Below are 56,466 nucleotides of genomic sequence, written 5' to 3'. Positions count from 1 at the left end.
GGCTATGACCGGTCTCAGCAAGGCGTCATCAACTCTGTTCCAACGATCAAGGCAACCGTGGATGCTGCTGGCGCAGATTCGGTGTTTCTGACGGCAACGACGGCAGGTGCACTGCCGCTGTATTCGCAGCTGTTGCCAGAAGCTGGTGTGTCGTCGGCCACCACCCAGTTCGTTGGCCTGACACGCTGGGACATCCCGTCTCAGACGCTGGATCTGCCTGGTGTTCAAGGGGGCTGGTTCGCCCTGCCCGACCCGGCAAAGGCGCAGGCTTACCGCCAGCGGTATAACAGCACCTATGGCGAGGCTCCGCACCCGATCAGCGGTCTGGCCTATGACGGCATTGCAGCAATTGCGGCTTTGGTCAGCCAAGGCAAATCCGACGCGTTGACCACATCAGCCCTGACCCAGAACGCCGGATTCCAGGGCGTTGGCGGCATCTTCCGCCTACGGTCCGACGGTACGAACGAACGCGGTCTGGCCGTTGCCACGATCCAGAACAAACAGGTAGTAGTGATTGACTCCGCCCCTCAAAGCTTCTCTGGCGCCGGTTTCTGATCAGCCGGTGCTGACACTCACCCCCAAGGGTGAGCTGATCTGCGCGGCTGATGAAATTTTCGACAGTACCGCCATCCTGGCGCAATTGTCGGAAGCCTTTGAAAATATTCAGGACAATGCCGCGCGGCGGAATGAAACCGTGCGCATCCTGCGCGATGCCCAAAAGGCTGGGCGCAAGACCATTGCCGATGCCTTCGCTAAACGCCCCTTTGACGCCAGACCTTTGACCCGGTCCTACACCTATCTGACCGACGGGTTGGTCTGCACAGCGATGCAGGTGGCCGGCACCTATCTACATCCGCTGGCAACGCCGACGCAGGGCGAAAAGATTGCGGTTCTTGCTGTTGGTGGATATGGCCGCGGCGAAATGGCGCCGGCCTCGGACGTCGACCTGCTTTTTCTGACGCCCTACAAGATCACCGCCTGGGCCGAAAGCGTCATCGAATCCATGCTTTACATGCTTTGGGATCTGCGCCTGAAGGTTGGCCATTCATCCCGAACGATCAAGGATTGTCTGCGACTGGGCACCGAGGATTTCACCATCCGTACCGCGATGCTGGAACAGCGCTATCTGGCCGGGGACGCAGCCCTTGCCAAAGAACTTGATAGCCGCCTGAAAACCGAGCTGTTCAAGGGCAGCGAACGTCAGTTCATCGAGGCCAAGTTGCAGGAACGTGACGAGCGCCACCACAAACAGGGTGAACGCTATATGGTCGAGCCCAACGTAAAAGAGGGCAAAGGTGGGCTGCGCGATCTTCAATCGCTCTACTGGATTGCAAAATATATCTATGGCGTTCAGGACGTGGCCGAGCTGGTTCCTCTGGGCCTGTTTGAACCCGAGGAATTCAGCACTTTTGTAGAGGCCGAAGAGTTTCTGTGGGCAGTACGCTCTCATCTGCATCTGCTGACCGGTCGTGCGACGGAACAACTGACCTTCGACCTGCAGGTCGAGGTTGCCGACCGTATGGGTTATGAAGACAGGGCTGGGCGACGGGCTGTTGAAGTGTTCATGCAACGCTATTTCCGCGAGGCAACGCGCGTCGGAGAACTGACCCGGATCTTCCTGACCAAACTCGAAGCGTCACACGTGAAAGGCGCCGCCCTACTGGAACGCATCTTTAGGCGTCGACCGCGTGTCAAAGCAGGGTACAAGGTCGTTCACGGTCGCTTGGATGTAGCGGACGCCAAGAAGTTTCTTTCCGACAAGCTGAACCTTCTGCGTCTGTTCGAGGAAGGTCTTCGCACTGGCATGCTGATCCACCCGGATGCGATGCGGCTGGTGACAGCCAACCTAAACCTCATCGACGACGACATGCGCCAAAACAAAGAGGCGCAGCGCATTTTTCTGGACCTGATGCTGAAACACGGCAACCCGGAACGCGCCCTGCGCCGCATGAACGAATTGGGAGTATTGTCGGCGTTTTTGCCAGAGTTCGAACACATCGTGGCGATGATGCAGTTCAACATGTATCACAGTTATACAGTGGACGAGCACACGATCCAGACCATCGTCAACCTGGCCCAGATTGAACGCGGTGAACTGGTTGAATCGCTGCCGCTGGCCTCATCGATCCTGAAACGCGGGGTTAACCGCAAGGTTCTCTATGTGGCCTTGCTGCTGCACGATATCGCCAAGGGGCGACCCGAAGACCATTCCATTCTGGGTGCTCAGATCGCACGCAAGGTTGCTCCACGCTTGGGTCTGAACAAATCGGACTCGGAAACCGTGGAATGGCTGGTGCGATATCACCTGTTGATGTCGGACATGGCGCAGAAACGCGACATCTCGGACCCGCGCACCGTGCGCGATTTTGCCAAGGCGGTGAAGACGGTCAAACGGTTGGATCTGCTCACGGTTCTGACCGTGTGTGACATTCGCGGCGTTGGCCCCAACACCTGGAACAACTGGAAGGCCACCCTGCTGCGCGCCTTGCACGCTGAAACCAAGCGGGCGCTGGAAACCGGTATGGAAGACCTGAACCGGGCCAACCGTGGCGCAGAAGCCAAAAAGGCACTGCGATCGGCGCTTGGCGATTGGTCGAAGGCTGACCTGAAGGCCGAAACCGGGCGGCACTATGCGCCCTATTGGCAGGGCCTGAACCTGTCTACACATATCGAGTTCGCAAAAATGCTACGCGCGCTGGAACACAGCGGCGACCCTGGCGCGATGGAAATTCACCTGCACCCGGATGACGATCGCGACGCCACTCGCGCGTGTTTTGCCATGGCAGACCATCCGGGGATTTTCGCCCGCATCGCCGGGGCGCTTGCGCTGGTTGGGGCTAACGTGGTCGACGCCCGTAGCTATACCACCAAGGACGGGTACGTCACCGATGCGTTCTGGATTCAGGACGCCGAGGGCCACCCTTTTGAGGCCAGCCGTTTGCCGCGGCTGGCACAGATGATCCAAAAGACGCTCAAAGGCGAAGTCGTGGCGCGTGACGCCTTGAAATCGCGCGACAAGATCAAGAAACGCGAACGCGCCTTCAATGTGCCGACGCATATTATCTTCGATAATGACGGGTCCGAGATCTACACCATCATCGAAGTTGATACCCGCGACCGTCCGGGCCTGCTGTATGACCTGACAAGAACGCTGGCTGCGGCCAATGTCTATATCGCCAATGCCGTGATCGCGACCTATGGCGAACAGGTTGTCGATACTTTCTACGTCAAGGACATGTTCGGCCTGAAATACCATTCCGAAAGCAAGCAACGTGGTCTTGAGACCAAGCTGCGCAAAGCCATCACCGAAGGTGCGGAGCGCGCAATCTCATGAAACAGATCCGGTTGTTTTCAGGCCTGTTCACGGTCGGATTCTGGACGCTGGCCAGTCGGATTCTGGGATTTCTGCGAGAGATTTTGTTGACCGCCTATATCGGACCCGGTCCGGTGATGGACGCCTTTGTCGCCGCTTTCCGCCTGCCCAACATGTTTCGCCGTTTCTTTGCCGAAGGTGCCTTCAACGCCGCCTTTGTACCAATGTTCTCGAAACGGTTGGAGAGCGAAGAAGACGCCGAAGGGTTTGCTCAGGATGCCTTCAACCTGCTGGCAGCGGCTGTTTTGGCACTGGTTGGATTGGCGATGGTTTTCATGCCTGGACTTGTCTGGCTGACCGCCGAAGGGTTCTATGGCGATGAACGCTTCGACATGGCCGTTGACTACGGGTACGTCGTTTTTCCCTATATCCTGTTCATGTCGCTGGCCGCGCTGTTTTCCGGTGTTCTGAACGCGACAGGCCGGTTCGCCGCTGCCGCTGCCGCGCCTGTCTTACTCAATATCTTTGCCTGTACTGCTTTGATCGCAGGCGCGCTGTCTGGCGGCGACGTAATCTGGTGGCTGATAACGATCATTCCGCTGGCAGGGGTCGCGCAACTGGCGCTGGTTTGGGTGGCGACAGAACGTGCAGGTATTCGCATCCGCCCCGGCGTGCCCAAACTCAACCCGGAAATGCGACGCATGGTTCGCATTGCAGTGCCCGCCGCTTTGGCGATGGGCGTCACGCAGGTCAATCTGGTGGTTGGCCAGCTGGTCGCGTCCAAAACCGAAAAGGCGGTCAGTTGGCTGTTCGCAGCGGACCGGTTGTATCAATTGCCATTGGGCGTGGTCGGTATTGCGGTGGGGATCGTCCTGCTGCCTGATCTGTCCCGCCGCTTACGGGCCGGGGACAAGGACGGGGCGCGCAATGCCTATTCCCGCGCCGGAGAGTTCACGCTGCTGTTGACCCTGCCGTCCACCGTTGCCTTTTTGATCATTCCAATACCGCTGGTGTCGGTTCTGTTCGAACGTGGCCAATTCAGCCCCGAGGACACAGCAGCCACGGCCTTGGCCGTAGCTATCTATGGCGTCGGCCTGCCCGCTTTCATGCTGCAAAAGCTCCTGCAGCCCTTGTTCTTCGCGCGCGAAGACACCCGCTCTCCGTTTCGCTATGCCGTAGTTGCGATGGTGATCAATGCCGGGCTGGCCTTTGGTCTTTACCCGTTGGTGGGTTGGATCGCACCGGCGATTGCGGCTTCGGCTGCCGGTTGGGCGATGGTTGCCTTGTTGGCGATTGGAGCGCGCCGTTTCGGCGATGAAGCACGGTTTGACGGCCGGTTCAAACGACGTGCCTGGCGCGTCGTCGCGGCATCGCTGGGTATGGGCGTTGTGCTGTTCGCCGCCCTTCATATTTTTGGCTGGACCTTCCAGGTACCCGGATGGCGTTATCTGGCGCTGCTTGTCCTAATCATAGTTGCAGCTGCCGCCTATTTCTTACTCGGTCACCTTTTCAAAGCGTTCGAGCTGTCCGAATTCAGAAAAGCGCTGCGTCGGTCCTGATCAGTCGCGGCGAATACGTCCCACGATCCGCGCCCATCCGCCCGGTGCCAGGAAAAACGACAGGCCAAAACCGGTGGCAAACCCGCCCAGATCGGCAACCCAATCGGACGTGCCGCCAAACAAAAGTCCGAACACCAGCTGGATGCCCATCAAAACCGCGATCAGGCTGAAGGCCCGAGACTGGTTTTCGCCGACCAATGACAACTTGCGCCACAGCAGCCATGTGAACGCGCCGATCAGACCGTAAACCGGCGGGAACCCTCCGACCAGCGGATAGGCGGGATTCAGCAACAGCCCATAGGCCAACGCGCCACCGATACCGGACAAAACGAAAATGATCAGCATCTGAAAACCGCCGAAAACTTCGGCCACCATTTTTCCCATGGCCAGAACGAAGACGCTGACAAAAACCGCCTGGGTAAAACTGCCCGACACGAACGGATAGGTCACGAAACGGATCACATGTTCAAACGGCCAACGGCCATTCTCGATCATCCAGTGAAAGATATCCGGGGAAAAGGTGTAATTCTGCAGTGCATCCAACCGCCAACCTACCGCTGATGGCCCACCCACAAGACCACGTGCACCCAGCGTAAACGCCAATTCGATCCCCATGATGAACAGGACCAACGCCACCACAACGGGCGGCAGAGGGTTCACGGCGGGTGTATAATGCTCACTGCTCATTGGGCTGGCCTTTCGCGGCTGTTGACGTCCCTTGACCTCATGGGTAAGCGACGGGGGCTGATTTTTCCAGACGGGAGTTCCCTTCGATGACCGAAACCAAGTTCACGCCGCGCGTGTTTTCCGGCATCCAGCCTTCGGGAAACCTGCACCTTGGCAACTACCTGGGTGCACTCAAGCGTTTTGTGGATATGCAGGGCGAAGATTTCGAGACCATCTACTGCATGGTCGACCTGCACGCGATCACCGTCTGGCAAGACCCGGCCCGTCTGCGCGAAAAGACCCGCGAGGTTTGCGCCGGTTTCATTGCCGCCGGTCTGGACCCCGAAAAGTCCATCCTGTTCAACCAAAGCCAGGTGGCCGAGCACACGCAGCTGGCGTGGATCTTCAACTGCATCGCCCGGATGGGCTGGATGCAGCGGATGACGCAGTTCAAGGACAAGGCGGGCAAGAACGCACAGAATGCCTCGCTGGGTTTGTTTGCCTATCCGGCGCTAATGGCGGCAGACATCCTGACCTACCACGCGACACATGTGCCTGTTGGTGAGGACCAGAAACAGCATCTGGAGCTGACTCGCGACATCGCGATCAAGTTCAACCATGACTATGGCGTGGACTTCTTCCCGGTGACCGAGCCGGTGATCGGTGGCCCCGCGCCGCGCGTGATGAACCTGCGGGACGGCTCGCGGAAGATGTCGTCTTCGGACCCGTCCGACATGACCCGGATCAACATGACGGACGATGCCGACGAGATCGCCAAAAAGATCCGCAAGGCCAAGACCGACCCGGATGCCCTGCCTTCAGAAACCGATGGTCTGTCCGAACGCCCCGAAGCCCGCAATCTGGTCAACATCTACGCCGCGCTCAGCGATCAAACGGCGGAACAGGTTCTGGCCGAAGTCGGCGGTAAGCAATTCGGTGAGTTCAAACCGATGCTCGCCGAGCTGGCGGTCGCCAAACTGGCTCCGATCTCGACCGAAATGGCGCGTCTGATGGGTGAAGAGGCCGAGATTGACCGGATTCTCGCACGCGGCGCGGAAAAGGCACGGGCGATAGCGGCCCCGATCCTGCAACAGACCTACGACATCGTGGGTATGGTTGGCGCAAAACAAGGCTGATTGCGCTGGACCTTCCCGTGACGCCTTCCTAGGTTGCCCCAAGGGCAAAGGAGGGCGTCATGGCAGTCGGCAAAAACATCCGCACCTATTTTGATGGTCAGTGGCACAACGGGGACGCCCCGATCATGCGGGCGGCAGACCATGGCGCTTGGCTGGGGTCTTCGGTCTTTGACGGCGCGCGATTCTTCGACGGGCTGACCCCGGATCTGGTGGCCCATTGCGAACGGGTCAACCGCTCGGCCGAGGCGCTCTTGCTGACACCGACCGTGACGACCGAACAGATGGTCGAAATCGTCCGTGAAGGGCTGGATGGCTATGCCAAAGGTTCCGCCGTCTATATTCGGCCGATGTATTGGGGCATCGACGGTGACGCCACTGCCATCGTTCCGCAGCAGGACTGCACCGGATTTGCCATCTGTCTGGAAGAAATACCAATGGCACCGGAAACAGCTTCGGTCACGCTGACCACCACGCGGTTTCGCCGACCGGTTCTGGAATCAGCCGTTGTGAATGCCAAAGCCGGATGCCTGTATCCAAACAACGCCCGAATGCTGAAAGAGGCCAAGTCCAAGGGGTTCTCGAACGCACTGGTGGCGGACGCCTTGGGTCATGTGGCGGAAACCGCCACCGCAAACGTCTTCATGGTCCGGGACGGCGAGGTATTCACCCCTACGCCCAATGGAACTTTTCTGGCCGGAATCACCCGAGCGCGGCATATCAAAAACCTGCGCGCTGACGGCGTGACGGTCCACGAATCCGTCCTCAGCTTTGAAGATTTTCACAAGGCGGACGAGGTGTTTATGACCGGTAACATGAACAAGATAACGCCGGTCACCGCATTGGAAGACACCCAATATCAGGTCGGACCGATTGCACGCCGCGCGCGCGCGCTTTATTGGGACTGGGCGGCAAGCGCTCGGTAGTCACACGCCGTGTTGCCAGCCCGCATTTGGTCGGGCATGATCCCCCTAAATACACGAGGATACCCATGCGTAAGTTTCTAGTCATTCTGGATGACAGCCGCGAATGCCTTAACGCGATGCGTTTCGCTGCAATGCGTGCAGCCCATACCGGTGGAGGGGTAACGATCCTGTCCGTCATCCCACCTGATGAGTTCAATCACTGGATCGGTGTCGCCGAAACCATGCGCGAAGAGGCACGCGAACGCATTCACGCGCATTACGAAGTTTTCGCCAAATGGATGCGCGACAAACAAGGGATCGACCCCGAGCTGTCCATTCGCGAAGGCGAACCCGTCCCTCAGATCATCGAACATGTCCAGTCAGACCCAGACATCGGCGTTCTCGTTCTGGGTGCTGGTATCGAAAAGAAAGGGCCTGGCCCCCTGGTGACGCAGCTGACCAAAAACTCGGGCAGCTTGCCGATTCCGATCACAATTGTGCCCGGCGATCTTAGCAAGGAAAAGCTGGAAGCCATCACCTGAGGCCACCCAATGCAAAGCCGCATCCAGTTCTGGTTCGAATTCGCATCGACCTATTCCTACCTCAGCGCCATGCGAATCGAACAGGCTGCGGCACAGCATGACGTCGTCGTAGAATGGCGTCCCTTTCTTCTGGGACCCATTTTTGCGGCGCAGGGCTGGGACAATTCCCCGTTTAACATCTACCCGGCCAAGGGACGCTATATGTGGCGCGATATGGAGCGTCTGACAGCGCAGCGCGGCCTGCACTTCCAGCAGCCGGACCCGTTTCCGCAAAACGGCTTGAAGGCTGCGCGTCTCACGCTGGCTATTGAAGATCAGACCCACAGGGCCCGTTTTGTTCGGGCGGTCTATACAGCCGAATTCGCACAAAGTCAGAACGTGTCGGACGATGCGGTTCTGATTGATTGCCTGAAATCCGCTGGTCTGCCGGAAGAACTTTTAGACAGAACCCAAGACCCCCAAATCAAGTCTGCTTTGATCGAGCAGACCAAAACCGCTCAGGCCAAGGGGCTGTTTGGCGCGCCAAGTTTTCTGGTCGGTGACGAACTATACTGGGGTGATGATCGGTTGGATGAAGCGATCCGGTTGGCAGCTAACATTTAGAATCGTTCCAAATCTTGACTTATCCGGCCCGGACCCGCATATCAGAAGCAACTGAAACGGAGCCGTGACATGTTCATCCAGACCGAATCCACGCCGAACCCCGCAACCTTGAAGTTTCTGCCCGGCCAGACCGTGCTGGAAGCGGGCACTGCGGATTTCCCATCGGCTGAAGCCGGTGAAAAATCACCTTTGGCAAAACGGATTTTTGCGGTTAGCGGAGTAACGGGTGTATTCCTCGGCAATGACTTCGTGACCGTCACCAAGTCCGATGACGTCCAATGGGATCACATCAAACCCGCGATTCTGGGTGCGGTGATGGAGCATTATCAATCCGGCCAACCGGTCATCGGAGTTGGTGAAACAGCCGCATCGGGCCATGCAGAGCACACCGGCGAAGATGCAGAAGTCGTGAATCAAATCAAAGACTTGCTGGATAGCCGTGTTCGTCCGGCGGTTGCGCAGGACGGTGGCGACATCACGTTCCACGGGTTTGACCGGGGCGTTGTCTACCTGCACATGCAGGGTGCTTGCGCGGGCTGCCCCTCTTCGACCCTGACGTTGAAGATGGGTATCGAAAACCTGCTGCGCCACTACATCCCCGAAGTGACCGAGGTTCGCCCTGTTGCCGTCTGACCCCATTATTTTGGCGTTTGATACATCGGCCGCGCATTGCGCGGCCGCTTTGTTGTGCGGCAACCGGATCGTGACTTCGCGCATCGAAGCCATGTCGCGTGGTCAAGCCGAACGTCTGATGCCGTTGCTGGAAGAAATTCTGGCAGATGCCGGATATGGGTGGAAAGACCTGTCCGCGATCGGTGTCGGCGTCGGACCCGGAAACTTTACCGGCATCCGAATCTCGGTTTCTGCGGCGCGCGGCCTAGCCCTAGGGCTTGGCGTTCCAGCGGTAGGCGTGTCCGGGTTCGACGCATTGGCCGAAATGTCTATGGACGCCCTGCCCGCGATCCGCGCCCCGCGTGATCAGGTTTACGTGGCGTTGCCGGACCAAGGTCCGATGCTAATGCCTCAAATTGAGGCAGAATCACTTGGCCCCCTAATCCTGAATGACGACGCTGATGCACAGGTTCACGCTATTGCCCGGATCGCCGGGCAAAGGTGGCAGGCCGAAACTGCGCAGCCGGCGCCACTCTATGTTCGGCCTGCGGATGCGGCCCCTTCCAAAGACACCCCCCCGGTTTTGCTGGACTGATGACCCCCGAGGATCTTGCCAAAACACACGCGGCGGCATTTACTCGGTCACGGTCGTGGGCTGCGGTCGAATTTTCGGATCTTCTGAACAATCGGTTCATCCATGCCGTTGGAAATAATCAATCTTTCGCGTTGTTCCAGGTGATCGGCGATGAGGCTGAATTGCTGACGATCGCCACGCATCCGGACGTTCAGCGACAGGGCTTAGCCCGAACTTGCATGCATGAATGGCACACGAAAGCAAAGGCTTTGGGCGCGACGCGCGCTGTTCTGGACGTCGCTGCAGATAACTTGCCAGCCATCGCGCTGTATGAACACAGCGGTTATCATGCCTGTGGAGTGCGCAAGGGGTATTACCTGCGCGAAAACAATCAGAAAATTGATGCTATCGTGATGGAATCCGCGCTGGATTGACCGCCTAAGATAAATTTTTTCGACCAAATGGTCAAAAATCTGTTGACCACGGCGGTTGCAAACGTCCTTAATTCCCGCCATCACAACAGTTATGCTCGCTCACAGTGGGTGAACGGGGCTAACTTCGCCCCGACCGATAATAACAAACGGGAGTATAAAATGACCCTGATGAAATCCTTGATGGGTGCCACCGCCGCAGTCGCACTTACGGCTGGCGCTGCGCTTGCAGATCCTGCCCTGATCTTTGATCTTGGTGGCAAGTTTGACAAATCCTTCAACGAAGCCGCCCACAACGGCGCGTCGCGTTGGGCCGAAGAAACAGGCGGCAGCTATAACGAGATCGAGATCCAGTCCGAAGCACAGCGCGAGCAAGCTCTGCGCCGTTTCGCTGAATCCGGCTCAAACCCGATCATCACGATGGGTTTTGGCATGGCAGATCCGCTGTCCGCCGTGGCCGCCGATTACCCGGACACCAAATTTGTTGCGGTTGACGTCAACTGGCTGGACATCCCCAACATCCGTCAAATCGGTTTTGCCGAACATGAAGGATCATATCTGGTTGGCATGATGGCCGCGATGGCATCGGAATCCGGCACCGTCGGCTTTATCGGTGGCATGGATATCCCGCTGATCCGCCACTTTGGCTGCGGTTATGCGCAGGGTGCCAAGGCTGTAAACCCTGACATCAATGTTGTTGCCAACATGACCGGCACCACCCCGGCGGCATGGAACGATCCGGTAAAGGGTTCGGAACTGACCAAAGCACAGATCAGCCAGGGCGCTGATGTGATCTATGCTGCCGCTGGCGGCACCGGTGTTGGCGTTCTGCAGACCGCGGCAGACGAAGGCATCCTGTCGATCGGCGTGGACAGCAACCAGAACCACCTGCACCCGGGTAAGGTTCTGACCTCCATGCTGAAACGCGTTGATGTTGCCGTTTATGACGCGATGTCAGCGGGCGACGGCCTGGAAACCGGCGTGTTCCAGATGGGTCTGGCCGAAGAAGGTGTTGGCGTCGCCATGGATGACAACAACGCACCTCTGGTCTCGGACGAGATGAAAGGCGCAGTCGACAAAGCGCGTCAGGACATCATCGACGGTAACGTCTCTGTTGTCAGCTATTATGAGAACGACAGCTGCCCGGCACTGCAGTTCTGATATCGCGCAAGGCGGGGGTACAACCTCCGCCTTGCCCCCGACTCTGCCGCGTATGACACCGCGGCCCTTTCGGCAATTGAGGACAAGACATGACCGTCCCCGCCATTGAGCTCAAAGGGATATCCAAAGCCTTTGGGCCGGTTCAGGCCAATAAAGACATTTCCATCAGCGTCGCCCCCGGTACGATCCATGGGATCATCGGTGAAAACGGTGCGGGCAAATCCACGCTGATGAGCATCCTGTACGGCTTTTACAAAGCCGATAAAGGTGAAATCTGGATTAACGGCAACAAGACCGACATCCCTGACAGCCAGGCGGCCATTGCTGCCGGGATCGGGATGGTGTTCCAGCATTTCAAACTGGTTGAGAATTTCACTGTTCTGGAAAACATCGTTCTCGGTGCCGAGGATGGCGGGCTGCTGGCCCCGTCCTTGTCCAAAGCGCGCAAAGAACTGAAAGCGCTGGAAGAGGAATACGAGCTGTTCGTTGATCCCGACAAGCGTATCGACGAGATTGGCGTCGGCATGCAGCAACGGGTCGAAATCCTGAAAGCCCTGTATCGCAAGGCCGAGATTCTGATTCTGGACGAACCCACCGGGGTTCTGACCCCGTCCGAGGCTGACCAGCTTTTCCGCATCCTTGACCGCCTGCGGGTCGAAGGGAAGACGATCATCGTGATCACGCACAAACTGCGCGAAATCATGGAGAACACCGATACGGTTTCGGTCATGCGGCGCGGTCAGATGACGGCGACCGTGAAAACAGCCGACACCAGCCCCGAGGAGCTGGCCGAGCTGATGGTGGGCCGCAAGGTGCTGCTGCAGGTCGACAAAGTACCTGCGCAACCCGGTAAGCCCGTTTTGGAAATTGAAAAGCTCAGCGTTTTTGATTCGGCTGGGGTCGAACGGGTCAAGGGTATCGACCTGACCGTTCGGGCCGGTGAAATCGTCGGTATCGCTGGCGTGGCCGGAAATGGCCAATCGGAACTTCTGGAAGTTCTGGGCGGCATGCGTCCGGGTCAGGGGTCGATCAAACTGAACGGTTCCCCGCTGGCGCTTAGCGGTCCGGGATCGGACGGTCAGGCCCGTCGCGCCCAGCATATTGCGCATGTTCCCGAAGACCGCCAGCGCGAAGGTCTTGTGATGGACTTTCACGCTTGGGAAAACGTGGCCTTTGGCTATCACCGTGATCCTGCCTATCAGAGCGGGATTTTCATGAACAACGCTGCTCTGCGCGCCGATACCGAGCGCAAGATCGAGAAATTCGACGTCCGGCCACCTGATGCGTGGCTTACAGCCAAAAGCTTCTCGGGCGGGAACCAACAAAAGATTGTTGTCGCGCGTGAAATTGAACGGAACCCGGATCTTCTGTTGGTCGGACAACCAACGCGCGGCGTCGACATCGGCGCGATCGAATTCATTCACAAACAGATCGTCGCGCTGCGCGATCAGGGTAAAGCAATCCTGCTGGTCTCGGTCGAGCTGGAAGAAATCTTCTCGCTATCGGATCGCATCGCCGTGATGTTTGACGGACATGTCATGGGCGAAAGACTGCCCCATGAAACAGATGAAAAAGAACTTGGCCTGTTGATGGCCGGTGTTGCGGGAGAGGCCGCGTAACATGGAAAAGATGCCCAAATGGGCCGATGTGGTGCTGATCCCGTTGATCAGTCTGATATTGGCCGCAATCTTGTCCGCCTTGGTCATTCTGGCCATCGGTGAAAACCCGATCGAAGCGGTGAAACTGATGGTGACCGGTGCGCTCGGGTCGACCTACGGTTGGGGGTATACGCTGTATTACGCCACCAACTTCATGTTCACCGGGTTGGCTGTGGCTGTCGCCTTCCACGCCCGGATGTTCAACATCGGGGGCGAAGGTCAAGCCATGCTGGGTGGGCTTGGTGTTGCCATGGTATGCCTCTACATCCCCTGGCCGCATTGGAGCATCGCGCTGTTGGCGGCCTGCGCGGGTTCGATGCTGTTTGGTGCGGCATGGGCGGCCATTCCGGCCTATCTGCAAGCCAAGCGTGGCAGCCACATCGTGATCACAACGATCATGTTCAACTTTATTGCGGCGGCATTCCTGAACTACGTGCTGGTCAATCTTATGCGACCGCCGGGCGCGCAAGACCCCTCGTCGGCGCGCTTCCCAGAGGCCGTTCACCTACCCACATTTCAGTCGATGTTCTCAACCGCCGAAAACGTGGTGTTCAAAGGGACCCCTGTTAATATCACGTTCTTCATCGCGGTATTGGCCTGTTTTGTCGTCTGGGCGCTGATCTGGCGGACACGGTTGGGCTATGAAATCCGGTCCTACGGCAAGACCGAAACCGGCGCTGTCTATGCAGGCATTTCGCCGGTTCGGATCACCATTATCGCAATGCTGATTTCGGGCGCGCTGGCGGGTCTGATGGCCATCAACAACGTAATGGGCGAGGCCGAACGCCTGGTTTTGAACGCAACCGAAGGCGCGGGATTCATCGGCATCGCGGTGGCGCTGATGGGCCGGTCGCACCCGTTTGGTGTATTCCTTGCGGCGATCCTGTTCGGGTTTCTCTATCAGGGTGGTGCAGAATTGGCTTTCTGGACGTCGATCCCACGCGAACTGATCGTTGTCATTCAAGCCCTGGTGATCCTGTTCACCGGAGCTTTGGACAACATGGTCCGGATGCCGCTTGAAAAGTTGTTCCTGAGCCTGCGGAAGGGAGCGCAGTGATGGAGTTCTTCATTACCTTCATCCAGGTCCTGGACTCGACCATCCGCCTAGCCACACCGCTACTGCTGGCCTGTCTGGCAGGGCTCTATTCCGAACGTGCGGGCATTTTCGACATCGGTCTTGAAGGCAAGATGCTAATGGCCGCCTTCTTCTCGGCGGCCGTCGCGGCTGTGACCGGGTCGGTCTGGTTGGGCCTGCTGGCGGGGATCGCCTCTTCTCTTGTTCTTTCCGGACTTCACGGTTTGGCCTCGATCACCTTCCGAGGCAACCAGTTGATATCCGGGGTCGCAATCAACTTCCTTGCGGCAGGTATGACAGTCCTTGTCGCGCAAAGCTGGTTCGAACAGGGCGGGCGCACGCCCTCGTTGTTTGGCGGCGGTCGTTTCACACCGATCAATTTCCCCTTTGCCGAGTCGCTGAGTGGGGTACCGATCATCGGGCCGATCTATTCTGAACTGCTCTCAGGCCATTCGATTTTAGTCTATATCGCGTTCCTGATGGTTCCGGCAACATGGTGGGTTCTGTACCGCACCCGGTTCGGTTTGCGCCTGCGCGCTGTAGGTGAAAACCCCGCTGCCGTGGACACTGCCGGTGTCTCGGTCGTTGGCTTGCGCTATGCCGCCGTCGCCATTTGTGGTGTGCTGTGCGGAATCGCCGGAGCTTATCTGGCCACTGCGTTGCAGGCCGGGTTCGTTAAGGACATGACCGCAGGCCGTGGATTCATCGCGTTGGCTGCACTGATCTTTGCGAAATGGCGTCCCTGGCATGCCATGGGCGCCTGCCTGTTGTTCGGTTTGTTGCAGGCCATTGCGTTGCGGTTCCAGAACATCGATCTGGGCGGTGTGGTCATCCCTGTGCAGGTCATGGACGCCCTGCCCTATGTCCTTACCGTGGTCATTCTGGCCGGGTTTGTCGGCAAGGCGGTTCCTCCGCGCGCGGGTGGCGAACCCTATGTGAAAGAGCGCTGATAAGTCCAGTTTCGGACTCAGTTCAGTCCTGTTCGCTGCAGAGCGGCATGCAGAGTTGCTTTTGCATGCCGCAACCGTTCTAAAGGGGTATGCATGTGTCGCCAATCATACCCCACGACTCGGAATCCACCCGGACCGTGTATTTGGGAACGCATGAACGCCTCAACACTGAGGAAAACCAGACATTTAGCCGTATCAGGCTGCTGGCATGACGCCCAGCGATCCGACTTCCGCCATGTGGCCACGGGGCACTGCCGCCGCGCGTCGCATTAAACCTACACCACTTTGCCTTGAGGCGACCCTGATCACTCTCAGTGAACGGCCTACCCTCATCCAGTAGCTCGATATGCAAATTTACCTTCCTATCGCCGAAGTTTCTGTCAACGCCTTCCTTCTATTGGGGCTTGGGGGGATGGTCGGCATTCTTTCTGGCATGTTCGGTGTCGGCGGTGGCTTCCTGATGACGCCCCTGCTGTTCTTCATCGGCATTCCGCCAGCCGTTGCGGTTGCAACTGAAGCCAACCAGATTGTTGCCTCTTCCTTCTCTGGGGTTCTGGCGCATTTTCGACGAAAAACAGTCGACCTAAGAATGGGCACCGTCCTATTGATAGGCGGCTTAACGGGTGCTGCACTTGGGGTGGTGATATTCAACTACCTCAAAAGTCTCGGGCAGGTCGATCTGCTTGTGACGTTGTGCTACGTCGTGTTCCTTGGCGTCGTGGGCGGTTTGATGTTCATCGAAAGCTTGAACGCGCTCCGTAAATCCAAGAAAGGCGTGTCCGCACCCCCCAAGCGTCGCCAACGAGGCTGGGTGCATGCGATGCCGTTCAAAATGCGGTTCCGGACTTCGGGCCTGTATATCTCGGTTATTCCGCCTGCGCTGGTTGGCCTGTTCGTTGGCGTTCTGTCGGCCATTATGGGCGTTGGCGGCGGGTTCATCATGGTGCCTGCGATGATCTACCTTTTGGGAATGCCCACCAAGGTGGTCGTCGGAACATCCCTGTTCCAGATCATCTTTGTCACCGCCTTTACGACCATGCTGCATGCTACCACCAACTTTACAGTTGATGTCGTTCTTGCCGTTTTGCTTCTGGTTGGCGGCGTCATCGGCGCACAGATCGGAACGGTGATCGGCGCCCGCATGCCTGCCGAGCAGTTGCGCGTGTTGCTCGCAGCCCTTGTTCTTGTGGTCTGCGGAAAACTGGCGCTGGATCTGCTGCTTGAACCATCCGAGCTCTATTCGCTTGGCACCGGCGGAGGGCACTGATCATGCTGAAACGCTTGCTTGTTGCGCTGGCTCTTTGCTCCAGCCCCGCCCTGGCTGTTGATGAGGAGGTCGTTCTGGGCCTCAGCCAGGATCGCGTGGCCATCACCGCCAATTTCGACGGGTCTGAGATCCTGGTCTTTGGCGCGGTCAAACGCGAGGCTCCCATTCCGTCAGGACCACCTCTTGAAGTGATTGTCGCAGTGTCCGGTCCATCCAGTCCTGTCACCGTTCGGCGTAAAGAGCGCAAGCTTGGAATCTGGGTCAATACTGACAGTGTCCTCGTAGACGAAGCCCCCAGCTTCTATGCGGTTGCGACCAGCGCGCCCTTGAATGAGATTCTGTCGGATACCGAAGACCTGCGATACAGTGTATCAATCGAACGTGCCATCCGGTCTGTTGGTGCAGCGATGAACATCCGCGGCGCGCAGGAATTTGCGGACGCTGTTATTCGTATTCGCGAGCACGAAAGTCTGTATTCCATTCGCGAAGACACCGTGGCCGTTGATGAACAAACCCTGTTTCGTACCTCGATCGAAATGCCGGCGGACTTGACTGAAGGCGACTATGTTGCGCGCATCTTTCTAACCCGCGGCGGCCAGGTCGTTTCACAATTTGAAACCACCATCGACGTGCGCAAAGTGGGGTTGGAGCGGTTTTTGTACAACATGTCCCGGCAGCAACCGGTCTGGTACGGCCTGATGTCTTTGGTGATCGCGATTGCGGCGGGTTGGGGTGCGTCAACCGCGTTCCGCCTATTGCGCGAGTAACTGTTCGTTACCCTCGTCCGATGTAGGGCATCGTCGTGGCCATCACGGTCATAAACTGAACGTTAGCCTCAAGCGGTAGGTTCGCCATGTGAAGGACGGACCGCGCTGCATCTTCGACGGCCATTGTTGGATCGGGTTGCTGCCCATCGGCAATGGCCGCATCGACCAGACCCTGCACCATCTGCGTTCGCGCATTGCCAATGTCAATCTGACCACAAGCGATATTAAAGCCCCGTCCGTCCAAAGACAGGCTGCGGGTCAGGCCCGTAATGGCATGTTTCGTCGCCGAGTAATGCACCGAGTTCGGGCGCGGCACATGGGCGGCAATTGAGCCGTTATTGATGATGCGCCCGCCTTGCGGCGATTGGTGCCGCATGATCCGAAAAGCCTCGCGGGCACACAGGAACATGCCGTTCAGGTTAACGTCGACGCTTTGGTACCAATCGTCCAACGCGATCTCGTCAATCGTTCCCCCCGGCGCGAAAATTCCCGCGTTGTTGAACAGAACATCCAAATGGACCGCCTTACCCTGAAAGTCACCAAAGGCGGCCTCGACCGCTTGTGCATCGGTGACATCCGCGACCATTGGAATAGCGTTTGCGTGCTCTGCAGCCATTTGGTTCAGCGTGTCGGTACTGCGCGCCAATAGACCAACCGTCCATCCTTGGGCCAGAAACAACTCAGCCGTGGCGCGCCCTATGCCAGAACTTGCGCCGGTCACAATAATGGATGTCATGTCTCTTCTGCCTCCAATGTCAGCGAGGCCGCCGGGACAGCGCGCAGGTCGTCCACACGCAGCGGATAGGTCGGCTTGGCAAGCCGGTTGCGCACGACCCAGATCAGCCTTTCCTGTGCGCGCGTGATGGCCACATAGGCCAGACGTTTCCATAGCGGCTGTCCGGCTTCAGTGCGGCCCATACGGGCCGCGGCATAGATGTCCGGAGCAAACACTTGAACAGTGTTCCACTGCGACCCTTGCGCCTTGTGAATAGTGACCGCTGCGCCATGAAGAAAAGTGGCGCCCATGCGCGCGGCAAAGGGAATGAACGGCTCTTCCTCGTCTGGTTTTTCAATCTTGACGATAGATGCGGCGCTGACCTGAGGGTCTTCGGCCCCCATCACGTGCAACCTGGAAAAGCCCGGTTTGCGACCGGGACCCAGATAGATGACCTGAGCGCCCTTGATAAGGCCGCGCGCCTCAAGATCCAGCCGTTTTTTGCGATGTTTAAGGGGCAATTCGATACCGTCACAGACGAGCGGTTCCCCCTCCAACAGTTCGGTATCCGGCGCACCGTGAACATTCCGAAAAGCCTGAATCAGCCGAATGCGCGTTGCATTGCGCCAGACAAGAACGGGACTGCGGGCCATCAGATCAACCTCGACCCGCTGCCCCCAGACCACTCGGTCGTCCTCACGGGCGGTCTGCTCGACCATACGCTCAAAATCTTCGAACCCCATCTGTGGGTCTGACAGCGCGTGCGCGAGGTCCAATATCGGATTGTCAGCGTCCTGCCGATGAACCCGGTGAAGAACTTGTTTGCGCGGTTCCGGCAATGTTTCGAACACCATGCTGCCCGACTGGTTGACCGGGGCCAACTGGGCGGGATCACCAAACAGCAGAAGCGTCGGGAAGATTTCCTGCAGATCTTCGAACTGCCGGTCATCCAGCATCGAGGCTTCGTCCACAAACCCGATGTCCAAGGGCTCGTCCCGGCGCTTCCAGCCGGTGATGAAATCGGAACCCCGTAACCCTGCCGCGGCCAACGCTCCGGGAATGGATTTGTTGTTTTGGAAAAACGCCGCTGCGCGATCCAGCGCCTCGTCGGTCAGGCCCTCTATTTCGGGGCGTTCGTCATTGCCTGCCAGCCATTCGGCAATGCGCTCGTATTCCGGGTCGTAGACGGGCGTATAAAGGATACGGTGGATTGTGGTGGCCGGCACCCCGCGCAAGCGCAGAACACTGGCCGCCTTGTTCGTGGGAGCCAGGATCGCAAGACTGCGTTTTTCACGAGCTTTGCGGCTCTCGAAATCGCCAGACACAATCTGAACGCCGGTGTCCGCAATGGCCTTGTAAAGCTCGGCCAGCAGCAGGGTTTTTCCGGACCCTGCCTTGCCAATCACGGCCATCACACCGGATTTACCCGATCCCGGAAGCTTCAGCAGCGCGTCATCGTCAAGGTCAACACCTGCCGATTTCAGCATCTCAGAGATGCTGTCATACGCGGCGGCCTGGTCGTCAGAGTAAGTCACAGAGGGCAAAGACATGGCGCGACCCTACAAGCCCGCGCCAGCTATCACCAGATGTGGAATTCGGTTTTCCCCCGGTCAGGCTGACATTGCAAACGGGTGCTGCCTACCGACGCCGAAAGCCGTCTTGAACCACAGCCGCGACAATTCACGCGGGATGCCTGCGCGCTTGGCCACGCGGTTGCAGTCGTCCGCCGAATACGGCCACATCCCGACCGAGATTTGATCACGTCCCTTACCTTCCGTGCCCAGCACGATCGGGGATGATCCGATCAGGCGATAGATGCGAATCATACGCGCATCGAAAACACCCGCGATATGGGTCAAACCAAACCCTTCCATCATTTCGCCGCCGCTAAGCATGATGGCCCCGGCCGTATGCGGGCTTGCCGTGCGCGACAGGCAAAAGCGCGTCACCTCCCAGATCAGGGGGCTGCTGATTGGTTTGCAGCCCGTCAGGTGTCCAAACACCTCGTTCACCATAACTGGACCAGTGGTCGGCAAAACACGCATGGACCCGCCGTGGCTGCCATCCGGCTCTTCCCAAATGACATAGATCGGGTTCAGATCATCGTACTGATCCCGCTCTTCACCCTTGTCGTTAACATGAACATCCCAGCCCAGCCGGGTTTTGAATTGATCGGCGCGGTCCCGAAACATCCCCTCGGCCAGTTTTGGATATTTGTGCAATTCGTCAGCATAGACATAGCGCAACATGACTCTTTTCCCCTTGTCGTCCTGTGCAAGAACGAAGGGGGTACAAAGTCGTGGTTAATTTCCGGTTTTGAGAGCGCGCGCGCCTTAAACGACTATTAACCCTCGGCTTAAGGCCGTTGCGATAGCATGAGTTGTGTTTTGCGCACCCAACTTTGCGCGGGCGCTTTCGATATAAACCCTCAGCGTGTGTTCCGAGATCGACAAGGAATGAGCGACCTGTGCCCTGCTATAACCCAGGGCGAGCAAGGTCATGGCATCCACTTCACGCGGCGACAATCCGCGTGAAGATTCGGGCTGACGGTCACTTTCAAACTCCAGCGCCTTTCGGTTGAAGTAATGCGCGATCAGGATCAGTTCACGTCCATGCGTTTTGATGAACCTCTGCCAAGTGTCATCGTCACAGGTATGATTGACGGTAAACAAAGCGAATTGCCCATTCGGTCCGCGGATCGGTATGGAATAGCCTTGATTGCCAACGCCGTGCTCCAGTGCATCCTTCAAAAACGTCTTGGCAACCTTGCCCGACCAATCCAGCGTCTTCCAGTCCACCGGGTGAAACCGTTGAAAACAACCCAAGATAACCGGATCTATTCTGTGATAATTGCGCTTGCGGTATCGTTCGGCCCAGACATCAGGATAGGTGGTATAGCCGTATTGATCACCGGCCCCGTCGACCCAATGGTAAATCAGGTTGTCAATCTGCAGCCTGTCCCGCAGGCGAATGGCGACATCGCTCAGTTCGTCAAGCGAGCTGGTGTTTTCCAAGTCCTCCAGAACCTGGCTCATATCGAGTTTTGTTGCCATCCGCTGGTGCCCGAACCTCATTCTTTCTGGACGAGATTTCGGCTGCGGCGATCAGCTTGGTGTCATCCAACTGCTCGGCAAGCGCGGTCAAACCGTTTTCAACAGCAAAGGCGCTGAGGTCCGACAGTACGTCCAGTATCCACTCATTTTGCGCCATCAGCGTCTCTCCGAAACGGTTAACGAAGGGTTAACACAACCATAGCATGAGGAAGTTTTTTTAGCCTATTCACTGATTTCTACTCCCCAAAAACAGCGGGGTAACTTCGATTAAGGCTTTGAAAAGCCTCATATCACCGCCCCAAAAGAAACACCCGCGAGCCGGAAAACCGATTCGCGGGTGTTTTAGATTTCGTCTGACGCAGACTTAGTCGCGCGCGGCCAGAACCTCTTCCAAGGTGCGCATTCCGGTCTGTGGAGCCTGAACCAGCACCGACATGTTGCCCGGCTTATGCTCGTTCCGCAGCATCTTCATGTGCGCCTCGGGCAGATCGTTCCAGGTGAACACTTCGGACATGCAGGGATCCAGGCGACGTTCAACCATCAGCTGGTTTGCCGCAGCTGCCTGCTTGAGGTGGGCAAAGTGCGAACCCTGCAGACGCTTCTGGTGCATCCACATATAGCGCACGTCAAAGGTCAGGTTGTAGCCGGTGGTACCAGCGCAGATTACAACCATTCCGCCTTTTTTCACGACGAAGGTCGAAACCGGGAAGGTGCTTTCGCCCGGGTGTTCGAACACCATGTCGACGTTGTTGCCTTTACCGGTGATGTCCCAAATGGCTTTGCCGAACTTGCGGGCCTCTTTGAACCACTCGGCATATTCGGGTGTGTTCACTGTGGGCAGCTGACCCCAGCAATTGAAGTCCTTGCGGTTCAGAACGCCCTTGGCACCCAGACCCATCACAAAGTCGCGCTTGCTTTCGTCCGAGATCACACCGATCGCGTTTGCACCTGCGGTGTTGATCAGCTGGATCGCATAAGAACCCAGACCGCCCGATGCGCCCCAAACCAGAACGTTCTGGCCCGGTTTCAGGTCATGCGGCTCGTGGCCGAACAGCATCCGGTAAGCAGTTGCCAGTGTCAGCGTGTAGCAGGCGCTTTCTTCCCAAGTCAGGTGCTTAGGACGCGGCATCAGCTGTTGAGCCTGAACATTGGTGAACTGCGCGAACGAACCATCGGGGGTTTCATAGCCCCAAATCCGCTGACTGTCCGAATACATCGGGTCGCCACCATTACAATGTTCGTCGTCGCCATCATCCTGGTTGCAGTGAATGACAACCTCATCACCAACTTTCCAACGGGTGACTTTTGAACCAACCGCCCAAACGATGCCAGACGCATCCGAACCGGCAATGTGGTAAGGTGCCTTATGGCCGTCAAAAGGCGAGATCGGCTTGCCCAGCGAGGCCCAAACGCCGTTGTAGTTGACGCCTGCAGCCATGACCAGAACCAGCACTTCGTGACTGTCCAGCACGGGGACGTCTACAACTTCCTGAATCATCGCGGTGTCCGGGTCGCCGTGGCGCTCCTTGCGGATCGCCCATGCATACATTTTCTTGGGCACAAATCCCATCGGAGGGATTTCACCCATCTCATAGAGGTCTTTTTCCGGTGCCTCGTACGACGCGATGCCGCTGTCGGTGTCCAGAGCCATGTTGGCCTCCTTCAGTTCTAAACCTTTGCCGCGATGCAGAATCGCGCACATTAAACGATGGAATATTGGCCTTTAGGAAATAATGCAACCGAAATAAGCGCAGTTTTGTAACTTTATGACCCAGCGGATGCAGAAATTTCCCTCGCACCTGCAGCATTTCCTTCGTCCGGTCCCATTGGAACCGAGGCTGCATAATATTTCAGAAGATCAACCCTTTGGCCGGACAGGCATATTTTTCCGCCCCTGCGCCTGAGAATTCGCCGTTCGACCAACTGATCAATCGCGGCTTCAACCGAGGTCCGGTTCTCTTGGTCTGTCATTCCATTGCGACGCATGAGCTCGACAATCACCTGAACGGCATCGGCCTCAGACATCTCTTTATGCTTTTGCATCAGCCAACACGCAGCGGGTACAGGGACCAGCGGGATGGCTGCGCGGAGTCGCGTCATCAGGTCACGCGCCAAATCGGTCATCAGATCGCGCTGATGATCTGCCCGAAACGCCCGCAAGGAAACGGGCTGACCATACCGGACCGAAGCCAGACCAAAACGTTTGTAGCGCCCGATCACCCGCCGCCAGAGTTGTTTGAGGATCCACTTGGCGATTACACCGATTCGCGCGCGAAACCGCCGTTCATTGCCTAATGCGGCACGCGTCAGAACAGTATCTTCGAGCACCCGGTCATAGTTCAGTGCCACCGGAACGAACACGACATCGCGCCCCTCTTCCGAGGTCCCGTCGATAATATACTTGAGCAAACCCAGTTTTGGACGGCCCAGGGCACCTGTCAAACTTAGCTTGCCTTCGGGGAACATGGCCTGTGTCACCCCAGCCTCAGTCGCATGGCGCACGTAGCAGGACAGCACCTGACGATAGAGATCATTGCTGGATTTTCGCCGGATAAAATATGCCCCCATCGCACGAATCAAGCGACTAAGGGGCCAGACACGGGCCCATTCGCCAACCGCATAAGAAAGGGCCGCATGTTGCGCTGCGAGGTAGGTAACCAGCACATAGTCCATATTGCTGCGATGGTTCATGACGAAAACCACCGTGGCGTCGGGGTCAATGTTTTCGACAGCGTCTTCGTCCTGATAGCTGAGCTGCACATGGTAAAACGCATTGCTCAGCAGACGAGCCAGTCGGATCGCAATGCTGAAATAGGCAACTGCGGAAAACGAAGGAACGATCTCACGCGCGTATCGCTGCGCTTGCTCGAACGCCACGGCATCGGGAACCCCCGTTTCGCGTGCGTGATCCTGAACGGCCTGACCAACCTGCGGGTCATAGATCAGGCGCTGAATCATATCGTGACGGTGTGCCAGCTTGAACGGCTGGATCGGCCGCTTCAGGCGCGTGTTCAATCGCTTCACAGCTCGTTCTAGGCGACGCCTGAAAAACCACCGCACCGATGGGAACAGAAAATGTGATGCCAAAGTGACCACGGCAAACACCAGGATCAGCAAAAAAAGCCAAAGCGGAAGTTCCACGGTCTGAGTCATGCGCGCACCCTGCCACCAAACGCTGCGTCCTACAATCTGAAGAACCTCATATGCCGCGACGCAGCGAATTGACATGTCCCGAAAATTGCGCTTTAGAGGCCGGGAACGTAATTTTCTTGCCCAACCGAGACACGAGGTCCAGCTATGACGCAGACGCAGAAAGATCGCCCCTGGCTCATCCGAACCTATGCTGGTCATTCCACCGCCAAAGCGTCGAATGCGTTGTATCGCGGGAACCTCGCAAAAGGTCAGACGGGCCTTTCAGTAGCCTTTGATCTGCCCACGCAGACCGGATATGACAGCGATCATACGCTCGCGCGCGGCGAAGTGGGCAAGGTTGGCGTACCCGTCGGCCACCTGGGCGATATGCGGGTTCTGTTCGACCAGATTCCGTTGGAACAGATGAACACCTCGATGACGATCAACGCGACAGCGCCTTGGCTGCTTGCGCTCTACATCGCTGTGGCCGAGGAACAAGGCGCAGATATCTCCAAGCTGCAGGGCACCGTTCAGAACGATCTGATCAAGGAATACCTGAGCCGCGGCACCTATGTCTGCCCGCCCAAACCCTCGCTCAAGATGATCGCCGACGTGGCCGAGTACTGTTATACCAACGTGCCGAAATGGAACCCGATGAACGTGTGTTCCTATCACCTGCAAGAAGCTGGCGCGACACCGGAGCAAGAGCTGTCTTATGCGCTGGCCACCGCTATCGCCGTTCTGGACGAACTGCGCCCTCGTGTCCCCGCCGAAGATTTCCCGGCGCTTTGTGGGCGGATTTCGTTCTTTGTGAACGCAGGTATCCGCTTTGTCACTGAAATGTGCAAAATGCGCGCTTTCGTCGATCTTTGGGACGAAATCCTGCGCGACCGCTACGGTGTAGAGAACCCGAAATTCCGCCGATTCCGGTATGGCGTTCAGGTCAACTCGCTCGGTCTGACCGAGCAGCAGCCCGAAAACAACGTCTACCGCATCCTGATCGAGATGCTGGCCGTGACTCTTTCGAAAAAAGCCCGCGCCCGCGCAGTTCAGCTGCCTGCATGGAACGAGGCATTGGGCCTGCCCCGCCCATGGGATCAGCAGTGGTCCATGCGGATGCAACAGATTCTGGCCTATGAGACCGATCTTCTGGAATATGGTGACCTGTTCGATGGCAACCCCGCCGTGGACGCGAAGGTTGAAGAATTGAAAGAGGGTGCACGCGCCGAACTGGCCAATCTGGATTCAATGGGCGGAGCAGTAGCGTCTATCGATTACATGAAGTCACGGCTTGTTGATTCAAACGCTGAACGCCTGAACCGCATCGAACGGAACGAAACTGTCGTTGTCGGTGTGAACAAGTGGATCGAAGGTGAACCCTCACCTCTGCAAACCGAAGATGGCGGCATCATGGTCGTTGACCCCGCGGTCGAACAAGAACAAATCGCGCGCTTGAATGAATGGCGGCAAGATCGCGATGAAACAGCTGTCGCGGCGTCTCTGGCCGCGTTGCGCGAAGCGGCGCAAAACGGAACCAACGTTATGGAGCCCTCAATCGCAGCCGCCAAGGCTGGCGTAACAACGGGTGAGTGGGCCGAAGAAATGCGCAAAGTCTACGGTACGTATCGCGGGCCTACGGGCGTTTCGGGCTCGGTCTCGAATAAGACAGAAGGCTTGGAAGATCTGCGGGCCGCAGTGGATGCGGTCAGCGACAAGCTTGGCCGCCGTATGAAATTCCTGGTCGGCAAACCGGGCTTGGACGGTCACTCGAACGGGGCGGAACAGATCGCATTCCGCGCACGGGATTGCGGTATGGATATCAGTTACGAAGGTATTCGCCTGACACCCGAGGAAATCGTGACCGCCGCTGCGGATGACGACGCGCATGTGATCGGTCTGTCTATTCTGTCGGGCAGCCACATTCCGCTCGTGCAGGACGTCATGAAACGGCTGCGAGAGGCCGGGTTGGATCATATTCCGGTGATTGTCGGCGGCATCATCCCTGATGACGACGCCGCAAAGCTCACTGCAATGGGTGTTGCAAAGATCTATACGCCCAAGAATTTTGAGCTGAACGCAATCATGGGCGATATCGTCACTCTGGTAGATCCGCAGAACCTCGCTGCTGAGTAATACCGATCATTTTCGACAACCGTTATTCTATCCCCGGAATGAAAGGGGATAGATACTTCATTTCTTTGGAATTACGGTGTGCCATCGGGGACGCCGGTAGTGACTAATTCCAGGGAGAGGGTGAATGTCGGGGACAAATCTTGAAAAAATGTCGCGTAAAGAACTATTTGAATTACGCGATCAAGTCGAAAAGGCGTTAATCGACGCTGAAAAACGCGAACGAAAAGAGGCTTTAGAAGCTGCTGAAAAAGCTGCTGCTGAATTTGGATTTTCTTTGTCAGAATTGGCAAAAGGTAATCCGACTTCCGGAAAAACTACAAAAGCAAAATACAAAAACCCTGCAGATCCAAATCAAACATGGTCGGGTCGCGGCCGAAAGCCGCAATGGATTCATGACGCATTGAAATCCGGGGCAAATATCTCGGATCTGGAAATCTAATATCTGATTGGAACTTATCCCAAAATGACAATTCATATTGGAGCCCAAAAAGGCGACATCGCGGAAACGGTTCTTTTGCCCGGCGATCCTTATCGTGCAAAATGGGCAGCCAAAACGTTTTTGGACGATGTGAAACAAGTCAATGACGTGCGTGGCATGCTGGGCTTTACGGGAAGCTGGAAAGGCAACTCTGTCACCATTCAGGGAAGCGGTATGGGAATGCCGTCCTTGTCGATTTACGTCAACGAATTGATCCGGGACTATGGGGCCAAAACGCTGATCCGCATCGGCTCTTGCGGGGGAATGCAGGACAGCGTGAATGTCCGCGATGTGATCCTTGCGATGACCTCGACCACCCTTAGCACACCGTCACGCGGCATCATGAAAGAGCTGAACTTTGCACCCTGCGCCGATTGGGGGTTGCTTCAGGCGGCGGCTCAGGCGGCAGCTGCCAAAGGCACGCCAACCCATGTTGGTGGTATCTATTCGTCGGACGTTTTCTATGACGAACGCCCAGATCTGAACGAACAGATGGTGCGGCACGGTATTCTCGGGGTCGAGATGGAAGCTGCAGAGCTGTACATACTGGCCGCGCGTCACAAATGCCGGGCATTGGCTGTCCTAACTGTTTCCGACCACTTGCTGACCGGCGAAGCTTTGCCCTCAGCTGAGCGCGAAAGCAGCTTTGGCGATATGGTTGAAATCGCACTTCAGGCGGCATTCCCTGCGGCGTAAATGCAAACATGCAGGGTGGAAAGCCGCCCTGCTTATGCCGCTATTGACCCTTCAGACATTGAGTTGGCGCGTTGCTGCCCTGCTGCTGCGCGCCACAGAATGCACACACCCAAACGCCTTCCTTACGGTGCTGCCGCCAGCGGCAGTCCCGGCTCAAGGACGAGGTACGCGAACGCCAAAGGAAATAGGCAAACACTCCGCCTGCCAAGATAAGAAGCAAAATGGGCATGCCAATGCATGACCCATTTTGAGTGCCGGCTGCAAGTCTGACGTCGACTTAGGCTGCGTTTGCGTATTCGAAAAGCTCAGGTTCGTGCTTTTCTTCCACCTCTACAGCCTCGGGCGTGTAGTAGGCCCACGCTTGATTTAGAAGCTCCAGAGCTTCAGCAGCGCTCGATTTGGATTGTAATCTTTGATTTTGCATCGGAGCGGTCCCGTTTTCGGTTTCATCACTCCTCCCTGATCACCAAGATAGTCTGGATCAGGGGCCATCGCATTACACAAATCTGCAACTGCGACATGCACTTACCACAAGGCGGCAAGTGCATGATTTTCATACGCTTTAAACTGCGCGATCAACCATCATCTTTTTGATTTCGGCAATCGCCTTGGCCGGGTTCAAACCCTTCGGACAGGTCTTGGCGCAATTCATGATCGTGTGGCAGCGATACAGCTTGAACGGGTCTTCCAACTCATCCAAACGTTCACCAGTGGCTTCGTCACGGCTGTCGATGATCCAGCGATACGCATGCAAAAGCGCAGCGGGCCCAAGGTAGCGATCCCCGTTCCACCAATAACTGGGGCACGAGGTCGAGCAGCTGGCGCACATCACGCATTCATACAGCCCATCCAGCTTCTTACGATCTTCGATGGATTGCTTCCACTCTTTCGCAGGACGGTTGGTCTTGGTTTCCAGCCACGGCATGATGCTGGCATGTTGCGCGTAGAAATGGGTCAAATCGGGGATCAAGTCCTTGACGACCGGCATATGCGGCAGCGGATAAATCTTAACGTCACCCTTGATTTCATCCATGCCGTAGATACAGGCCAGCGTGTTGATCCCGTCGATATTCATCGCGCAGGAACCGCAGATACCTTCGCGGCAGGATCGGCGGAAGGTCAAGGTTGGGTCGATTTCGTTCTTGATCTTGATCAGCGCGTCCAGAACCATCGGACCACAGCTGTCCATATCGACAAAATAGGTGTCTACGCGTGGATTTTGCCCATCATCCGGGTTCCAACGATAGATCTGAAACTTACGAATATTGGTCGCGCCTTCAGGCTTCGGCCAAGTTTTTCCTGTGGTAATCCGAGAGTTCTTTGGCAGGGTGAGTTGTACCATTTCCGACCTCGCTAAAATCCTGCGTATAGATATACTCGGCAGACCGGAAAGCCAACCTTTTTCACCTTGAAAACACCCAAGAAAATTGGGCAAGTTCACCATAATAATCCCGCGGCGTTCAAGGATCGTGCCGCTGAAGAAACGAGTTGAGTGCAGGACAGCGAATGCCGATAAATGTCGTCAACATCCCCTACGGCAACAAAAACCCGTACCAGAACCTGATGTACTCGGCCTGCAAGCCAGAGTTTTGCCTGGTCGCCTCGAAAAATGCTCCTTTGTCCACCATTGCAAAGGCTGATTTTCAACCCGATCAAAGCATCATTCATATCCATTGGGACGATCGCCTATTCCCCAATCCAGAAACGGAAGAGCAGGGTTCTGAGTTTCGTTCCAGCTGTGACGGCCTAAGACAATACCAGGCCAATGGCGGGCGCGTGATCTGGACCATTCACAATCAGTTCGCGCATTCCGAAGGTGGCGAGACAGACTATTTCCGCAATATCCGCCGGGAATTGGCGAACATTGTCGATCTAATCCACGTTCACACGCCCCATGCCCGGCAACATATGATTGATGAATATGACGTTGACCCTGACAAACTGCGCGTCATTCCACACCCCAGCTATCTCGGCGTTTACGAGGCTGCAGAGCAAACGTTGAAACGCCCCCTTCCGCTGCGTGAGCGCACCCATTTCTTAAGCTTTGGGACAATGCGAGGCAGCCGTGAATTGGAACGTTTGGAAGATGCCGCAAAAAAATTGACCAATCGCGGGCACGACTTTCAGGTATCAGTCGTCGGGCGGGTGTATCCGTCCGGCCGCCGCCTGATGCGCCGCCTGCGGTCAAACCGCAATACTACGGTTGTGCCTGAACGAATTCCCGATTCCGAAATAGCCCAAGTGTTCTCAAATGCGCATGCCTATATGCTGCCGTCGACGACCACTTTTACTTCGGGAACAGCGATGCTGGCGCAGACATTTGGCCTACCGATTCTCGGCCCCGACATTGATGCGCACAAGCATACAACACCAGAGGCCTGTCATGATCTGCTTTATCCCGCGCAAAGCCCAAGGGGCTTGATCCGCATGATGATGCGCATGCTCAGCATGACTGATAAAGAACTGGCCGAAAAACGGCAGGCCTGTCTCGACTTTGCGGTTGAACGCAGCCCACACCGGATATCCAGCGACCTGAAACGCGCGTTGTCTGAACTGGCTTAGATGGCGCCACCCGTTATACGGCGCCCGTCGTACGCCCGGCAAAAACCGCGATTTCATCCAAAACTGCTTGGGGCGTCCTTTTGGTAAAAGTCTTGAAGATAGTCTCGTGCTCACCTTCGGTGGGTACACGCCGGACAAATCCCCATTCCTCGCGATCAATGACCCAGCTTTCAATGCCGTTTTCATACAACCAGCGCGCATAACGTACATCCACGAATTTCTGGCTAGATTTCATGTATTCGTAAGGTGCAACGTTGCAGCCAAGAGCAACCAATGCCCCTGTTCCCAATTGGTCCACACGTTGCATTTTTTCCAATGGTTGGCCGAACTTAATTGCCGTTCTTTGATGAACGTTTTCCGGAGCCGTACTGGAATAAGTGGACCCATGTGTGCCAATGACCAATTTTTCCGCGTCGTGGCTTTCCAAGCATTTGACCATGCGCTGAACATATTCATCACTGTAGTTTAAATCGTCGTCGACCAAAAATACGATATCATCAGGATCCGGAGTCTTTACAAACTTGCCGACGTCTTTTTGATCTTCCTCGGGAACAAATGCAGACACTTTGGGATGATTCCGATATTCCGGCGGAACCTCTTTCCATTCGTTCATGCACAAGTGTAGCATGTCGACCTGATCAAGGATCGAGCGCACCGCATGCAGCAGCATTTTCTCACGTATTGGGTACGATGCCATATGCGCTCTAATCACTATCCTGCGCCCTTTCGAAAACTATGAACGAAGCGAAACTGTATCTGCGGGAATTACCGTGGCCGTCCCGATTGAACGGGTTTGTCTCACCGCAATACATCTTCCAATTTGGGAACTGGTCCGCAACCCAGTTCGAAAACTCCCGATGGCGCACATGTTGGTCTGTTGTGTCAAAGTCGAAATCAGACGAATAAATCACCACAAACCGTTTTGCTAATGAAAACAACCGGTTCATATAGACCTCAAAGACGTCGTCTTCGACCAGATGGTATATGACGTCCAAGGACAGCGCAGCGTCGTGCGGCTCGACCTCCGCATCTGCCAGAAGAAACGTCCAGCCTGACCGCTCGCTGAATTGGGCATTGCACTTGCGCACGCAGTCTTCCGAAATATCCAGACCTGTGAATTGAGGGATATCAAAAAGGCCTGCCTGGTTGCCGTCGCCACTGCCCAATTCGACAACCGATTGTACGGCTTCAACTTCGACAAGGGTGTTGACGAAATTGGCCTTGTAAACCGCTAACCGGCCATAAGAGCCAGCGCCAGAATTATTACCCTGAACGTATCGGTTGATCCAGTATTCGTTTGAGGAGAAACCACTCATGTTTGCACTTCAACACTGGTAGGGCCGCAGACACAGGTTCCACGGTCTTTGAGTGCGTATAGTCTTTTTCCCTCAACTATACTATTCACTGCGCGGCCTCTCAATTTCTGTCGCGTCTTCAGGCTATGTGGCGTCAGAACGTCCGCGCTTTGGGGGCGATTTTCTTCAGGCTGATGCCGCCTTCTTCCTCGGTTGTCAGCGGATCGGCAATGACCGGACGATAGCTGAGATCAACCTGGTTGCCATCAACACGCGACACCGTATGAACGCGCCAGTTCTCATCATCACGCTCGGTGAAATCTTCATGCGCGTGGGCGCCGCGGGATTCCTTGCGCGCCTCGGCGCCGACAATCGTGGCCAAGGCGCTTGGCATAAGGTTGGTCAGCTCCAGCGTTTCCATCAGATCGCTGTTCCAGACCAGCGAGCGGTCGCTGACTTTCAGGTCGTCCATCTTGGCGGCGATCGCCGTCATCTTATCGACGCCCTCGGCCATGGTTTTTGCTGTCCGGAAGACCGCTGCGTCTTCCTGCATGGTCTTCTGCATCTCAAGACGTAGATCGGCGGTCGCGATTGCACCGCTGGCATTGCGTACCGCGTCAAAGCGGTCGAACGCCTTATCGACGGACGCCTGATTCAGCACCGGGTTCGGTGCCTCGGCATCCACAACCTTGCCCGCTTTGATTGCAGCAGCGCGGCCAAACACCACGAGGTCGATCAGTGAGTTCGAGCCCAAACGGTTCGCCCCGTGGACCGAGGCACAGCCTGCTTCTCCCACAGCCATCAATCCGGGGACAACGCCCGTCGGGTTGTCAGCGGTCGGGTTCAGAACCTCACCCCAATAGTTGGTCGGAATGCCGCCCATGTTGTAATGCACAGTCGGCAGAACCGGGATCGGTTCCTTGGTGACGTCTACGCCCGCAAAAACCCGCGCCGATTCCGAAATACCTGGCAGGCGCTCTGCCAGCGCTTCGGAAGGCAGGTGACTGAGGTTCAGGTGAATGTGGTCGCCACCGTCACCATGGCCACGGCCTTCACGGATCTCCATCGTCATCGAGCGCGAGACGTAATCGCGGGGTGCGAGGTCCTTGTACTGGGGCGCATAGCGCTCCATGAACCGTTCGCCTTCCGAGTTGGTCAGGTAACCGCCCTCACCACGCGCGCCTTCGGTGATCAGACAGCCAGAGCCGTAGATGCCGGTCGGGTGGAATTGAACGAATTCCATATCCTGCAGCGCCAGACCTGCGCGGGCCACCATGCCGCCACCGTCACCGGTGCAGGTGTGGGCCGATGTTGCGCTGAAATAGGCGCGGCCATAACCGCCTGTCGCCAGCACAACCATCTTGGCGTTGAAGACATGCATCGTTCCGTCATCCAGCTTCCAGCAGACAACGCCCTGACACTGCCCATCTTCGGACATGATTAGGTCGATGGCGAAGTATTCGATATAAAACTCAGCGTTGTTCTTCAGCGACTGACCATACAGTGTGTGCAGGATTGCGTGACCCGTCCGGTCAGCAGCCGCACAGGTCCGCTGCACTGCAGGGCCTTCACCAAACTCGGTGGTGTGACCGCCAAAGGGACGCTGATAGATCTTGCCTTCCTCAGTCCGGCTGAACGGCACGCCATAGTGTTCCAGCTCGTACACAGCCTTGGGGGCCTCACGAGCGAGGTATTCCATCGCGTCTGTGTCACCTAGCCAATCCGAGCCTTTGACGGTGTCGTACATGTGCCACTGCCAGTGGTCCGGGCCCATATTGGACAAAGATGCGGCGATACCGCCCTGCGCGGCCACGGTGTGTGAGCGTGTCGGGAACACCTTCGTGACACATGCCGTGCGCAGACCTTGTTCTGCCATGCCCAGTGTGGCGCGCAGACCAGCGCCGCCAGCGCCGACTACAACCACGTCATATTCGTGTGTTTCGTATTCGTATGCAGCTGTCATTTGATTATTTCCTTACCGCGCGTTTCACAGAGCCAGCTTGATCAGGGCAAACAGCCCTGCAGCCATCAATGTGTAGCCAAACGCCGCGACGGCCATGAGGCTCAGTTTTTCTGCAACACCGTGGACATAGTCTTCGATCGCAACCTGGGTCTCACGCACCAGATGCAGGATGACCACGACCATCGTCAGGCCAGTCACAATCGCCGGGAATGGGCGGCTGTAATAGGCCAGAATCTCTTCGTATGATCTGCCCAACCCGCTTGCGAAGACGAAAACAAAAAGGGGCACCAGAAGGACCAAAGCAGTCGAGCTTACCATCATCTGCCAGTGATGATGTGTGCCTTCTCCGCCAGCACCGGAACCCTGCGCGCGTTTGCGGTCAGTGAGGTAATTCATGGCCAAGCTCCTTAAACCGCAATTGCTGTGATGAATGCGAGGATGGTGGCCAGCACCAGCATGCCGATCCCCATCTTTTCGGAAATACCGACGTCCACGCAATAGCCCAGATCCCAGATCACGTGACGCAGACGACCCAGCATGTGATAGAAGATCGCCCAGGTCGCAGCGAACATCACCAGATCACCCAGCCAGCTTCTCATAAGACTGTCGATGAAATTGAACGACGCCTCGGATGTTGCGGCGGCCAGGAACCACCACACGACAAAGAACGCGATCAACAACGATGCAATTCCCGTGATGCGCACAAGGATCGATGTCATCGAAGTCAGTTGGGGGCGGTAGATCGTGAGGTGAGGTGAAAGAGGGCGGTTGCCCCGATTTACATCGGCCATGTTGGCTCCTTTACGGTTGGCTTCCGAAGGTTTTACCGTTTTTTGCCGTTCTGTCACGTGCTGCAGGTGCAAAAAAGTTCACAATTGACGCAAAATGACGCATATTTGCATTATGTGATCACACAAAATAAGCTCGTGATCACAAAAAGTTTTCCATCCTTTATGATGTTAGCGCCTGCAGACCCGATTCTGTTGTGCGGCTATTTCAGATCAGCGGTTTGCTGGGTCACCTCGCGCAGCAGTTTCTTACGAATCCGCTCGGGATAATCAGCGAACCCCGAGGCCGAAACGACAAACGCCCCCTCGCCCACGATCACATTTTCAAAGAAATATGCGGTCAGATCCGGTTCGCTTTCTTCGATTGCAATCGCGTTCACCGTCACACCGCGTGTCCGCAGAATTCTGTGGACGTCCGATGGTTCCACCCCTTCGTTCGACACACCATCGCCGGAGATATCGATCAGGTGGCGTTTGCAATCCGACACCGTATCGAAATAGGACATGGTCGTTTCCAGCGCCTCGCCAATTGCGGTGGAAAAGTTGCGCCAGACCCTTGGATCGTTGGCTACCTTCACTGCAAACTGATCTATTGCCTCGAAACTGTCGATATGTGTCCACGGGACGGTGACCATCTGACGAGAGGACCCTGTCCACTGCACCAGCATCACGCGGGCTTTCCCGCGCACCAGCGCCTCGGACACAATTGGATCGCGCAACCCCGCAGCAAGGCCATCCATCTGAATTCGATACTCGGTCGAATCCACCGAGCCCGAGACATCTACGGCCAGCGCCAATGCCAGATCGCAGGCATAAGCGGGTGGCGTCAGACAGGCGCAGGCAGCTATCGTGCGAAACAACGTCATGACCACAGCCTAGCACGATTGGCGCTGGCTGCGATCAAATGAATGTCACCACTAGTGTCAGATCGGCATCAGGGCCCAGTAATCCAGATCAAGCAGGACATTGGGCAGATACCGACCATCTTCGTTTTTCAATTCAAACGGCGCGCCGCCCTTTGTGGCGACCAGCCGCAGGCGCACCGCACCAACACCCGGAATGGCGGTTTCCGCCTTATCCAAAACTTCGGACCAGGCTTTGATCGTGTCGCCCGCAAAACAGGGGTTCGCATGCGCGCCACCGTTCAGGCCAACGATCATCTGTGCGTTAGCCAACCCGTTGAACGACAAGGTCCGCGCCATGGAAATCACGTGACCGCCATAGATCAGCCGCCCTTCGGGGCGGAAGGTCAGATCGAAATGCACCTTGGCGGTGTTCTGCCACAGGCGGGTGGCCAGCATATGCTCGGCCTCTTCGACCGTGACGCCATCGACGTGATCGATTTTCTCGCCAATCTCATAGTCGCCCCAGCGATGCGCCTCGCCAGCCTGAGCAAAATCGTACTGAGAGAAATCAAGGCCCTCGGGCGCGATCAGATCCTTTGCGTCCAGCGCCTTTTTCAGTTCGGGCACCACAGTCTCGGGCGCGGGCGCATCCATATCCGATTTCCGCACCATCACCCAACGCACATATTCGATGACGACTTCATCGCGCTGGTTCAGACCACGCGTGCGAACCCAGACAACGCCGGTCTTGCCATTCGAGTTCTGTTTGAGACCGATCACCTCGGATTCCGAGCGCAAGGTATCGCCGGGATAGACCGGCTTAAGCCAGCGCCCTTCGGCATAGCCCAGATTAGCCACGGCATTCAGCGAAATATCCGGGACAGTTTTGCCAAACACGACATGAAACGCCGCCAGGTCATCAATGGGACATTGCGGCAGACCACAATTCCGGGCGAATTCGTCCGAGGAATACAGCGCATGCCGCGCCGGATAGAGCGCGTGGTACAACGCCCGCTCGCCATTGGTCACCGTGCGCGGCACGGCATGGTGCAATACCTGACCAATGGAATAGTCCTCAAAAAAGCGGCCCGGATTGGTTTTTGCCATTATTGCTGTCCCAGTTTCATGTCAGGTGAATAGTCGGCCCCGACCTCTTTGGTCACGGCTTGCGCGCAGCGCATCATGCGGCTGTTTTCGTCATAGGCATAGGACGGGTCGCCATACAGCTCCCACCCTTTTGCTAGTGCGTCTGTTACTTTGTGGCAGAAGGCCGAGGTGTCTTCTTCGGTTAACAAACGGTAGAGTTTTGCCATGATGTCAAATCCTTACGAGGGGAACGGCGACGGGCCGACCAGCCCGTGAACGTAACCGATGACACCCAGCAGCACGATCGAGGCCACAAAGAACATCGCGTCTTTGCCGTAGGTTCCGGGTTCACCGGGCGTCCAGTCAGGTTCAGACTTGTTGATTACGATCACCTCAACCACAGCCCAGGCCAACAATCCGCCAAACAGGATGATCGAGGCCAGATCCCCATTCACCAGCAAATGCGCAAAAGCCCACAGTTTGAACCCGCCCAGCATCGGGTGGCGGAGCTTATTCAGAAGACGGCCCTTGGTTCCGGCGGGGCTCAACATGAAGATCGCGATCAACACCAGCAGGTTGTTGATGTGAATCATGAAGGCAGGCGGGGCCCAGACATAGATGAAATCGGTCATGCGATAGCCGAAGATCATCAGCAGGATCGACGCCACCAGCGCCAGCGCAACCGCGCCCTTGCCAGCGTCGCCCATCGCAGCGCGCCGCTCTGGCATAAAACGTTTGAACAGATGTGCGGCCCACCATAGCGCCACACCAAGAATCAGAAGAACAAAGCCCATGCTGGCTTACCCCGCTTGCAAAGCTGTAATCGCCTCCGCTTTTGCCAGAATTTCGCGGGCAGTTACAACGTGCAGATTTTCAACGATCTTGCCGTCGACCACGGCAACGCCCTGCCCCTGCCTCTCAACTTCTTCAAAAGCGGCAATCTGGCGACGGGCCAGATCTATCTCGGTCTCCGACGGGGCATAGGCCGCGTTGGTGACATCGACCTGCGCGGGGTGGATCAGGGTTTTTCCGTCAAAGCCCATGTCGCGGCCCTGGGCACATTCGGCAGCCAGACCTTCGGTGTCCTTGAATGCGTTGTAGACACCATCGACAACGATCAGTCCCTCAGCCTTGGCGGCCAACAGACACAGGCCCAGAGAAGTCATCAAGGGCAGACGATCCGGGCGGAAGCGGGTTTGCAACTCCTTCGCCAGATCATTTGTACCCATGACAAACCCCGCCATCAGCGGATGAGCGGCAATCTCGGCCGCGTTCAGCATCCCGCGAGGGGTTTCCATCATCGCCCAGATTGGCAGGTCACCGGTAATCGCGGCCAGCGCGTCCACATCTGCAGCCGAGTTCACCTTGGGCAGCAAGACCACATCGGCATCCATCTCGCGCACGGCCTCGGCGTCAGCACGGCCCCATTCGGTATCCAGACCGTTGATGCGCACGATCTTGACCCGTTCGCCATAGCCGCCCGCGGCCAGAGCCGCCTTAAGCGTTTCGCGTGCATTGCCCTTCTCATCGGCAGAAACCGCGTCTTCAAGATCAAAAATGATCGCGTCCACAGGCAAAGTGCGTGCCTTGTCCAGCGCCCGGTCTTTCGAACCGGGGATATAAAGAACAGAGCGATAGGGACGCTGGCGCGGGTCCATTGGCTTCTCCCGAAGAAATAAAGTTGCGCGGAATGGGGCATTTTTTGTCGGAAAGTTCAAGCGCAAAATCGCCGCATCGCAGCATTCGCGACGCAACGTGCGTTCCTTTAACCGGATTTCGGTCCAACGGCGGCACCCTGACCGGCAAAGGAAATCGAAAAGGGTCAAAGATGCACAAGATACTGCTGAAGATGACGATGGGCCTTGGAATCATGGTTCTGGCTGCACAACAGGCCCACGCCCGCAACTGTGCACCACGTGACGAGGTGATAAAACGGTTGACCGAAACTTATGGCGAAACGCGCCAGGGGATCGGCATCGCGCGTCAAGGCGCGGTGATGGAGCTTTATGCGTCGGACCAAAGCGGCAGCTGGACGATCACCGTGACACTGCCGGATGGCATGACCTGCCTTGTTGCCTCGGGTCGGGCTTATGAAATGACCGCCGAAGCCCTGCCGCCTAACGTCTGATCAGGTCAAAGCGTCCCAGATCAACTTACTGCCTGTGAGCGTCAGCAGAACGTAAGCAATGCCAAAAAACAAGCGCTCGGACAGCATGAAATGCGCCCGCACACCCAGCCACGCCCCAAGAATCGCGAACGGGGTCAGCAACAGGTCGGCCCAAGCGGTGTGCCATGTGAAAAGGCCGAGATAGGCGTAAGGCACAAATTTCGTGATGTTGATGACCCAGAAGGCCAATACAGTGCTGGCCTGAAACTCGGTCTTCGACAGGCGTTGCGACAACAGGTAAACGGCCGCGGGCGGGCCGCCCGCATGGCTGACAAAACTGGTGAAGCCAGCAACCAACCCAGCGAACAGCCCGGCGGGGGCAGGCAGTCTGTTTGTAAAGCCGCGCACCCAGCCTTTGGATTGACTGACATGCCAAACGACAAAACCAATGGAAATCCCCCCGATCAGTAGGCGCAGCAGATCGTCATCGGTGGCGCGATAAAGCCATGCGCCCAACGCCACGCCGGGCACCGCCCCAAGGATCAACAGGCGCGAATCCGGCCAGCTCCAGCGTTTCCAATAGGGCCCAAGAGTTGCAACATCGATCACCATTAAGATTGGCAGCATGAGGGCCAGTGCCTGCCCCGGCTCCAATATCAGCGCCAGAATCGATGAGGACGCAAAGGCCACGCCCGAGCCAAAGCCACCCTTCGAAATACCCGCAAAGATCACAGCCGGGATCGCTACAACAAAAAACATCAGGTTCAATTCGAACATGCAGCGCCCCGGTTTCGGCCTGTATCCTTGGCCGTTTAGCGCAATCAGCCCAGGCAGTGCAAACGGTATGCGGTTGCATGCCGCGCCGCTGAACACTTGCGCGAAAGCCATTTAGCGACTAGCACAGCCGCGATTTCAATTCCGACCGGAGATTTTCCAAATGGCCAGACCCAAGATTGCGCTTATCGGCGCTGGGAACATCGGCGGCACGCTTGCGCACCTCGCAGCTGTCAAAGAACTGGGTGACGTTGTCCTGTTCGACATCGCAGACGGACTGCCGCAGGGCAAAGCGCTCGACATCGCCGAATCCGGCCCCTCGGAAGGGTTCGACGCAGCCATGTCCGGCACCAGCGACTATGCCGATATCGCAGGCGCAGACGTCTGCATCGTCACCGCTGGCGTCGCCCGCAAACCTGGCATGAGCCGCGATGACCTGCTGGGCATTAACCTAAAAGTCATGAAGTCGGTTGGCGAAGGCATTGCAGCCCACGCACCCGACGCGTTCGTGATCTGCATCACCAACCCGCTGGACGCGATGGTCTGGGCTCTGCGTGAGTTCTCGGGCCTGCCGCACAACAAAGTCTGTGGCATGGCTGGTGTTCTGGACTCGGCACGTTTCGCACACTTCCTGTCGGAAGAGTTCAACGTCTCGATGCGCGACGTCACCGCGTTTGTTCTGGGCGGCCACGGCGACACCATGGTGCCGTCGGTTCGTTATTCGACCGTTGCCGGTATCCCCCTGCCCGATCTGGTCGAGATGGGCTGGACCACGCAGGACAAACTGGACGCCATCGTTCAGCGCACCCGTGATGGCGGTGCCGAAATCGTTGGCCTGCTGAAGACCGGTTCGGCCTATTACGCGCCTGCCACGTCGGCGATCGAAATGGCCGAAGCCTATCTGAAAGACCAGAAACGCGTTCTGCCTTGCGCCGCCTATTGCAACGGTGAGCTGGGCGTGGATGGCATGTATGTTGGGGTACCGACCGTGATCGGTGCCGGTGGCGTCGAACGGATCGTCGACATCAAGCTGAACGAAGACGAACAAGCCGGGTTCGACAATTCGGTCAACGCCGTCAAAGGCCTGATCGAAGCGTGCAAGGGCATCGACAGCTCGCTGGCCTGATCCCTCTGCAAAGATAATTCAGAACCCGGTTCACCATTGGTGAGCCGGGTTTTTCTTTGGACGATTACGGCGCCATTGAATCGACATGTCCCCGGCACAGCTGCCATGTAAACGTTTGAATCCGCCATTTCGGCGGACGGCTAGGTTTAGCGCTAGCTGAATTCTCTCTTTATTCTAAAGGCCGTCACCTACGACGAATCAAACGGGTTATCTTCATTGCATTTTGTGATCACACCCAAAAAAACCGTGATCACAAATAATGAAAATCTTCGTGAAAAACTGCTTCCCTGTCAAAAAACCCTTTAAACTTGCCCCCTAGACACCCCTATAACGGTGTAACGCAGTCAGACAGGACAGTTTCGATGAACATTCACGAATATCAGGCCAAAGCGCTTCTTCGCAGCTATGGCGCTCCGGTCTCCGAAGGTCGCGCGGTTCTGCGCGCTGAGGAAGCCAAAACCGCAGCCGGTGAACTGGATGGCCCGCTCTGGGTTGTCAAAGCACAGATCCACGCGGGTGGCCGCGGCAAGGGCTCCTTCAAAGAGGCTGACGCCGGTGAAAAAGGCGGTGTTCGTCTGACCAAGTCGGTGGAAGAAGCATCCGAGGAAGCCAAGAAGATGCTGGGCCGTACGCTGGTCACGCATCAAACCGGCCCTGCGGGCAAGCAAGTCAACCGCATCTACATCGAAGCCGGTTCCGGCATCGAGCGTGAACTGTACCTGGCCCTGCTGGTTGATCGCCAGACCAGCCGCATCTCATTCGTCTGCTCCACCGAAGGCGGCATGGACATCGAAGAAGTGGCTGCGGCAACACCCGAGAAAATCCTGTCCTTCTCGGTCGACCCCGCGACCGGCTATCAGCCTTATCATGGCCGTCGCATCGCCTTCTCGCTGGGCCTGCAAGGCGCTCAGGTCAAGCAATGCGTCAAATTGATGAGCCAGCTATACGCCGCCTTCGTCGAGAAGGACATGGAGATGCTGGAGATCAACCCGCTGATCGTGTCCGACAAGGGCGACCTCAAGGTGTTGGACGCCAAAGTCAGTTTTGACGGCAACGCGATGTACCGCCACCCGGATATTTCAGAACTGCGCGACACCACCGAGGAAGACCCCAAGGAACTGGAAGCCAGCAAATACGACCTGAACTATATTGCGCTGGATGGTGAGATCGGCTGCATGGTCAACGGCGCTGGTCTGGCGATGGCGACGATGGATATCATCAAGCTCTACGGTGCCGAGCCTGCCAACTTCCTCGACGTGGGCGGCGGTGCCACCAAAGAGAAAGTGACCGAGGCGTTCAAGATCATTACTTCGGACCCGCAGGTCAAAGGCATTCTGGTCAACATCTTCGGCGGTATCATGCGCTGCGACGTCATCGCCGAGGGCGTTGTCGCCGCGGTGAAAGAGGTCGGCCTGCAAGTTCCGCTGGTCGTGCGTCTGGAAGGCACGAACGTTGAGAAGGGCAAAGAGATCATCAACACCTCTGGCCTGGACGTGATCGCGGCGGACAACCTGAAAGACGGTGCCGAGAAGATCGTGAAGGCGGTTAAGGGTTGAGGCTCACCGCCAGAATACTCCAAGTGCTTGCAGTTGCCCCTTTGGCGCTGATGGCATGGGGATTTTTGGCATTACAGAAGTGCCGATGCGTAGTGATTGGACCAGAAGACATGAACTGCCCTTGTGAGCGCGACATGTTCGGAGAGATCGCAGCACAAATGGCCGTGGTATTAGGCCTCCTCGGAGTTCTTTTTCTAGTCGTCGTATCGGCCGTTTTTCTGCATTTTAGTAAAAAAGGAAGGGTCTGACCTATGGCAGTCCTCATCGACGAAAATACCAAAGTGATCTGTCAGGGCTTTACCGGCTCGCAGGGCACATTCCACAGCGAACAGGCCATCGCCTATGGCACCAAGATGGTTGGCGGCGTGACCCCCGGCAAAGGCGGGATGACCCATCTTGACCTGCCCGTGTTCAACTCGGTCCACGAGGCCAAGCATGTGACCGAAGCCAACGCCAGCGTGATCTATGTGCCTCCGCCCTTTGCAGCTGACTCGATCCTCGAGGCGATTGATGCCGAGATGGAGGTGATCGTCTGCATCACCGAAGGCATCCCGGTTCTGGACATGATGAAGGTGAAGCGCGCGCTGGAAGGCAGCAAGTCACGCCTGATCGGGCCGAACTGCCCCGGTGTGATTACGCCCAACGCCTGCAAGATCGGCATCATGCCCGGCCACATTCACAAACGCGGGAGCGTGGGTGTCGTTTCCCGCTCGGGTACGCTTACTTATGAAGCTGTGAAACAGACAACAGACGTAGGCCTGGGCCAGTCCACCTGTGTGGGCATCGGCGGCGACCCGATCAAAGGGACTGAGCATATCGACGTGCTGGAATGGTTCCTAGCCGATGACGAAACCCACTCGATTATCATGATCGGTGAGATCGGCGGCTCGGCCGAGGAAGAAGCCGCGCAGTTCCTGGCGGATGAGGCCAAGAAGGGCCGTTCTAAACCGACTGCTGGTTTCATCGCTGGCCGCACCGCCCCTCCGGGCCGCCGCATGGGCCACGCAGGCGCGATCGTCGCCGGTGGCAAAGGCGGTGCCGAAGACAAGATCGAAGCGATGCGTTCGGCCGGTATCGTCGTGGCCGAAAGCCCGGCGCAGCTGGGTGAGGCTGTGCTGGAAGCGATTGGGTAAGTGATCGCTCTCCGGGCATACGCTCTGAGGGCTAAGCCCGAAAAGAGGGTGGGCGAAAAACGCCCGCCCTCCTCGCCTTTGGCGTATCTTTGGTCTCTGCTTTTGGCGGTAACTTTAGCATTCTCTGCATCTGAGCAAGCCGAAGCAAAAGTTTGTAGCGTTCTTATCGGCTGGACAAGCGAGGGACAATTCATCCGGGACGAGGCTTGCGAGACTCACTACATCGCCAAAGAAAGAGGGTTTTCCGAACTCAAATTGTCCGGAAGCCAGAAGTACCAGTTTCGCTTTCGAGCAAGTAAAGACTCCACCAAGGATGTGATCGTGAAACGCGTTGGTTATGTTTGCGGATTGGTTGGCAGCGACAGCGCTGAATTCACTGCCAATCGAGGTACGCGGAACGCTCTAATCGTATCTTTTTCGTGTAATGGAATAGTTGGGTGATTGACCAGATATGACCTTCTCCGACGCCATACGCACCTGTTTCTCCAAGTTTTTCACCTTCTCAGGTCGTGCCTCGCGGCTCGAATACTGGTTCTTTTTCCTGTTCATCGTGATCTGGAGCTTTATCGCCGGGGTCATCGATTGGCAGTTCTTCACACAGGTCGCAACAACTCAGACCGATGAAGTCAAACAAGTCACCGCGACATCCAACCAGCCGGTGCAAAGCATCGTCAGCTTGATCGTGTTCATCCCGCATCTGGCCGTCGCGTGGCGACGGATGCATGACACCGGGCGCAGCGGGCTTTTTGCCTTGCTTCCGATCCTGCTGATTGCCGGCGCCTTTACTGTGCTGATCTTTGGCATCGGGCTGTCCGACCAGTTCCAGCATGGCGGGGGTTTGAACATCCTGTTCACCCGCGCGACTTTATTGATTGTTATACCGACCCTCCTAATCCTGATGATCTCGCCCCTCCTGGTCCTTTGGTGGCTGACCCGCCCCAGCCAGCCAGGCACTAACCAATACGGTCCCAACCCAACAGAGGTAGCCCAATGACCGAACATACGCCCAACTCTGCCTTTCATGCCTCAAGCTTTATGCAGGGGCATAATGCTGAATATCTGGAGCAGCTTTATGCCCAGTACGCCAAGGACCCGAACGCTGTAGATGCGGCCTGGGTCGATTTTTTCCGGGCGATGGGCGACGCCACGCCGGACGTCCAGCGCGAGGCCGAAGGGCCATCCTGGGCTCGGACCGACTGGCCTCCGATGCCGACGGATGACCTGACTGGCGCGTTGACGGGCGAATGGGCCGAAATCGACGCCAAGGCGGCAGGCGACAAGATTAAGGACAAGGCCGAGGCCAAGGGCGTTCAGGTCAGCGAAGACCAAATCAAACGTGCCGTTCTGGACAGTCTGCGGGCACTGATGCTGATCCGGGCTTATCGTATCCGGGGCCATCTGGCCGCTAATCTGGACCCGTTGGGCATGCGGGCCGCCAGTACCCACCCGGAACTGGACCCCAGAACGTATGGCTTCACCGAAACCGACATGGACCGGCCGATCTTTATCGACAACGTGCTGGGTCTGCAGATGGCCAGCATGCGCCAGATTGTCGAGATCGTGAAACGGACCTATTGCGGCACCTTCGCCCTGCAGTACATGCATATCTCAAATCCGGAAGAAGCCGCTTGGCTGAAAGAACGGATCGAAGGGTACGGCAAGGAAATCCAGTTCACCAAGGAAGGCCGCAAGGCGATCCTGAACAAGATGGTCGAGGCCGAAGGCTTCGAGAAGTTCCTGCATGTAAAATACATGGGCACCAAGCGTTTCGGCCTGGACGGCGGCGAAGCCTTGATCCCCGCGATGGAGCAGATCATCAAGCGCGGTGGTGCGCTGGGTGTCAGTGATATCGTCATCGGCATGCCCCACCGCGGTCGACTGAACATTCTGGCCAACGTGATGCGCAAGCCCTATCGCGCGATCTTCAACGAATTCCAGGGCGGCAGTTTCAAGCCCGAGGACGTCGACGGTTCGGGCGATGTGAAGTATCACCTCGGTGCGTCCAGCGACCGTGAGTTTGATGATAACAGCGTCCACCTGTCGCTGACTGCAAACCCCTCACACCTTGAGGCGGTGAACCCGGTTGTTTTGGGTAAGGTCCGCGCCAAGCAGGATCAGTTGGGCGACGAAGACCGGACCAGGGTCATGGGAATCCTGTTGCATGGTGATGCGGCTTTTGCTGGTCAGGGTGTTGTGGCCGAAGGATTCGGCCTGTCCGGCCTTAAGGGTCACAAGACCGGCGGCACGATGCATATCGTGGTGAACAACCAGATCGGCTTTACCACCGCGCCGCATTTCAGCCGCTCCAGCCCCTACCCCACCGATATCGCCCTGATGGTTGAGGCACCGATCTTCCACGTGAATGGCGACGATCCCGAGGCTGTAACACATGCCGCCAAGGTTGCGACCGAATTCCGGCAGAAGTTCCACAAGGACGTGGTTATCGACATCTTCTGCTATCGCCGGTTCGGGCATAACGAGGGCGATGAGCCCATGTTCACCAACCCGATCATGTACAAGAAGATCAAGACGCATAAGACCACGCTGTCGCTGTACACCGAGCGCTTGGTCAAAGACGGCCTGATCCCCGAAGGCGAAATCGAGGATATGAAGGCGGCCTTCCAGGCGCATCTGAATGATGAGTTCGAGGCGGGCAAAGACTATAAGCCCAACAAGGCTGACTGGCTGGACGGGCGCTGGTCGCATCTGGACAAGAACAAAGATGAATATGTCCGCGGCGACACTGCAATTAAACCGGAAACGCTGGCGCAGATTGGCAACGCGCTGAGCCACACACCAGAAGATATCGCAGTGCACCGTACCGTCTCGCGTCTTCTGGATCAAAAGAAACAGATGTTCGAAAGCGGCAAAGGGTTTGACTGGGCGACTGGTGAGGCTCTGGCCTTTGGCTCTCTGCTGACCGAAGGCTATCCGGTGCGCCTGTCAGGGCAGGATGCGACGCGCGGGACGTTCAGTCAGCGTCACTCGGGTTTCATACATCAGGAAACTGAAGAACGGTACTATCCGCTGAACAACATTCGTGAGGGCCAGTCGAAATACGATGTAATCGACTCGATGCTCAGCGAATATGCGGTGCTGGGCTTTGAATATGGATTCTCACTGGCGGAACCAAATGCACTGACCCTGTGGGAAGCGCAGTTTGGTGATTTTGCCAACGGCGCGCAAATCATGTTCGACCAGTTCATCAGCTCGGGCGAAAGCAAATGGCTGCGTATGTCCGGACTGGTGTGCCTGTTGCCACACGGCTTCGAGGGTCAGGGGCCTGAACACTCGTCAGCACGTCTGGAACGGTTCCTGCAGATGTGTGGTCAGGACAATTGGATCGTGGCCAACTGCACGACACCCGCGAACTATTTTCACATCCTGCGCCGTCAGCTGCACAGGACCTTCCGCAAGCCGCTGATCCTGGTGACGCCCAAGTCGTTACTGCGCCACAAGCTGGCGGTCAGCACAGCAGAAGAGTTCACCACCGGCTCTAGCTTCCATCGCGTGTTGTGGGACGATGCACAACACGGAAACTCGGAAACCAAATTGGTCAAGGACGACAAGGTCAAACGCGTGGTGATGTGTTCCGGTAAGGTCTACTACGATCTGCTGGAAGAGCGCGATGAGCGCGGCATCGATGATGTCTATCTGATGCGGATTGAGCAGTTCTATCCCTTCCCGGCGCATTCGCTGATCAACGAGCTTGAGCGCTTTAAGGGTGCCGAAATGATCTGGTGCCAGGAGGAACCCAAGAACCAGGGTGCCTGGACCTTTATCGAACCGAATATCGAATGGGTTCTGACCCGCATCGGCGCCAAGCACACTCGGCCGCGTTATGTCGGCCGCTCCACATCGGCTTCTCCCGCGACGGGTCTGGCCAGCCAACACAAAGCCCAACAAGCAGCGCTGGTCGACGAAGCGCTGAGCATTGAAGGAAAATAATCGATGTCCATTGAAGTTCGAGTTCCCACGCTTGGCGAGTCGGTAACCGAAGCCACGGTTGCGACATGGTTCAAGAAACCCGGCGACGCCGTCGCGGTTGATGAAATGTTGTGTGAGTTGGAGACTGACAAGGTCACCGTCGAAGTGCCCTCTCCTGCCGCTGGCGTGATGGGCGAAATCGTCGCCGCCGAAGGCGAAACCGTTGGCGTTGATGCGTTGCTGGCCACAATCGTTGCAGGTGAAGGCGCAGCCCCTGCCCCAGCAGCCGCGCCGGCCCCGGCGGCTGCGGCAGCTCCGGCGGCGTCTGGTGGCAGTGTTGACGTCATGGTGCCGACCTTGGGTGAATCCGTGACCGAAGCGACCGTTTCGACATGGTTCAAGCAGGTCGGCGACAGCGTCGCGCAGGACGAGATGCTGTGTGAGCTGGAAACCGACAAGGTCTCGGTCGAGGTTCCGGCCCCGGCTGCGGGTGTTTTGGCAGAAATCGTTGCCCCCGAAGGCGCAACAGTTGAGGCGTCGGCCAAACTGGCGGTGATTTCGGGCGCAGCGGCAGGGTCCGTCGCTGCTCCAGCAGCTGCGGCGGCAGCCCCGGCTGCAGCAGCAAGCACCGGCAAGGACATCGCCAACGCGCCATCCGCCGAAAAAGCTATGGCAGAGGCCGGTTTGTCCGCGGACCAGGTCACCGGCACCGGTCGTGATGGTCGGATCATGAAAGAGGATGTTGCCCGCGCAGCGACAGCGGCTGCAGCCCCAGCTCCTGCGGCGGCCGCCCCGACCCCAGCGCAAGCGCCTCGGGCGCCGGTTGCAGCGCAGGATGCCGCCCGCGAAGAACGTGTGCGCATGACCCGCCTGCGCCAAACCATCGCCAAACGTTTGAAAGATGCGCAGAACACCGCTGCAATCCTGACCACCTTCAACGAGGTGGACATGACCGAGGTGATGGGCCTGCGCAATGAATACAAAGAGCTGTTCCTGAAAAAGCACGGCGTGAAACTGGGCTTTATGTCCTTCTTCACCAAGGCGTGCTGCCACGCGCTGAAAGAGGTTCCGGAAGTCAACGCCGAGATCGATGGCACGGACATCGTCTACAAGAACTTCGTGCACATGGGCGTTGCCGCCGGTACGCCGCAAGGTCTGGTTGTTCCTGTCATCCGCGACGCCGACAGCATGTCCTTCGCGGAAATCGAGAAGGCCATCGCCGAAAAGGGCAAGCGCGCCCGTGATGGCAAGTTGTCCATGGCAGAGATGCAGGGCGGCACCTTCACCATCTCGAATGGTGGCGTCTATGGCTCGCTGATGTCGTCACCGATCCTGAACCCGCCGCAGTCGGGTATCCTTGGCATGCACAAGATCCAGGACCGTCCAATGGTCATCAATGGTGAGATCAAGATCCGCCCGATGATGTATCTGGCACTGTCCTATGACCACCGGATTGTTGACGGCAAGGGCGCGGTGACGTTCCTTGTACGTGTGAAAGAGGCGCTAGAAGATCCGCGCCGTCTGCTGATGGATCTGTAATCATGGCAACACATGTACTCTGGCAAGCTGACGTGGCCGACTTTGATGTCTGGCTGAAGGTGTTTGAAGAAGACAAACCGATGAGGGAGGCCGCGGGCATCCGCGACCTCCACATCTGGAAAGATCCTGATCGAAAGGACCACGCGGTCGCGTTGTTCGAGATCACCGATCTCGACCGAGCCCAGAGCTTCATCGAATCCGAAGAGCTGGCCATGCACCACGAACGTGGTGGCGTGGCACATATCCAGACCAAGGTTCTGGACCCTGTCTGAAAGCATGAGGCTGCGCCTCCCCATTGGGGGAGCGGAGCAAACGGGTAACGCGATGACTTTCGACCGCGCAAAGGGAACCACTGGATGACCCCGGAACTAACCGTCCTGACCCTTGCCGCATTACTGTGGGTCGCGCAATTCGTGGTCTATCTGGCTGCAGGACACGGTAGGATTGACCTTGGCCTTGCGGTTGGCCCGCGAGATATCCCTTTTGACAAACCGGGGGTTTCGGGGCGTCTGCACCGCGCCCTCAGCAACCACACCGAAGGGTTGGTTCTGTTCGCAAGTGCGGCGCTTGTCGTGACGGTTTCGGGCCAATCGAACGGTTTCACAGCTGCGTGTAGCTGGATCTATTTGATCGCCCGCATCCTCTACGTCCCCGCCTACGCATTGGGCTGGACGCCTTGGCGAACCGTGATTTGGATCGTTGGCTTGTTGGCCAACACTGTAATGTTGCTGGCGGCTGTCTTTTGATTCAGTCGCTGGCGTGGATAAAGTAATGGGGAAACGCCCTGGCGCGCATACAAATGTCGCCATCCCCGTAATCGATAAGGACCTGACACATGGCAAATTATGACGTTATCGTAATCGGATCAGGCCCCGGCGGCTATGTTTGCGCCATCCGCTGCGCTCAGCTGGGTCTGAAGACTGCCTGCGTCGAAGGGCGTGAAACTCTGGGCGGCACGTGCCTGAACGTGGGCTGCATCCCATCCAAGGCACTGTTGCATGCCAGCCATCAGCTGCACGAGGCCGAGCACAACTTTGCTAAGATGGGCCTGAAGGGCAAAAGCCCCTCGGTCGACTGGAAACAGATGCAGGGCTACAAGCAGGAAACGATCGACGGCAACACCAAAGGCATCGAGTTTCTGTTCAAAAAGAACAAGATTGACTGGTTGAAAGGCTGGGGCTCGATCCCTGCCGCGGGTCAGGTCAAAGTGGGTGACGAGGTTCACACCGCCAAGAACATCATTATCGCATCCGGGTCCGAACCGTCCTCGCTGCCCGGCGTCGACGTTGACGAAAAGGTTGTGGTGACTTCGACCGGCGCTCTGTCGCTGAACAAGGTTCCAAGGAAGATGGTGGTCATCGGCGCGGGTGTGATCGGGCTGGAACTGGGCTCGGTCTATCAGCGCCTGGGAGCTGAGGTGACAGTGGTCGAATTCCTCGACGCGATCACCCCCGGCATGGACCCCGAAGTTCAGAAAACCTTCCAGCGCATCCTCAAGAAACAAGGCCTTAAATTTGTCATGGGTGCGGCGGTTCAAAAGACCGAAGCCACCAAAACCAAGGCCAAAGTGACCTACAAACTGCGCAAGGATGACAGCGAACATGTGATCGAGGCTGATACAGTACTGGTCGCCACTGGACGCAAACCGTACTCGGATGGTTTGGGTCTGGAAGCGTTAGGTGTTGAAATTACACCGCGTGGTCAGATCAAAGTGGGGGCCGATTGGCAGACAAACGTGCCGGGCATTTACGCCATCGGTGACGTGACCGAAGGCCCCATGCTGGCGCATAAGGCCGAAGACGAAGGTATGGCTGCAGCCGAGCAGGTTGCGGGCAAGCATGGGCACGTGAACTACGGCGTCATCCCGGGTGTGATCTACACATGGCCCGAGGTTGCCAATGTGGGAGAAACCGAAGAGACGCTGAAAGAACAGGGCCGCGTCTATAAGGTCGGCAAGTTCATGTTCATGGGCAACGGCCGCGCCAAGGCGAACTTGATGACCGATGGGTTTGTCAAAATCCTAGCTGACAAGGAAACCGACCGCATTCTGGGCTGCCACATAATCGGCCCGGGCGCTGGCGACCTGATCCACGAAGTCTGTGTCGCGATGGAGTTCGGCGCCTCGGCCGAGGATCTGGCCCTGACTTGCCACGCCCACCCAACGTATTCGGAAGCCGTGCGTGAGGCTGCGTTGGCATGTGGCGACGGACCAATCCACAGCTGATAAAACAACCCCGGCACCCGTCAGGCTGCCGGGGTTAACCACGCGTCCAGATAGATTTCTAACCTATCTGAAAAGCTCTCTGCCTCATGCAGCGCGCAGAACTTCAGCGACATGGACTGAATAGCAAAGGCCTGAACCCCCTCGGCCAACAAATCGGGGGAAATGTCTTTGCGAACCTTCGCGGTTTCCAACCAGCCAGCAACAAGATGGACATAGCGCTCGAAGCAGCGTGCTATGGGCCCGATCTCGGTGATTGCCGTAGCGCCTGAGTACCGAATGATCAGATCAAACACATAGCGCTCGGACGTCATGAAGGCGTGGATCGGTTGCAGGGCATCGGCGATTTCGGGGGCCGTGTGTGGGGCGGAGCCCTGTTCGACCTGATCGAAACAGGCAACCAGCCTCTCACCAATCAACATTTCCATTAGAGCGTCCTTGTCCCGGAAATGCGCAAAAAAGGTTCCCTTTGCGACCCCGGCGGCCTGAACCACGTCTTCCACCCGCAAAGCCTGATAGCCGTTTCTCTCGATAACGTCCTCTGCGGCCTCGATTAGTCGGGCGCGCGTTTTAAGGGTTCTCTTTTGAACTGTCTTTTGCATATGCCCTGTTCGCATGTTTTTTGACCGTGGTCAAATTTAGTAATTGACCACGGTCATTTTTTTCACTTATAAATTGACCACGGTCATTTTTGGAGATTCGCGATGCAACCTAAGAAAATCCTGATCCTCGATGGACACCCAGGCGAAACCAGCCTGTCCCGAACATTTGCTGAAACCTATGCCGACGCGGCCAAACGACAGGGGCACGAAGTTCGCATGATTCACCTGAGCGACTTGCAGTTTGACCATGACTTCGGTCAGGGAAACTACGAAGACTTCAAACCGTTGGAACCCGCATTGGAACAAGTGTTGCAGGATTTTGAATGGAGCGAACACCTTGTCCTGACGGCACCGATGTGGTGGGGCGGCTTGCCGGCCAAGCTGAAAGGTTTGATTGACCGGGCATTCATCCCCGGGCGCACCTTCGACACGCGGAATACTACAAGGATCGGCTTTCCAGCACCTATGCTGACAGGGCGCACGGCGCGGGTCATCCTGACCTCTGACACGCCGGGCTGGTTCATGCGTTTCATCTACAGGCAAGCACTGATCCGCCAGATCCGCGATCAGATTCTGGGATTTGTCGGCTTCAAACCGACCCGGTTCACTTACTTTTCGGGCGCCAGCTATCCCAAACCCGGCAGCGTGGATCGTTGGATATCAAAGGTATCCCGGATCGGTGCCGCGGCAGCCTGATCCCGTGCCTACCACATCGTCTTCGCGGCGCGCACACCCCATTCCTGATCATATTGCGTGCCACCTTCCTCGCCGTCTGACGCTTCGGCGAGGATTTCACCGACGGTCGGCACATGCGCGGTTTCGTCGCCGCTGACCCAGGTACGAGCCCGCATCAACGCGCGGGCACATTGGGTGTAAATTTCAGTGATTTCGATAACGATCACTGTTGCTGGTCCTTTGCCCTGCTTTTCGAACCGCGCGCGCAAAACTTCATCAGCCGTCACATGCGCCGTTCCATTCAACCGCACAACAGTGTTAGACCCCGGCACCATGAACATCAACGACACTCGCGGGTCGCGGACGATATTGCGCAGACTGTCCAGCCGGTTATTCCCGCGCCAATCGGGCATCGCCAGTGTGTGCGGATCAAGTTCCAGTACAACCGGGCCGTCGTCACCTCGCGGGCTGCCATCGACACCCTCGGGCCCAACGGTGCTGAGGATGCACAGGCGCGACGCCATGATCCATTTGCGATAAAGCGGTGTGAGCTGTCTGGCCACTTTGCGCAATGCAGGCGCGCCCGGCGTCCCGTAGAGCGCCTCGAGCGTTGCGATGTCCTTAATGAGCTCCATCCGGTTCAAACCCCACTTCTCGCATCAATGCATTGGATCGTGTTTCGATCACGTCTTCCAGACGCCCAAGAAATTGATCCCGCCCCACACCCGATTCGATCGGGTCAAGAAAGTCGACAATTGCAAGACCAGGTTTGCGCATAACCCCGGTACGCGGCCAGAAAACACCGGCATTCGTCGCAACCGGCACACAAGGAAAGCCCAGCCCTTCATACAGAACCGCCGTCCCGACCTTGTAGGGTTTCTTCGCCCCCGGTGCGACGCGTGTGCCCTGCGGGTAAATCACAAGCTGCCCGGGCTCTGAGAACTCTTTGGCCACGTCTTTGACCATCTTGGCGACGGCAGCACCCTTTCTGCCGCGATCAACCGGTATGCACCCAAGGCGACGGGCATAGAGACCGATAACCGGGGTATACAGCAGTTCCCTTTTCATAATGAACTTGCCGTGCGGAATGGCGCTGAAGATCATGATGATGTCTAGGAAGGACTGGTGTTTGGCTCCGATCACGACCTCGTCCACGGGAACGTTTCCGCGCACTTCGCAACGGATGCCAACCATCCAGCTGGCCAACCAGATCGTCGATCGCGCGTAGGTTTTACAGGCCTGCAAAGCCCCGCGTTTGGTAAACAGCGCGTACGGCGCGAAAACGATACCAAGGATCAGCATCCACGCATAAATCACGATCATGAAGATCAAAGAGCGCACCCATTGGACCGCTATAGCCATCACGAAAGCTCCTTCAATTTGCGCGCGGCCGCTGTCCAAGTGGCCAAGAACGCCACCGCAGCCCCCAGCAGAGGTATCAGCGCAGGCAACAGCCAGCCAACCCCCTGAAAACCCAATCCGGTCAGAAACCCACCTTCAACCGAGGCTTCGGGCAACAGCAGAACGCCAGTCATGCCGAACAGCACGCCGACCAGCGCACCGAAGAAAGCGCGATATGTGAACCGCCGTACAAACGCGCTGGCGATGAAACGATCACGGGCACCCACAAGGCGCAGGACTTCGATGATCTGCGCATTGGCCGCCAATGAGGCATTGGCCGCCAGCGTGATCATCGCGGCAGTTGCACCGCCAATCAGCAGGATAGACACCCAGCCCAACCGCCGCAGCGAGTTTGCCGCCTCGACCAGAGGCTCGCGCCAGCGTGAATGGTCGTCCAGCACGGCGCCGGGCACTTCGGCTCCAAGACGCAAGCGCAAGCCAGCGGTATCTAGACCCGGTTCGCCCTCGATGATTTCTATCAGTTGCGGAATAGGCAGCGTATCAAGCGGCAAATCAGGACCGAACCACGGGGACAAAAGCGCAACCTGTTCCTCTGCGGCCAGGGCGCGTGCCGACGCAACGCCTGGCGTTTGGGCCAGCACGGTTAGCGCGGCCTCGGTCTGGGCGGAAAGCTGTTCGGCGGGCGCGTTTATACGCAAAGTGGCAGCCCCCGCCAGTTCCGATGCCCAACGGTCGGCCAGCCGGCCAGATGCCAGCGACAAGGCAAGCGCGAAAACGGCCAGAAAGGCCATCGCGCCGGAAACGAACAGGGTCAGTTGCGCCGTGTAGCCAGATGGCGGAACAACGCGATCAGCGCGTTTGTCGCGCACCAGCATGCTGCGGATGGTGCCCTTGTTCATAGATCCGCCCCCGCCAATTGAATCTGGCGCTGTGAAATACGAAGGACACGGGCCTGAACCTGGCTTTTGGCAGCCCGGATCAGGCTCAGGTCATGAGTCGCGATCAGCACGGTCTTGCCCATCTTGTTCAACTCGACCAGCAGGCGCAGCAATCGCTGGGACATTTCCCAATCCACGTTGCCGGTCGGCTCATCGGCCAGCACAACGTCCGGCGACAAGATGACCGCCCGTGCCAAAGCCGCACGCTGTCGTTCGCCCCCGGAAAGTTCCGGCGGAAGCGCATCAAGCCGTGTGCCCAGCCCGACCCAGTTCAACAATTCCAGCAGGTCCTCTTTCTGCGCATTCTCGCCTTTGCCGGACACCATCAACGGTAACGCGACGTTTTCAGCCAAGGTCATATGGTCCAGAAATCGGCAATCCTGATGCACGACCCCGATCCGGCGACGCAGCAACGCCATCTGATCCCGGTCCAGGCGTGCAATGTCCTGCTCAAATGCGCTCAGCCGTCCTGATGTGGCCAGCAACGCGCCATAACACAGCTTGAGCAAGGTCGTCTTGCCCGCACCCGACGGTCCGGTCAGAAAATGGAACGACCCCGGCTGCAAATGAAGCGACACATCGCTCAGCAACTCACCATCACCATAGGTGTAGCTGACGTTTTCCAGCTCGATCACAAGGGCCCCCAATTATTGTTACCGCCCTTCTTGCCCGAGCGCGGTTGTGGTTTCAATGCCTGCACCGGGTCGAATTGGTGACACTTGCCGTGTGAAACCGAAAACACCCTTTGCGGTCAGGTCTTAACGGAATAACATCCCTGAAAAAACTATTATCAGGTCGGGCCCCCGACCGGGAGGCAGCATGCGTCTTACTTGTCCGAATTGTGGTGCTCAGTACGAAGTGCCAGACGAGGTCATTCCCGAGGAAGGCCGCGATGTGCAGTGTTCCAACTGCGAAAAGACTTGGTTTCAGGCCAAATACCCCGAAACTGTAGCTGAACCGGTAAAGCCGGAACCGTCCGCGCCCGCGGACGAACCCGCGGCAAAGGCGGAAACGCCAGAGATTGTCGCGAAACCTGTCGAAGAGCCCGAACCTGCCGCAGCTTCCTCGACCGGCAATGTCGACCCGGCGGTTGCCAATATTCTCAAGGAAGAGGCAGAACGCGAAGCGGACCTGCGCGCCCACGAAGGCGGCAGCCTTGAGACGCAGACCGATTTGGCTCTCGACGCGCCGCCCGAAGTGGAAAAAGCCGCCAAGGACCTGATCGCGACGGAAACTGCAAAGGATTTCGGTCAGAAAGACGCGCTGCCGGATGTCGAGGCAATCAATTCCAGCCTGCGCAGCGACGACCCCCTGCCAAAGCTGGACGAGGACATGCCCCCGCCCCGCAAGTCTGGCGGGTTCCGGCGCGGGTTCCTGCTGATTCTGGTTGTCGGCGTGACCCTGCTGCTGATCTACAGCAATTCTCAGAAGATTTCCGAAGCGGTGCCGCAGGCTGATCCGGTTCTCAACAGCTATGTCTCTCTGGTGGATCAGGCGCGTTTGTGGCTTGAGGCACAGACCGGGTCTGGCACCTCTCAGAACTGACTGAGATCAGAACCTCTCTAACAGGCGTTTGAGGTATTCCAGTTCGATCTGGGGGCGATCCGATTCCCCAGTCCGGCGGCGGATTTCGTCCAGCAATTCGCGGGCGCGGCGATAGACATCTTCACCCTGCAGCAGGTTTTCATCGGTTGAGATTGTGCCATTGGCCCCCGGGCTGCGGCCCAGCGGATCACGGTTGTCGGCTTGCATGTCGCCTTCCTGCGAACCTTGGCCCGGCTGGTTTTGCTGGTTTTGTGCCAGTGCTTCGCCCAGGGATCGCATGCCCTCGCGCAGGGCCTCCATCGCTTCGGACTGTTGGTCGATGGCTTCGGCCAGATCATCGCCGCGCAGGGCTTCTTCGGCACCCTCCATCGCGCGCCCGGCACGGTCCAGCGCATCACGCGCGGCGTCACCTTCGGGGGTTCCGGTACCGGGCAATCCTTGCTGCTGCCGATTGAGCTCATCGCGTAAGGCCTGCTGGCGATCTGCAAGTGACCCCTGGCCTTGCTGGCCGCCGCCCTGTTCGTCAGTCCCCTGACCCTGACCGCCCTGCCCTTCATGGCTTTGACCCCGGCCCTGCCCACCCGAACGGCCTTCATTGCCCTGGCTTTCGCCGGCTTGCGCGCCGGGGTTGAACTGTTCCTGCAGATCACGGAAGGCCTGATCGCTCAGACCCTGCTGTTCGCGCAGAGTTTCGGCCAATCCTTCCATCGCCTGCTGGCCTTCGGACTGTTGCCCCTGACCCTGGCCCTGGGTGACGCGCATATTCTCCATCATCTGCTGGAACTCTTCCAGCGCTTGCTGCGCTTCGGCCATGCGGCCCTGTTCCATCAACTCTTGAATACGGTCCATCATGCGCTGCAGGTCGTCCTGCGTCATTTGCATGGACTCGCCGTCCTGACCTTGCTGGTTCTCGTCGAAATCGCCGTTTTCCTGCGCCAGACGCTGCAATTGGCGCATGTAGTCCTGCGTTGCCTCGCGCAGTTCCTGCATCAACTCTGC

General features: G+C 57.3%; 57 protein-coding genes and 1 pseudogene (2 of these 58 cut by a window edge). 32 read left to right on the top strand and 26 right to left on the bottom strand.

Annotated elements, in window-relative coordinates:
- The 3 genes in view from DS906_RS21575 to murJ are tightly spaced (each overlapping or abutting the next) and all read left to right on the top strand, a layout consistent with a single transcriptional unit that may run on beyond the window.
- Window positions 1-555, top strand: partial view of a penicillin-binding protein activator gene (locus DS906_RS21575; protein WP_113792101.1) — the end only. 618 nt of this gene lie to the left of the window's left edge; the window shows 555 of its 1,173 coding nt (coding positions 619-1,173); its start codon lies off the left edge, out of view; it ends in the stop codon at window positions 553-555.
- Complete coding sequence (locus DS906_RS21570; RefSeq protein ID WP_113792100.1) at window positions 515-3,334, top strand: [protein-PII] uridylyltransferase; 2,820 nt, start codon at window positions 515-517, stop codon at window positions 3,332-3,334. Before DS906_RS21575 ends, DS906_RS21570 begins: the two co-directional genes overlap by 41 nt.
- Window positions 3,331-4,872: a murein biosynthesis integral membrane protein MurJ gene (murJ, locus tag DS906_RS21565; RefSeq protein ID WP_113792099.1), complete on the top strand. Its 1,542-nt coding sequence runs from the start codon at window positions 3,331-3,333 to the stop codon at window positions 4,870-4,872. Before DS906_RS21570 ends, murJ begins: the two co-directional genes overlap by 4 nt.
- On the opposite strand, the gene DS906_RS21560 is transcribed toward murJ, so the two are convergent.
- A complete protein-coding gene (locus DS906_RS21560) occupies window positions 4,873-5,559 on the bottom strand; it encodes a rhomboid family intramembrane serine protease (RefSeq protein ID WP_113792098.1) in 687 nt (228 codons plus the stop codon).
- Between the two features lie 86 nt (window positions 5,560-5,645).
- Here DS906_RS21560 and trpS point away from each other — a divergent pair, with 86 nt between their 5' ends.
- The 13 genes from trpS (at window position 5,646) to DS906_RS21495 (ending at window position 17,216) form a co-directional block, all read left to right on the top strand.
- A complete protein-coding gene (gene trpS, locus DS906_RS21555; RefSeq protein ID WP_113792097.1) occupies window positions 5,646-6,674 on the top strand; it encodes a tryptophan--tRNA ligase in 1,029 nt (342 codons plus the stop codon).
- A gap of 59 nt (window positions 6,675-6,733) precedes the next feature.
- Window positions 6,734-7,597: a branched-chain amino acid aminotransferase gene (locus DS906_RS21550; protein WP_113792096.1), complete on the top strand. Its 864-nt coding sequence runs from the start codon at window positions 6,734-6,736 to the stop codon at window positions 7,595-7,597.
- A 65-nt stretch (window positions 7,598-7,662) separates the two neighbouring features.
- Complete coding sequence (locus DS906_RS21545; RefSeq protein ID WP_113792095.1) at window positions 7,663-8,118, top strand: universal stress protein; 456 nt, start codon at window positions 7,663-7,665, stop codon at window positions 8,116-8,118.
- Window positions 8,119-8,127: 9 nt separating this feature from the next.
- Window positions 8,128-8,721, top strand: a complete 594-nt coding sequence (locus DS906_RS21540) for a 2-hydroxychromene-2-carboxylate isomerase (RefSeq protein ID WP_113792094.1) — start codon at window positions 8,128-8,130, stop codon at window positions 8,719-8,721.
- Between the two features lie 69 nt (window positions 8,722-8,790).
- Window positions 8,791-9,354, top strand: a complete 564-nt coding sequence (locus DS906_RS21535; protein ID WP_113792093.1) for a NifU family protein — start codon at window positions 8,791-8,793, stop codon at window positions 9,352-9,354.
- Window positions 9,344-9,928, top strand: coding sequence for a tRNA (adenosine(37)-N6)-threonylcarbamoyltransferase complex dimerization subunit type 1 TsaB (tsaB, locus tag DS906_RS21530; RefSeq protein ID WP_113792092.1), 585 nt, complete (start codon window positions 9,344-9,346; stop codon window positions 9,926-9,928). Before DS906_RS21535 ends, tsaB begins: the two co-directional genes overlap by 11 nt.
- Entirely contained in the window at window positions 9,928-10,341 is a 414-nt protein-coding gene (locus tag DS906_RS21525; RefSeq protein WP_113792091.1) for a GNAT family N-acetyltransferase, read from the top strand. The genes tsaB and DS906_RS21525 overlap by 1 nt, the downstream gene beginning before the upstream one ends.
- A gap of 159 nt (window positions 10,342-10,500) precedes the next feature.
- The gene (locus DS906_RS21520; RefSeq protein ID WP_113792090.1) at window positions 10,501-11,499 is read left to right on the top strand and encodes a BMP family protein; all 999 of its coding nucleotides are present in this window, start codon (window positions 10,501-10,503) and stop codon (window positions 11,497-11,499) included.
- An 89-nt stretch (window positions 11,500-11,588) separates the two neighbouring features.
- Window positions 11,589-13,118, top strand: coding sequence for an ABC transporter ATP-binding protein (locus DS906_RS21515; protein ID WP_113792089.1), 1,530 nt, complete (start codon window positions 11,589-11,591; stop codon window positions 13,116-13,118).
- 1 nt (window position 13,119) lies between these two features.
- Complete coding sequence (locus tag DS906_RS21510) at window positions 13,120-14,214, top strand: ABC transporter permease (RefSeq protein WP_113792088.1); 1,095 nt, start codon at window positions 13,120-13,122, stop codon at window positions 14,212-14,214.
- The gene (locus tag DS906_RS21505; RefSeq protein ID WP_113792087.1) at window positions 14,214-15,182 is read left to right on the top strand and encodes an ABC transporter permease; all 969 of its coding nucleotides are present in this window, start codon (window positions 14,214-14,216) and stop codon (window positions 15,180-15,182) included. Before DS906_RS21510 ends, DS906_RS21505 begins: the two co-directional genes overlap by 1 nt.
- Window positions 15,183-15,528: 346 nt before the next feature.
- On the top strand, window positions 15,529-16,449 hold the full coding sequence (locus DS906_RS21500; RefSeq protein ID WP_113792086.1) for a sulfite exporter TauE/SafE family protein: 921 nt from the start codon (window positions 15,529-15,531) through the stop codon (window positions 16,447-16,449).
- Between the two features lie 2 nt (window positions 16,450-16,451).
- The gene (locus DS906_RS21495; RefSeq protein WP_113792085.1) at window positions 16,452-17,216 is read left to right on the top strand and encodes a TIGR02186 family protein; all 765 of its coding nucleotides are present in this window, start codon (window positions 16,452-16,454) and stop codon (window positions 17,214-17,216) included.
- Window positions 17,217-17,223: 7 nt separating this feature from the next.
- Here the strand turns inward: DS906_RS21495 and DS906_RS21490 are convergent, their stop codons facing one another.
- The 7 genes from DS906_RS21490 to DS906_RS21460 all read right to left on the bottom strand — a co-directional run bounded on the left by DS906_RS21490 (window position 17,224) and on the right by DS906_RS21460 (window position 24,137).
- Window positions 17,224-17,952 (bottom strand): SDR family oxidoreductase, encoded by a 729-nt coding sequence (locus DS906_RS21490; protein ID WP_113792084.1) that lies wholly within the window; start codon window positions 17,950-17,952, stop codon window positions 17,224-17,226.
- Window positions 17,949-19,481 (bottom strand): ATP-dependent RecD-like DNA helicase, encoded by a 1,533-nt coding sequence (locus DS906_RS21485; protein ID WP_113792083.1) that lies wholly within the window; start codon window positions 19,479-19,481, stop codon window positions 17,949-17,951. Before DS906_RS21485 ends, DS906_RS21490 begins: the two co-directional genes overlap by 4 nt.
- Before the next feature lie 60 nt (window positions 19,482-19,541).
- Window positions 19,542-20,180 carry an acyl-homoserine-lactone synthase gene (locus DS906_RS21480; protein ID WP_113792082.1) on the bottom strand — a complete coding sequence of 213 codons (639 nt, stop codon included), beginning with the start codon at window positions 20,178-20,180 and terminating at the stop codon, window positions 19,542-19,544.
- Between the two features lie 84 nt (window positions 20,181-20,264).
- Window positions 20,265-20,984 carry a LuxR family transcriptional regulator gene (locus tag DS906_RS21475; protein ID WP_113792081.1) on the bottom strand — a complete coding sequence of 240 codons (720 nt, stop codon included), beginning with the start codon at window positions 20,982-20,984 and terminating at the stop codon, window positions 20,265-20,267.
- On the bottom strand, window positions 20,923-21,141 hold the full coding sequence (locus DS906_RS21470) for a hypothetical protein (RefSeq protein ID WP_058278773.1): 219 nt from the start codon (window positions 21,139-21,141) through the stop codon (window positions 20,923-20,925). The genes DS906_RS21475 and DS906_RS21470 overlap by 62 nt, the downstream gene beginning before the upstream one ends.
- A gap of 207 nt (window positions 21,142-21,348) precedes the next feature.
- Window positions 21,349-22,635, bottom strand: a complete 1,287-nt coding sequence (ccrA, locus tag DS906_RS21465) for a crotonyl-CoA carboxylase/reductase (RefSeq protein WP_058273680.1) — start codon at window positions 22,633-22,635, stop codon at window positions 21,349-21,351.
- Between the two features lie 113 nt (window positions 22,636-22,748).
- A complete protein-coding gene (locus DS906_RS21460; protein WP_113792173.1) occupies window positions 22,749-24,137 on the bottom strand; it encodes a 1-acyl-sn-glycerol-3-phosphate acyltransferase in 1,389 nt (462 codons plus the stop codon).
- Between the two features lie 141 nt (window positions 24,138-24,278).
- On the opposite strand from DS906_RS21460, the pseudogene DS906_RS21455 reads away from it, so the two are divergent.
- From DS906_RS21455 to deoD, 3 genes and pseudogenes are all read left to right on the top strand, one after another.
- Window positions 24,279-26,249: pseudogene (locus DS906_RS21455) on the top strand (protein meaA); the annotation flags it as partial.
- Between the two features lie 124 nt (window positions 26,250-26,373).
- A complete protein-coding gene (locus tag DS906_RS21450; protein ID WP_113792079.1) occupies window positions 26,374-26,688 on the top strand; it encodes an H-NS family nucleoid-associated regulatory protein in 315 nt (104 codons plus the stop codon).
- 24 nt (window positions 26,689-26,712) lie between these two features.
- A complete protein-coding gene (deoD, locus tag DS906_RS21445) occupies window positions 26,713-27,423 on the top strand; it encodes a purine-nucleoside phosphorylase (RefSeq protein WP_113792078.1) in 711 nt (236 codons plus the stop codon).
- Window positions 27,424-27,985: 562 nt separating this feature from the next.
- Here the strand turns inward: deoD and DS906_RS21435 are convergent.
- On the bottom strand, window positions 27,986-28,765 hold the full coding sequence (locus DS906_RS21435) for a succinate dehydrogenase iron-sulfur subunit (protein ID WP_113792076.1): 780 nt from the start codon (window positions 28,763-28,765) through the stop codon (window positions 27,986-27,988).
- A 164-nt stretch (window positions 28,766-28,929) separates the two neighbouring features.
- Here DS906_RS21435 and DS906_RS21430 point away from each other — a divergent pair, with 164 nt between their 5' ends.
- Window positions 28,930-29,985, top strand: a complete 1,056-nt coding sequence (locus DS906_RS21430) for a glycosyltransferase family 4 protein (protein ID WP_113792075.1) — start codon at window positions 28,930-28,932, stop codon at window positions 29,983-29,985.
- Between the two features lie 13 nt (window positions 29,986-29,998).
- Here the strand turns inward: DS906_RS21430 and DS906_RS21425 are convergent, their stop codons facing one another.
- The 10 genes from DS906_RS21425 to DS906_RS21380 form a co-directional block, all read right to left on the bottom strand.
- Window positions 29,999-30,655: a hypothetical protein gene (locus DS906_RS21425; protein WP_113792074.1), complete on the bottom strand. Its 657-nt coding sequence runs from the start codon at window positions 30,653-30,655 to the stop codon at window positions 29,999-30,001.
- Window positions 30,656-30,689: 34 nt separating this feature from the next.
- Window positions 30,690-31,301, bottom strand: a complete 612-nt coding sequence (locus DS906_RS21420; protein WP_113792073.1) for a class I SAM-dependent methyltransferase — start codon at window positions 31,299-31,301, stop codon at window positions 30,690-30,692.
- A gap of 133 nt (window positions 31,302-31,434) precedes the next feature.
- Entirely contained in the window at window positions 31,435-33,243 is a 1,809-nt protein-coding gene (gene sdhA, locus DS906_RS21415; RefSeq protein WP_113792072.1) for a succinate dehydrogenase flavoprotein subunit, read from the bottom strand.
- Between the two features lie 24 nt (window positions 33,244-33,267).
- Window positions 33,268-33,639, bottom strand: a complete 372-nt coding sequence (gene sdhD / locus DS906_RS21410) for a succinate dehydrogenase, hydrophobic membrane anchor protein (protein WP_113792071.1) — start codon at window positions 33,637-33,639, stop codon at window positions 33,268-33,270.
- 11 nt (window positions 33,640-33,650) lie between these two features.
- Entirely contained in the window at window positions 33,651-34,034 is a 384-nt protein-coding gene (gene sdhC, locus DS906_RS21405) for a succinate dehydrogenase, cytochrome b556 subunit (RefSeq protein WP_113792172.1), read from the bottom strand.
- Between the two features lie 200 nt (window positions 34,035-34,234).
- The gene (locus DS906_RS21400) at window positions 34,235-34,897 is read right to left on the bottom strand and encodes a DUF1194 domain-containing protein (RefSeq protein ID WP_113792070.1); all 663 of its coding nucleotides are present in this window, start codon (window positions 34,895-34,897) and stop codon (window positions 34,235-34,237) included.
- A 57-nt stretch (window positions 34,898-34,954) separates the two neighbouring features.
- On the bottom strand, window positions 34,955-35,983 hold the full coding sequence (locus DS906_RS21395) for a MaoC family dehydratase (protein WP_113792069.1): 1,029 nt from the start codon (window positions 35,981-35,983) through the stop codon (window positions 34,955-34,957).
- Entirely contained in the window at window positions 35,983-36,189 is a 207-nt protein-coding gene (locus DS906_RS21390; RefSeq protein WP_113792068.1) for a DUF1737 domain-containing protein, read from the bottom strand. Before DS906_RS21390 ends, DS906_RS21395 begins: the two co-directional genes overlap by 1 nt.
- Window positions 36,190-36,201: 12 nt before the next feature.
- Complete coding sequence (locus tag DS906_RS21385; RefSeq protein ID WP_113792067.1) at window positions 36,202-36,756, bottom strand: NnrU family protein; 555 nt, start codon at window positions 36,754-36,756, stop codon at window positions 36,202-36,204.
- A gap of 6 nt (window positions 36,757-36,762) precedes the next feature.
- The gene (locus DS906_RS21380; RefSeq protein WP_113792066.1) at window positions 36,763-37,620 is read right to left on the bottom strand and encodes a CoA ester lyase; all 858 of its coding nucleotides are present in this window, start codon (window positions 37,618-37,620) and stop codon (window positions 36,763-36,765) included.
- A gap of 170 nt (window positions 37,621-37,790) precedes the next feature.
- On the opposite strand from DS906_RS21380, the gene DS906_RS21375 reads away from it, so the two are divergent.
- On the top strand, window positions 37,791-38,090 hold the full coding sequence (locus DS906_RS21375; RefSeq protein WP_113792171.1) for a hypothetical protein: 300 nt from the start codon (window positions 37,791-37,793) through the stop codon (window positions 38,088-38,090).
- On the opposite strand, the gene DS906_RS21370 is transcribed toward DS906_RS21375, so the two are convergent.
- Window positions 38,091-38,846 carry a sulfite exporter TauE/SafE family protein gene (locus tag DS906_RS21370; protein ID WP_058273684.1) on the bottom strand — a complete coding sequence of 252 codons (756 nt, stop codon included), beginning with the start codon at window positions 38,844-38,846 and terminating at the stop codon, window positions 38,091-38,093. It abuts the gene before it with no gap.
- 160 nt (window positions 38,847-39,006) lie between these two features.
- Between DS906_RS21370 and mdh the strand changes: the two genes are divergently transcribed.
- The 9 genes from mdh to lpdA all read left to right on the top strand — a co-directional run bounded on the left by mdh (window position 39,007) and on the right by lpdA (window position 50,348).
- On the top strand, window positions 39,007-39,969 hold the full coding sequence (gene mdh, locus DS906_RS21365; RefSeq protein ID WP_113792065.1) for a malate dehydrogenase: 963 nt from the start codon (window positions 39,007-39,009) through the stop codon (window positions 39,967-39,969).
- Window positions 39,970-40,331: 362 nt separating this feature from the next.
- Window positions 40,332-41,525 carry an ADP-forming succinate--CoA ligase subunit beta gene (gene sucC, locus DS906_RS21360; RefSeq protein ID WP_113792064.1) on the top strand — a complete coding sequence of 398 codons (1,194 nt, stop codon included), beginning with the start codon at window positions 40,332-40,334 and terminating at the stop codon, window positions 41,523-41,525.
- Between the two features lie 251 nt (window positions 41,526-41,776).
- Complete coding sequence (gene sucD / locus DS906_RS21355) at window positions 41,777-42,658, top strand: succinate--CoA ligase subunit alpha (protein ID WP_113792063.1); 882 nt, start codon at window positions 41,777-41,779, stop codon at window positions 42,656-42,658.
- Window positions 42,659-43,109: 451 nt separating this feature from the next.
- Window positions 43,110-43,652, top strand: a complete 543-nt coding sequence (locus DS906_RS21345; RefSeq protein WP_113792061.1) for a DUF805 domain-containing protein — start codon at window positions 43,110-43,112, stop codon at window positions 43,650-43,652.
- Window positions 43,649-46,606 carry a 2-oxoglutarate dehydrogenase E1 component gene (locus DS906_RS21340; protein ID WP_113792060.1) on the top strand — a complete coding sequence of 986 codons (2,958 nt, stop codon included), beginning with the start codon at window positions 43,649-43,651 and terminating at the stop codon, window positions 46,604-46,606. Before DS906_RS21345 ends, DS906_RS21340 begins: the two co-directional genes overlap by 4 nt.
- A 3-nt stretch (window positions 46,607-46,609) precedes the next feature.
- A complete protein-coding gene (odhB, locus tag DS906_RS21335; protein ID WP_113792059.1) occupies window positions 46,610-48,124 on the top strand; it encodes a 2-oxoglutarate dehydrogenase complex dihydrolipoyllysine-residue succinyltransferase in 1,515 nt (504 codons plus the stop codon).
- Window positions 48,125-48,126: 2 nt separating this feature from the next.
- Window positions 48,127-48,396 (top strand): hypothetical protein, encoded by a 270-nt coding sequence (locus tag DS906_RS21330; protein ID WP_058273540.1) that lies wholly within the window; start codon window positions 48,127-48,129, stop codon window positions 48,394-48,396.
- 84 nt (window positions 48,397-48,480) lie between these two features.
- Window positions 48,481-48,870 carry an MAPEG family protein gene (locus tag DS906_RS21325; protein ID WP_113792058.1) on the top strand — a complete coding sequence of 130 codons (390 nt, stop codon included), beginning with the start codon at window positions 48,481-48,483 and terminating at the stop codon, window positions 48,868-48,870.
- An 89-nt stretch (window positions 48,871-48,959) separates the two neighbouring features.
- Window positions 48,960-50,348 carry a dihydrolipoyl dehydrogenase gene (gene lpdA / locus DS906_RS21320; RefSeq protein WP_113792057.1) on the top strand — a complete coding sequence of 463 codons (1,389 nt, stop codon included), beginning with the start codon at window positions 48,960-48,962 and terminating at the stop codon, window positions 50,346-50,348.
- A gap of 20 nt (window positions 50,349-50,368) precedes the next feature.
- Here lpdA and DS906_RS21315 read toward each other — a convergent pair whose 3' ends face one another.
- Window positions 50,369-50,947: a TetR/AcrR family transcriptional regulator gene (locus DS906_RS21315; RefSeq protein ID WP_113792056.1), complete on the bottom strand. Its 579-nt coding sequence runs from the start codon at window positions 50,945-50,947 to the stop codon at window positions 50,369-50,371.
- 102 nt (window positions 50,948-51,049) lie between these two features.
- Here DS906_RS21315 and DS906_RS21310 point away from each other — a divergent pair, with 102 nt between their 5' ends.
- Window positions 51,050-51,643, top strand: coding sequence for an NAD(P)H-dependent oxidoreductase (locus tag DS906_RS21310; protein ID WP_113792055.1), 594 nt, complete (start codon window positions 51,050-51,052; stop codon window positions 51,641-51,643).
- A gap of 8 nt (window positions 51,644-51,651) precedes the next feature.
- Here the strand turns inward: DS906_RS21310 and DS906_RS21305 are convergent, their stop codons facing one another.
- The 4 genes from DS906_RS21305 to DS906_RS21290 are packed head-to-tail and all read right to left on the bottom strand — an operon-like array spanning window position 51,652 to window position 54,557.
- The gene (locus DS906_RS21305) at window positions 51,652-52,257 is read right to left on the bottom strand and encodes a pyridoxamine 5'-phosphate oxidase family protein (RefSeq protein WP_113792054.1); all 606 of its coding nucleotides are present in this window, start codon (window positions 52,255-52,257) and stop codon (window positions 51,652-51,654) included.
- Window positions 52,244-52,984: a 1-acyl-sn-glycerol-3-phosphate acyltransferase gene (locus DS906_RS21300; RefSeq protein WP_113792053.1), complete on the bottom strand. Its 741-nt coding sequence runs from the start codon at window positions 52,982-52,984 to the stop codon at window positions 52,244-52,246. The genes DS906_RS21305 and DS906_RS21300 overlap by 14 nt, the downstream gene beginning before the upstream one ends.
- Window positions 52,984-53,883: an ABC transporter permease gene (locus DS906_RS21295; protein ID WP_113792052.1), complete on the bottom strand. Its 900-nt coding sequence runs from the start codon at window positions 53,881-53,883 to the stop codon at window positions 52,984-52,986. Before DS906_RS21295 ends, DS906_RS21300 begins: the two co-directional genes overlap by 1 nt.
- The gene (locus DS906_RS21290; RefSeq protein WP_113792051.1) at window positions 53,880-54,557 is read right to left on the bottom strand and encodes a cell division ATP-binding protein FtsE; all 678 of its coding nucleotides are present in this window, start codon (window positions 54,555-54,557) and stop codon (window positions 53,880-53,882) included. Before DS906_RS21290 ends, DS906_RS21295 begins: the two co-directional genes overlap by 4 nt.
- 184 nt (window positions 54,558-54,741) lie before the next feature.
- On the opposite strand from DS906_RS21290, the gene DS906_RS21285 reads away from it, so the two are divergent.
- Window positions 54,742-55,467, top strand: coding sequence for a zinc-ribbon domain-containing protein (locus DS906_RS21285; RefSeq protein ID WP_113792050.1), 726 nt, complete (start codon window positions 54,742-54,744; stop codon window positions 55,465-55,467).
- A gap of 6 nt (window positions 55,468-55,473) precedes the next feature.
- Here the strand turns inward: DS906_RS21285 and DS906_RS21280 are convergent, their stop codons facing one another.
- On the bottom strand, window positions 55,474-56,466 hold the end of the coding sequence (locus tag DS906_RS21280; RefSeq protein ID WP_369935572.1) for a TIGR02302 family protein. The gene runs 1,551 nt beyond the window's last position; only the last 993 of its 2,544 coding nucleotides appear in the window; its start codon lies off the right edge, out of view; it ends in the stop codon at window positions 55,474-55,476.

The organism is Ruegeria sp. A3M17 (assembly GCF_003318255.1).
GTDB lineage: Bacteria > Pseudomonadota > Alphaproteobacteria > Rhodobacterales > Rhodobacteraceae > Ruegeria.
This window is presented reverse-complemented; position numbering and strand designations above follow the sequence as displayed.

Bases quoted from the DNA above. Each gene is read 5' to 3' on its own strand.
- DS906_RS21370 (WP_058273684.1), bottom strand. From the start codon at position 38,846: ATGTTCGAATTGAACCTGATGTTTTTTGTTGTAGCGATCCCGGCTGTG.
- DS906_RS21520 (WP_113792090.1), top strand. From the start codon at position 10,501: ATGACCCTGATGAAATCCTTGATGGGTGCCACCGCCGCAGTCGCACTT.
- murJ (WP_113792099.1), top strand. From the start codon at position 3,331: ATGAAACAGATCCGGTTGTTTTCAGGCCTGTTCACGGTCGGATTCTGG.
- DS906_RS21300 (WP_113792053.1), bottom strand. From the start codon at position 52,984: ATGGCTATAGCGGTCCAATGGGTGCGCTCTTTGATCTTCATGATCGTG.
- ccrA (WP_058273680.1), bottom strand. From the start codon at position 22,635: ATGGCTCTGGACACCGACAGCGGCATCGCGTCGTACGAGGCACCGGAA.
- DS906_RS21295 (WP_113792052.1), bottom strand. From the start codon at position 53,883: ATGAACAAGGGCACCATCCGCAGCATGCTGGTGCGCGACAAACGCGCT.
- deoD (WP_113792078.1), top strand. From the start codon at position 26,713: ATGACAATTCATATTGGAGCCCAAAAAGGCGACATCGCGGAAACGGTT.
- DS906_RS21340 (WP_113792060.1), top strand. From the start codon at position 43,649: ATGACCGAACATACGCCCAACTCTGCCTTTCATGCCTCAAGCTTTATG.
- mdh (WP_113792065.1), top strand. From the start codon at position 39,007: ATGGCCAGACCCAAGATTGCGCTTATCGGCGCTGGGAACATCGGCGGC.
- DS906_RS21390 (WP_113792068.1), bottom strand. From the start codon at position 36,189: ATGGCAAAACTCTACCGTTTGTTAACCGAAGAAGACACCTCGGCCTTC.
- DS906_RS21395 (WP_113792069.1), bottom strand. From the start codon at position 35,983: ATGGCAAAAACCAATCCGGGCCGCTTTTTTGAGGACTATTCCATTGGT.
- DS906_RS21490 (WP_113792084.1), bottom strand. From the start codon at position 17,952: ATGACATCCATTATTGTGACCGGCGCAAGTTCTGGCATAGGGCGCGCC.
- DS906_RS21435 (WP_113792076.1), bottom strand. From the start codon at position 28,765: ATGGTACAACTCACCCTGCCAAAGAACTCTCGGATTACCACAGGAAAA.
- DS906_RS21330 (WP_058273540.1), top strand. From the start codon at position 48,127: ATGGCAACACATGTACTCTGGCAAGCTGACGTGGCCGACTTTGATGTC.
- DS906_RS21285 (WP_113792050.1), top strand. From the start codon at position 54,742: ATGCGTCTTACTTGTCCGAATTGTGGTGCTCAGTACGAAGTGCCAGAC.
- sucC (WP_113792064.1), top strand. From the start codon at position 40,332: ATGAACATTCACGAATATCAGGCCAAAGCGCTTCTTCGCAGCTATGGC.
- trpS (WP_113792097.1), top strand. From the start codon at position 5,646: ATGACCGAAACCAAGTTCACGCCGCGCGTGTTTTCCGGCATCCAGCCT.
- lpdA (WP_113792057.1), top strand. From the start codon at position 48,960: ATGGCAAATTATGACGTTATCGTAATCGGATCAGGCCCCGGCGGCTAT.
- sdhC (WP_113792172.1), bottom strand. From the start codon at position 34,034: ATGGCCGATGTAAATCGGGGCAACCGCCCTCTTTCACCTCACCTCACG.
- DS906_RS21315 (WP_113792056.1), bottom strand. From the start codon at position 50,947: ATGCAAAAGACAGTTCAAAAGAGAACCCTTAAAACGCGCGCCCGACTA.
- DS906_RS21430 (WP_113792075.1), top strand. From the start codon at position 28,930: ATGCCGATAAATGTCGTCAACATCCCCTACGGCAACAAAAACCCGTAC.
- DS906_RS21525 (WP_113792091.1), top strand. From the start codon at position 9,928: ATGACCCCCGAGGATCTTGCCAAAACACACGCGGCGGCATTTACTCGG.
- DS906_RS21305 (WP_113792054.1), bottom strand. From the start codon at position 52,257: ATGGAGCTCATTAAGGACATCGCAACGCTCGAGGCGCTCTACGGGACG.
- DS906_RS21420 (WP_113792073.1), bottom strand. From the start codon at position 31,301: ATGAGTGGTTTCTCCTCAAACGAATACTGGATCAACCGATACGTTCAG.
- DS906_RS21560 (WP_113792098.1), bottom strand. From the start codon at position 5,559: ATGAGCAGTGAGCATTATACACCCGCCGTGAACCCTCTGCCGCCCGTT.
- DS906_RS21450 (WP_113792079.1), top strand. From the start codon at position 26,374: ATGTCGGGGACAAATCTTGAAAAAATGTCGCGTAAAGAACTATTTGAA.
- DS906_RS21460 (WP_113792173.1), bottom strand. From the start codon at position 24,137: ATGACTCAGACCGTGGAACTTCCGCTTTGGCTTTTTTTGCTGATCCTG.
- sdhD (WP_113792071.1), bottom strand. From the start codon at position 33,639: ATGAATTACCTCACTGACCGCAAACGCGCGCAGGGTTCCGGTGCTGGC.
- DS906_RS21535 (WP_113792093.1), top strand. From the start codon at position 8,791: ATGTTCATCCAGACCGAATCCACGCCGAACCCCGCAACCTTGAAGTTT.
- DS906_RS21425 (WP_113792074.1), bottom strand. From the start codon at position 30,655: ATGCTGCTGCATGCGGTGCGCTCGATCCTTGATCAGGTCGACATGCTA.
- DS906_RS21400 (WP_113792070.1), bottom strand. From the start codon at position 34,897: ATGACGTTGTTTCGCACGATAGCTGCCTGCGCCTGTCTGACGCCACCC.
- sucD (WP_113792063.1), top strand. From the start codon at position 41,777: ATGGCAGTCCTCATCGACGAAAATACCAAAGTGATCTGTCAGGGCTTT.
- DS906_RS21375 (WP_113792171.1), top strand. From the start codon at position 37,791: ATGCACAAGATACTGCTGAAGATGACGATGGGCCTTGGAATCATGGTT.
- DS906_RS21500 (WP_113792086.1), top strand. From the start codon at position 15,529: ATGCAAATTTACCTTCCTATCGCCGAAGTTTCTGTCAACGCCTTCCTT.
- DS906_RS21550 (WP_113792096.1), top strand. From the start codon at position 6,734: ATGGCAGTCGGCAAAAACATCCGCACCTATTTTGATGGTCAGTGGCAC.
- DS906_RS21505 (WP_113792087.1), top strand. From the start codon at position 14,214: ATGGAGTTCTTCATTACCTTCATCCAGGTCCTGGACTCGACCATCCGC.
- DS906_RS21510 (WP_113792088.1), top strand. From the start codon at position 13,120: ATGGAAAAGATGCCCAAATGGGCCGATGTGGTGCTGATCCCGTTGATC.
- sdhA (WP_113792072.1), bottom strand. From the start codon at position 33,243: ATGACAGCTGCATACGAATACGAAACACACGAATATGACGTGGTTGTA.
- DS906_RS21310 (WP_113792055.1), top strand. From the start codon at position 51,050: ATGCAACCTAAGAAAATCCTGATCCTCGATGGACACCCAGGCGAAACC.
- DS906_RS21540 (WP_113792094.1), top strand. From the start codon at position 8,128: ATGCAAAGCCGCATCCAGTTCTGGTTCGAATTCGCATCGACCTATTCC.
- DS906_RS21545 (WP_113792095.1), top strand. From the start codon at position 7,663: ATGCGTAAGTTTCTAGTCATTCTGGATGACAGCCGCGAATGCCTTAAC.
- DS906_RS21470 (WP_058278773.1), bottom strand. From the start codon at position 21,141: ATGGCGCAAAATGAGTGGATACTGGACGTACTGTCGGACCTCAGCGCC.
- DS906_RS21515 (WP_113792089.1), top strand. From the start codon at position 11,589: ATGACCGTCCCCGCCATTGAGCTCAAAGGGATATCCAAAGCCTTTGGG.
- DS906_RS21480 (WP_113792082.1), bottom strand. From the start codon at position 20,180: ATGTTGCGCTATGTCTATGCTGACGAATTGCACAAATATCCAAAACTG.
- DS906_RS21325 (WP_113792058.1), top strand. From the start codon at position 48,481: ATGACCCCGGAACTAACCGTCCTGACCCTTGCCGCATTACTGTGGGTC.
- DS906_RS21495 (WP_113792085.1), top strand. From the start codon at position 16,452: ATGCTGAAACGCTTGCTTGTTGCGCTGGCTCTTTGCTCCAGCCCCGCC.
- DS906_RS21485 (WP_113792083.1), bottom strand. From the start codon at position 19,481: ATGTCTTTGCCCTCTGTGACTTACTCTGACGACCAGGCCGCCGCGTAT.
- DS906_RS21380 (WP_113792066.1), bottom strand. From the start codon at position 37,620: ATGGACCCGCGCCAGCGTCCCTATCGCTCTGTTCTTTATATCCCCGGT.
- DS906_RS21345 (WP_113792061.1), top strand. From the start codon at position 43,110: ATGACCTTCTCCGACGCCATACGCACCTGTTTCTCCAAGTTTTTCACC.
- DS906_RS21385 (WP_113792067.1), bottom strand. From the start codon at position 36,756: ATGGGCTTTGTTCTTCTGATTCTTGGTGTGGCGCTATGGTGGGCCGCA.
- DS906_RS21475 (WP_113792081.1), bottom strand. From the start codon at position 20,984: ATGGCAACAAAACTCGATATGAGCCAGGTTCTGGAGGACTTGGAAAAC.
- odhB (WP_113792059.1), top strand. From the start codon at position 46,610: ATGTCCATTGAAGTTCGAGTTCCCACGCTTGGCGAGTCGGTAACCGAA.